A 57671-nucleotide genomic window follows, 5' to 3' on the forward strand; every position below is an offset into this window, starting at 1 on the left:
ATGTTTAGGGTAGAACCTTCACGTGTAGTTTAGCTATGCTGCTTCTTCGTGGTCAGAAATGGCCCGCAGCTTTTGTAAGGATATGGTTCTTCCGTAATGCTTTGCGATCATGCGGAGGCAAGTTGGACCACAGTCCATTGCGTCGGGTTGTTTGTAGAACTTAAATCCTCCCATTACCCATATAAATATAAATTCAACACAGTGTAACTTTTACTTTTAGTCATCAGTATGCTTAGCATTTTCTTTTACAGTTTCCCCTTCACACGAATAATATCCTCCTTGTAAGGACTAAAATCAAAAATAGCATCTTCATCTACCATTAGTTTATATCCTCTTTCATAATTAAGAAGAGCTTTTCGATAGTTTTTCTTTTCTTCATAATACAACCCTTTGTAAAAATATAGTTGCCATATTTCCGAATCTATATTTAAGTGTTCATTACAATAGGGAATTATGTCTTCTAAATCTCCCCATCGCTCAATGAATATAGGAGCTCTTATAATATCGCTCCTGCGATAATTTAATTTAATACCATACACTTTTTCAATATTAGAATAATAGTTTTCAAGAAAACCTGATTCACCTTTTATACTTTTAAACAGTTTTTTAGCTTTTCGTATAGAATACCTATCTAGTTCCTGTAATTCATAAAAAACATGAATCAATCCGTTCTGAACGGATTGAGGAATGACAGTTGTATGTGTGGTATTCTTTATACGCTCAATTTTATATGAGATCTTAGAAAGTTTATCTCGTTTCGGAATAGACTTAAATGATTTCTCATGTCCACTCAAGTCATCTTTTGCATACGAAAAGTATAACCTTAAATCCTTATTGATTTTTTTGTATGCACTATTAATATTAACCAAAGTACTATCTGTTGCCATAGGGCTAATAGATACAAGCGCATCTACATATTCGGGATTCTTCGTTATTAAATTATTCCAAAACAGAGCTGTAAGTGAGTGACCGACTGCCACACGATAACTACTCTTAGGATAAATTGAGTCAATCATCGGAAAAAACTCTTCAACAAGAAACCTCCTGGTTAAATCGCTATTCTTACCAAAACTTCCATTCGGATTAGTTGCAAAGTCTTTCCATCTATCATCACTTTCTATTTCTATAACAATTGCGTTTATACTTCTCCCAAATTTGGCATTCACCTGATTAATACCATACGTCATTGCCCCTAAACCATCCAGAGTATAAATTATAGGTGAACTTTGATTTATTATTCCAGTTGGTTTATAAATCTTGTACCCTCGTGTTTGATTCAATATCTTTGAATCTATACTTAATTCCTGAGAATTAGCATTTGCTTGTGACATCAATAGAATGAGACTTAATAACAACAACCTAGTTCCATACATTTTTGAAAGGATCATAATTACATTTTTCTGGTTTACCTAAACGTTCATTATCTGTTGTATAAGCTCTACAATCAGAGCAAATATCTCTAAATTCGCAGACTTTGCAAACTTTTATATTTGCTTTGCCAATTTCCCCCATTGATTTAAATTCTCTACTTGATACTATAGAGTCTAAATCTTTTATGTTGCTTATATTACCATAAACTTCTTTTGTAGATGGGCAATTCTTGATAGAACCATTTATATCTACTCCTATTTTTCGATTCAAACAAGAGTTGAAATCAACTGCTGAATTATGCTTTTCAAGACTCCTATTGAATGTTGCGTAGAATGGATTAATTACACCACAGTGAGAATCATCTTTGATGATGTCCGAAATCATACATATATTACCCATGTTTGATCTTTCTACCTCGCTAGTCCTTCTAATGACTTTATTATCAGGTGAACTATATACAACTAAATTCCTGATTTTGGGAAACATCAATGGTAACATCTCTAAATATTTAAACGACATATAAGAATCATAATGAATAATATACTCAACTGTTTCTATATGGTCATTTTTCTCAGTTTTTAAAAGTATATCTGTAATGAATTCCTGTGAAAATCGTGAAAAAAAACGAAATTGAAAATGTTTACAGTTTGTATAAGATATTAAATTTATTGCATTAAGAATACTATAATCTGAGGTTTCATTATAATCAATAATACAATTGTCTATACTATAAGGTGAGTTAATTGATTTGTCAATTTTAGGGAATTTACTTGGGTTATTCGTAAAAAAAGCCAATTCATTATTTTTTAGAAAATTCATGTTCTCAGTTAATATCTCTTGACTCTCTTGATCATACTCGCTTAACACATCTTGAACCGGCCGATTTTCGCATGTCTCTAAAAAATCATATAGGTCATTGGAAATCGTGAATATGTGATTTCTTTGAACATCCGTAATTAGACTTCTATTAACACCTTTTGTTTTCAGACTAGAAGAAAATAATATGAAATAATCCTGCATCAATCTTTTAGTTTATCAAGTGAATAAATCTTCGAAATCAATTGATTTGTTCCCGACAAGTAGTGTTTACAAGTCATATACATCTTGTTTTTCCTTGGAGAATAGAATTTATCTAAAGGATAATCTGTAGAAGTATTTTCTTCCCCTAAGTGAACATAATTTACCGTTTTAAAAAATAGAGGTAACTTTTCTCCCTCCTTTTTGGGTATTCTTGTTTTTATATTAATTTTTTCCATAAGCTAAGTACTCTGCGATTTTCTGTTCCAATTTATAATTACAAGGCACCGATGTCATACCAAATTGACCAACTGGATTTGCCTCTAAAAAATAATAAACACCATCCTTACCTAGGATAATATCTATACTTGCTGTTTCTAGTGTAAGTTCATTCATAAGTTTTAAGAGTTTTTCCTCAACCTCATCAGGTAAAGTGTAAGGGATAGTTCTATTTGGCTTCTCATCATTATAAACTCTAAAATCAACCTCTGTTTGACTATCTAATTGAGAAAAAATAGCCATTGAATAAAATTTGTCAATTAAAAAAAGGTTCGAATCTCAATGTCTTTTACTATTTCTTCCTGTAACAGCGAAGGCATGAAGGTATCTGCCATTCCGTTGATATCATTCAGTGATATTCGTTCTACGAAAGATGTAAATACTCTATTGGAATCATCATAAAAAAGTGGGTTTTCATGAATTGCCTTCCCTATAACCTTTCCATCACAGGATTTATAAAAATCCAGAGCTTGTTTCCTATCTGTGCAAATTATATATCTGGGGATATTTACACCCAATTTGTAGGCAAGATCTAAAACATCTAATTTATTTAGCGTTCCTGTTTCCCTTCTACCCAAAATATTAACATTTTTCAACCTACCTAACTTTTTGTAAAAGGTATTCAACAAAGCTCTATTTTCAAGACGTAAAGAATCTTTCAATTGATCTGGAGCATCCCCCCCTAAACCTTCAAAAGATAGACCATTTACATCAATGGTTAGAGGAAAACCACCTCTTCTATACCATACAGCTGTCAAGTCCGATAAATAAATCTTCGTTTTATCATGTTGAAAACTATACTGAGGTTCTTGAAAAACCTCTGAATAGTCAATACAAACCTTAAAACTCACATCATCATCCATGTTCACTCTGTAATAATCCACAGAATAATGGATTAACCAATCTATTACGTCATTAGTCGAGGGATCGAAATTTTCACTTATTATTAGAACCATAAAATACTTAACTCATTAATACATTTTCAGACGAGATAAAATAGAATTCATAACATCTATTCTCTTTAGATCTTTATATTCGTACTTTTCAATAATTGTTACTTTAAAACTAACAACCTCTTTTAAAGCTTTTAGCAATACAGGTTGAGTCAAACTGTCTAATAGAGTTCAACACACTACTTTTTAAGTAGACTATATTGTCTCATCATCGGGTAAGGCTGAATCTGATACAGAATCTTTATCATACCAGCAACTTTTCGTAACTGTCTTGTATGTAGCTGTTGGACGCGATATTGATGTATGACTTCCTCCAATTAATTGATTCATTTTATCAAATTGCTTATCATTGAATCTTTTAACTCCCATCTTTTTAACACTTTTCATAATTTTTATATTTTATTATTAAAATTTTTAGTCTAGAAAAAAAGTAGAATTAAACTCCATATAGGAGTTCAATTCTACACACTTAACTAAATAGCTTAACGAACTTCTTCACAAAGACACTCGTTTTGCGAATCTTTATCAAACCATCCTTCTTTCGTCGAATATTTCGAGGTAGACGTTCTGAACAATCCTGGTCCAGCAGCTCCTCCAACTAATTCATTCATTTTGTCAAATTCTTTTTCGTTGAATCTTTCGATTCCTTCTTTTTAACACTTTTCATAATAATAAATTTTAAACCTACATTAAAACTTAGTTATCTTTGTAACTGCATGTAGGTAACTACAATTACTTAGATTGCGTAAAATGTATCCCTTCTGACAAATTGATTATTTACGTCTATATAAAGAGCGTGTGTCAGCACGCTTTTTTATATTTCACAATCCTCCTCAAAAAAAACACAACTCCACCTTATGCGCAGTCAGTTGATTTATAAACTCCTTGATTTGTTTTGCTGAATCAAATTTGTGACATTTCAAAATATGCACCTAATAAAAACGCCGTATTTTAGGCGTATTTTTCATTTTTGCGTCTACGTCTTTATCTACGTCCATCTACGTCTTTTTATGTAAATAGCCTATTTTACTGGTGTTTTAGACGTACGTCTTTTTTTTAGACTTTTGTTTGAGTAGTGTTGAAAAAAGTGTTTTTTTGCAATAAAAAAATGCTCATCTACGTCTTTTTTGTCATAGAAAGACAAGTTTAAGGTGGAGATTTGGGTGAGTTTTTAGTTCTTTTTGGTGTTTTTTTGATGTTTTGAAGAAATGGGAGGTGGGTTTTTTAGGGGATAGTATTTTTTGTATGGATATTTTGCGTCCGTAATGCTTTGCACCGTCGAAGGCAGTAACGAAGTTACTTTTTAAACTTTCAAATGACACACTTTTCTGAACACACTCAACGGATAAATTAGAAAACTACTTTTTAGATATTGGCAGGATAATTTTTTTCAATTTATTATTTAAGCCCACAAAAAAAGGAACATCTCTCGACATTCCTTTTTTTAAATATGCTTATTCGTTCTAATTATAGACCCAACAAAACTTCGTAAGGATCCTTACCTCCAAAGATCATTCTCTCCGGATTCTCCAACATTTCCTTAACTTTCACTAAGAAACTTACAGATTCCTTTCCATCGATAATACGGTGGTCATAAGAAAGTGCTAAATACATCATCGGACGAATTTCAACCTTTCCATCAATAGCTACAGGACGCTCAACGATATTGTGCATTCCAAGAATAGCAGATTGCGGTGGGTTAATAATTGGTGTTGACATCATCGAACCGAATACTCCTCCATTGGTAATCGTAAATGTTCCTCCAGTCATTTCATCTGGCGTAATTTTACCATCACGTGCTTTAATCGCTAATCGTTTAATTTCAGCTTCAATTTCAGCCAAAGTCATCTGCTCTGCGTTACGCACAACAGGAACCATTAACCCTTTTGGAGAGGAAACTGCAATTCCGATATCTGCATAATCATGCATGATCATTTCTTTTCCTTCGATTTGCGCATTCACAGAAGGGAACAAGTTCAAGGCTTCAGTTACCGCTTTGGTGAAGAAAGACATAAATCCTAAATTCACATCGTGGTGTTCCTTGAACATTTTTTTGTATTTCGTTCTCAAGTCCATGATTGGCTTCATGTCTACCTCGTTGAACGTTGTTAACATCGCTGTTTCACTTTTTACAGCAACTAAACGTTCAGCAACCTTACGGCGTAACATTGACATTTTCTTAGGATTTTTGTCGCGTGTTCCACCCCAGCCTGAAGTAGATTCAGCATCAAATCCAGCAGCCATTGCATCAACAACATCTTGTTTTGTAATGCGGCCATCTTTTCCTGTTCCTGAAACCTGTTTAGCAGAAACATTGTTTTCCTTCATTATTTTTGAAGCTGCAGGAGAAGCAGTTCCAGTAGCATAAGTTTCTTTTGATTGCCCTTTCGAACCTTCATCTTTTTGCTCTTTTTCCTCCTTTTTATCTTCCTTCTTGTCTTCTTTTACTTCCTTGGCATCGTCTTCTTTTTTATCCGCTTTTGGCTCCTCTTTTTTCTCAGGTGCTTCAGCCGATGTATCAATATGACAAACCACTTGTCCAACCTCAACAGTATCTCCCTCTTCAGCTTTTAAAGTAATTGTTCCCGCCGCTTCGGCTGGTAACTCTAAAGTTGCTTTGTCAGAATCAACTTCTGCTATAGTTTGGTCTTTTTCTACGTAATCTCCATCAGCCACAAGCCATTCAGCGATCTCAACTTCTGAAATCGATTCTCCTGGACTTGGTACTTTCATTTCTACTACTGACATCTGTTCTCTTTATTAATTTTATTTTGCAGGCACTGCTGCGTATTGAAATAAGTTATCGTATAATTTTTTGAGTCTTCTTAAGTGAATCTCTTTAGCTCCAGCTGCTGGTGCCGCAGAAGCTCTACGCGCTACACATTTTAAATCAATGTGGCGCATATTCATCGCCATAAAAGTCCATGCTCCCATGTTTTCTGGTTCTTCTTGACCCCAAATAATATTTTCAGCATTTTCATATTTTGCCAAGATAGCATCTATTTGCTTTTTCGGTAAAGGATAAAGTTGTTCTACACGAACAAAAGCCATGTCTTCAATTTCTCTTTTTTCTGCTTCTGCAATTGCGTCATAGTAAAATTTACCCGAACACAATACCACATTCTTTGCTGTTTTATGAATGTTTCTCGGGTCGTCAATTACCTCTTGGAAGCTTCCATTGGCAAGATCATCTAGTTTAGAAACGGCCTTTGGGTAGCGCAATAGCATTTTCGGTGAAAACACAATTAAAGGTTTTCTGAAATTTCGCTTTAATTGTCGTCTTAGCGCATGATAGTTATTTGCAGGTGTTGTAGGATTGATTACTTGCATATTCAAATCTCCACAACTTTGTAGGTAACGCTCTATACGACCAGATGAGTGTTCCGCTCCTTGTCCTTCATATCCATGCGGAAGTAGCATAACCAATCCAGACTGAACATTCCATTTATCCTCACCAGAAACAATAAATTGGTCAATCATAATTTGTGCTCCATTCATGAAATCTCCAAATTGAGCTTCCCAAATCGTTAATCCATTCGGTTGAGCCAAAGAATACCCATATTCGTAACCTAAAACACCATACTCAGAGAGTAATGAGTTATAGATTGTCATTTCTGCTTGGTCACTTTCTAATAAATTTAAAGTAATGATCTCCTCTTCATCATCTTCTGTTTTAACAACAGCATGACGATGCGAGAATGTTCCTCTTTCCACATCTTGACCAGAAACACGTACTGGATGACCTTCAACTAATAAAGTAGCATAGGCAAGCATTTCTGCCATTCCCCAGTCTAATTTATCGTTTTCAATCATTTTTATTCGGTCTTTAAACAGCTTGAGTACCTTTCTGAAAATTTTCTTTCCTTCAGGTAATGTCGCTAGTTTTTTACCAAGTTCAATTAATTTGTCTTTCGGGAAAGTTGTATCAACAATTTTTTCAAAATCTTCTTCAGTAGCAAAGTCATATTCTTTCCAAATTTCATCTAGGAAGTTTGTAACAACAACTTTGTCTTCTTGCTTAGCTGCTTCGTATTTAGCGTCGAGCTTTTGGTTTAAAGTTTCCTTTATTTTTTTGTCATATGCTTCATCAATAACATCTTCAGATAAAAGTTGATCCTTATAGATTTCTCTTGGATTCGGATGTTTCGCCAACTTTTTGTAAAGTTTAGGCTGAGTGAATTTCGGTTCATCCCCTTCGTTATGTCCATATTTTCTATAAGATAATAAATCTATGAAAATATCTTTTTTGAATTCTTGACGGTATTCCAAGGCAATTATAAATGCTTGAGCAACTGCTTCAACATCATCTCCATTTACATGAAAAACTGGACTTAATGTGGTCTTCGCAATATCAGTACAATATGTGCTCGAACGTCCATCTTTATAGTTGGTTGTAAATCCTACTTGGTTGTTAACAACGATATGAATTGTTCCGCCTGTTTTGTAGCCATCTAGTTCTGACATTTGTATCACTTCATACACAACTCCTTGTGCAGCAATAGCAGCGTCACCGTGAATAATAACAGGAACAACTTTTTCTTCAGACTTTAAATAGTCATCAATTTTTGCTCTGGTGATTCCTTGAACAACAGGTCCAACAGCTTCTAAATGTGAAGGGTTGGGTGCGAGTGTAAGTTGTAGGTTTTTATCTCCTACTTCCACATCATGCGTCAATCCTAGGTGATATTTTACATCTCCATCAAATGTGTCATCATCATCAAATTCTTTTCCTTCTACCTCTCCAAAAAGTTCAGTTAAGTCTTTGTCAAAGATATTAACTAATGTGTTTAAACGGCCACGATGTGCCATTCCAACTACAAATTCTTTCACATTCAAGTCAGCACCTCTACGAACCATTTGATCTAGTCCAGAGATTAATGATTCACTTCCTTCAACAGAAAAACGTTTTTGGCCAACGTATTTTTTCTGTAAAAACTGTTCGAAAAGAGTTGCTTGACTAAGTTTGCTGAAAATATTTTTTTTGTCATCAGCAGAAAATTTAGGTCTGTTGTCTAATTCCAATTTATCCATAAACCATTGCTTACGCTTTGGATTTCTGATGTAATGGAATTCTAAACCTAAACTTTCACAGTATGCACTTTTTAGGTGAGCAATAATATCTTTCAATTTTGCCGGGCCAAGACCAATACTTGTACCCGATTGAAAGACAGTTTCTAAGTCACTTTCTTTTAAGTCGAAGTTTTCAATGGAAAGATCGGGAGCGTATTGTCTCCTTTCTCTCACAGGGTTGGTATGTGTAAAGAGATGTCCTCTTCTACGGTACCCTTCAATGAGGTTAATTACTTTAAATTCTTTTTGAAAATTCTCGGGAACTTCGCCGCCATCTTCATAGTTGGTTTGGGCAAATTCAAATCCTTCAAAAAACTTTCTCCACCCTTCATCTACGTTGTTCGGGTCTTTTTTGTACGAGTTGTACAGTTCGTCAATAGCGTTGACGTCAGCGTTACCTATGTATGTTACTTTGTCCATGTCATTTTTTAACATTATCTGGAATAACAAATTTACAATTATATTATGGTTATAACAGTAAATTTATCGAAATGTTTATTTCCTTTAAATATGTAAAACTAGAGTAATCCCATTTTATATTGTCTTCTTATGTCAACTTTTTGCGCAATTCGAATAAGAAACATTTTAGCAAGTTCTTCTACAGGATTTTTATTTTCTTCAAAAACAATCTGCACTTGTCCTTCTGGTAGGTCGCTTAGGTATAAAAGCTGGTCTATTCTATGTGAAGATGATCGCATTATCAGTTCTAATTCTTTAGCTAGTTTTGTTTGGAAAGATTCAAAAGTTGATAATTCTTCATCTGAAAATTCAATTAGGATTCCAATTTTAGAAAATTCTTTATTCAGTTGTAGAAATACCTCTCGTGCAAATTCATTCTCATGAAAAGCTGACTTAATTACTGAATTTTTTACCTTCTCCATATATTTTATTTTACAAGCTAATTTTTTGACTTCCTAAATTTCTTTTCAGAAGGTTTAAAACTCTAATATAATAAGATTATTTTCGCAATGTTAATTATTTGATATGAAAGTATTCAAATTTGGAGGAGCGTCTGTTAAAACGGCCAAAGCAGTGCGGAATGTTAAGTCTATTCTGGACGAATATTGTGATGAAGATTTATTTGTTGTTGTTTCGGCTATGGGGAAGACAACCAATGCGATGGAGAACATTGTTAGTGCCCTTTATGATAGGGATTACAAGCAGTTTTGTCTACTAGTAGAAGATCGGAAAGCCTTTCATTTAGATATAATGCATGAATTATTCGAAGACTTTTCACATCCAATTTTTGATGAAGTTGCTTCTATTTTTCAAACATTAATTGATCAAAAAGAAGAACGATTAGTAGAGAATTATGATTTTCAATATGATCAAATCGTTTCTTTAGGAGAATTATTATCCACTAAAATAATTGCAGCCTACTTATCCTTGCATAGAAATGACATTTGTTGGAAAGATGCGCGTTCTTTTATTCGAACAGATAATCATTACCGAAATGCCGAAATTGATTGGGCTAAAACACATACCTTAATCGATTCCGAGTTAAATTCAAACCGAAGTAAAGTTTTAATTACTCAAGGTTTTATTGGACATACCGAAGAAGGTTTTACTACAACTTTAGGACGTGAGGGATCTGATTTTACCGCTGGAATTATAGCCTATTGTACCAATGCAGAAAGCGTAACGATTTGGAAAGATGTCCCTGGAATGTTAAACGCCGACCCTAAATGGTTTGAAAACACTGTAAAACTAGATAAGATTTCTTTTCGAGAAGCCATAGAATTGGCATATTACGGTGCTTCTGTTATTCATCCGAAAACAATTAAACCGCTTCAAAATAAAAATATTCCTTTATTTATTAAGTCCTTTTTGTCGCCTCAATCCGAAGGAACAATTATTCAACATTCTACAGAGAATGATGAATTAGTTCCATCATTTATTTTTAAAATAAACCAAGTTTTACTTTCAATAACTCCTAAAGATTTTTCATTTGTTGTGGAAGAAAACTTAAGTCAAATTTTTAAAAAACTATCACTTGCTGGTGGTCATATAAACGTAATGCAAAATTCTGCGGTGAGCTTCTCTGTTTGTTTAGATATCGACAACTTTGGATTAAACAAATTAATAGACTTGCTGAGTGACGAATATGACGTGAAATATAATGACAATTTGGAATTGGTAACCATACGGCATTATGATCAAAAAACTATAGAAAGAGTAACCAGAAATAGAGAGATTTTAATGGAGCAGAAGACGCGTCAAACAGTAAGGATTGTGATGCGTAATTTGGAAAAAGACTAGTTTGTAAATGCTTTTAACAGGTTGTAATTTTTTGCTAGTTTAAGTCAATATTTTCACTTGATCCTTTCACCTCTTCGAGGTTTTGCGCTTATTTTAAGACTAGCTATATTGTCGTATCAGCCTTTCAGGCTTAAGAGATGCGTAAATTCCGATATGTTAATAATCTCGAAATGTTAAAAATATTGTAAACTACAAAACCACTTTGCTACACGAATCCCGAAGGGATGACAATATTTTAAAATATAAAAATACACCCTTGACAGGAATCCCGAAGGGTTGAAATGATTTTAAAATAATATCACTCTGCACTTCAATCCCGAAGGGATGAAATGATTATTTATTTTTCTTGAGAACCAGTTTTAAAACTTCAATATTTTTCATACCTTAGATTAATCGATAAATGCTAACCAATGTTTTCTGACAGGAAAATATCATCCTGAAGAAACAACATTAAAAACCTAAATGATATGGCAGGAACCTATTCACAAATATACATTCAATATGTAATCGTTGTTAAGAAAAGAGCCCATCTCTTACAAAAGGAGTGGCGTTCAGAAGTATTTAAATATATTTCCGGAATTATTAAATCAAAAGGACAAAAACCAATTATTGTTAATGGAGTGGGTAATCACGTTCATATATTTGTAGGATTAAAACCATCTATGAGAATTTCAGATTTAGCCAGAGATATAAAAAACAATACCTCAAAATTTATTAATGAACAAGGATGGCTAAAAAGTAAGTTTTCTTGGCAAGAGGGGTATGGCTCATTTTCCTATGCACATTCACAAATTGATAATGTGTACCAGTATATTTTAAACCAAGAAGAACATCACCGTAAAAAAACTTTTAAAGAAGAGTATTTAGAGTTTCTAGAAAAATTTGAAATAGATTATGATGAAAGGTACTTGTTTGATTGGCTTGAATGATCATTTCACCTCTTGGAGGTTTTGGTGTTGGTTGAGGAGCTGTCTATATACAATTATATCAGCCTTTCAGGCTTTGCAGAAATGTAAGTTCCGAGATTAATAATCCCGAAGAGATGTTATGATTATATAATTAATGTAAAGCACATTAATCTTGAAGGGATGATATTTATCATTTGATTATTTCACCTCTTCGAGGTTTTGCGCTTACTTTAATACTAACTATATAATCATTTCAGCTTTTCAGCCTTTCAGGCTTAAGAGATGCGTAAATTCCGATATATTAATAATCTCGAAATGTTAAAAACAATGTAAACTACAAAACCACTTTGCTACACGAATCCCGAAGGGATGACATTATTATAATAAGTACAATATCACTCTACACCCCAATCCCGAAGGGATGAAATGATTGTTGTTTTCATGAATCTCGCATCAGAAATTCCAGTACCTTGTCTGCCAAAACATCACTTAACTTAAAATAACTTTCAACAGTCCAACCGCCAACATGAGGTGAAAAAATAACTTTTTCAGATTTTAAGAGGGCATTAAAATCAATATTTTCTTCACTAGATATTGTTTTTTCAAAAGAAGCGCTTTCAAATTCAAGCACATCAAGACATGCGCCAAGGATTCTACCTGATTTTAAACCGTTTAAAAGCGCTTGAGTGCGTATAATTTTTCCCCTGGCAAGATTGATGACATAAATTGATTTCTTAAAGGAATCAAAAAAGCCTTGATCTGCCAAAAACATGGTTTTTTCATTTTGAGGAATGTGAAAAGAAATCACATCTGCTTTTTTAAAAATATCTTCCATCGAAGCTGCTTTCGCATATTGATTGCCGTAATCTTTTTTGTATTTATCGTAAGCCAAGACATCAACATCAAAGCCACTTAGTTTTTTAGCAAAAGCATTTCCATTGTTTCCATAGCCGATAATTCCAACAGTTTTTCCATCGAGTTCAACTCCACGATTTCCTTCTCTATCCCAAATCCCCTGACGAACTTCTAAGTCTCCTTTTTTGAGGTTGTTGAATAAGGCAAGCAACATTCCAAGCGCGTGTTCCCCAACAGCATTCCTGTTACCTTCCGGAGCGTTAAAACATTTAATGTTGTGTTTTTTAGTGTACTTTAAATCGATATTTTCCATACCAGCTCCACTACGCAAAATAAATCTTAGGTTTTTACCATGCTTCAAGAAATCTTCATCCATAGGGAACCTAGAACGAATAACTAGTCCATCTATTTCGGGTAGCGCTTTTAAACATTCTTCCCTCGTCCATGAAGTTCCATCAATGCATTTCATTCCTTTTGCAGTTAAACGTTCTTGCAGAATTGGATGGACGGTGTCGATAAAAAGTATTTGCATTGTGAATGTTTGTTTTGAATAATGACAAAATTAGTAGAAAAATAAAACTTGAGTATATAAAAAAAGGATGGCTATGAAGAGCCACCCTTTTGTATAATTTGAAATAAGAATTACAATTATTTATTTTTTAATGCTTCAATTTCTTGTTTTAGTATTTCAATTTCTGATTTGTTAGTATCTACTTCTTCTTTTAATTCTTTCATTGCTTCGATAAGAACAGGAATCAATTGAACGTAATTTACGCCTTTGTATAGCGTGTCATCTCCAGCTGCTTTAAAGAAAGCTTTTTCACTGATCATTCCTGGGAAAATTAATTCAAGCTCTTGAGCGATAACCCCATATTCCTGACGTTCCTTTATGACTACTTTGCCGTCTTTCAAATTAGGAACTGACTTTGTTTTAATCGTGTAATGTTTTGGTTTTAGCTCCATGATTTTATCCAACGCATTTTCGATCGGAATAATATTAGACTTTAAGCGTCTGTCAGAAGTATTTACAAAAGCATCTGCTGTTATATCGCCATCTACAGAAACGTTACCACTAAAATATCCTGCATATCCAGTTGCTAAATCATTCGTTTCACCATAGACTCCTATAAACCCAAGTCCAACAGTACCAATTCCTAAGCCTGTAGTTCCTGAATTAGAGCCAAACACCCCATATCCTTCTCCAATTACAGTCTCACCATACACACCTGTAACTCCATTCCCGTATGTACCAACAGCATCTCCTGTTGTCGCAGTATTAATACCGTAAACACCAAAACCAAGAGGATAATTACTTGTTCCAACCACACCGTTAAAACCTATTCCTTCGACACCGTATCCACCAGTTGTTCTTAGGTTGTTTCCGTAAACAGCTGCTGTTCCAGTTGCTGAAGCTAGAATCTGACCTGTTATTCCATAACCAGCTCCTGAGTTTTGGCCAATTAATGCAGAATTCTGAGGGTCAGAACTGTTTGACTCAACTTGTAAAGCTGGAAAAGTATTCCCTACATTTGTGCTAATTGCTCTAATTGCTACACCAGTTCCACTATTGGTAGCGTCAATACCAAAAGAACCTGTTTGAGTGGTATTAACAATCATAGCTTTATTCCCATTTGTCGTTGAAGTATGATTAATTTCCACAGCTCCGTTATTCGCAGTAATTGTACGTCCTGCACCTGCGCCGCCTTCGTTGTAGGCTTCATCTAAAGTATTATGAGGTCCTGTACTTCCTCCTGTTCCATCTCTGGCAACGGTTTGCCATGCTGCTCCATCCCAAATGTAAGACTCACCATCAGTTGTATTGTAGTATGCTTGATTTAAAGTTGGTGAACCTGGAGCGGAAGAAAAGTCACCTAACCATTCCATATTGATACCATCAGCTCCGTTAGTTCCTGCTGGCCCTTGTGGTCCTGGATTTCCTTGTGGTCCTTGAGGTCCTGTCGCACTTACTGGTCCTGTTGCTCCATCATTTCCGTCGCGTGCAATAATTTCCCAGCTGGAACCATTCCAATCGTAAGAAATACCGTCTGTTGAGTTGTAAGATCCGTCATTGTTGTTTGGCGAAGTGGGAGCTGTTGTAACATCACCTAACCAGTTGATACTCACTCCTGGGGTTCCTTGTGGTCCTTGTGGTCCTTGCGGTCCAGTTGCACCCGCTGGTCCAGTCGCTCCTGTTGCTCCATCGTTTCCGTCTTGCGCAACGATTTCCCAGCTGGAACCATTCCATACGTAAGAAATACCGTCTGTTGAGTGGTAATATCCGTCATTGTTGTGTGGTGCAGTGGGGGCGGTCGTAAAATCACCTAACCAGTTGATACGCACTCCTGGAGTTCCTTGTGGACCTTGCGGTCCTTGTGGACCAGTTGCACCATCGTTTCCTGCAGGTCCTTGCGGTCCCTGTGGTCCTTGGGCTCCGCTTAAAGGAACGGTATATGTGTCACCGTTTTCTAATGTAATTGAGAGATCTCCACCTGCGTTTACAATTTGTTCCACTCCATTACCAGATTTTTCCGAGTATAAAGCGTATGGCACACTCCATATTTGTTGCGTACCCATTGTGTTGTAACTTCCACTAACATCCAAATCTACTTTTAAGAAATGTAAACCGGTTCCCCAGTCTATAGATGGGAAATCGTCATTACTCAATTGGAAACCCTTTCCAATAATAAGGTCAAATAAGCCGTTTTCGTCTGTTTCAGTTGTGTGTTCCTCACTGTATATTTCTGTTCCGTTTGCTTGATCTTTAATAATCGTAAATCGCACTTTTATAGTTTGATTTGCAATAGGAAGCGAAGAAACGTCAGTGCCAGGTATTTCTGAACTTTTCGTATCGTATGCAACAGCTTGATAGTTTACTCCCTGAGGTGGTGCCTGAGCTAATGTCATTGTGGCAAAACAAAGTGCTGCTATTCCTGTTAAAATTATCTTTTTCATTATATACGTGCTTTATTTAATGTTTGTAATGAGAAACCAAGATTTAACATGGCTCCATGGTATAAATTTCTCGTTATTTGGTCATTAATGTCGTTTTCGATATGGTTAAGTCCAATGCCAAAGCGATATTCAAGTCCAATTGAAAAAGTGGGTGTGATTTGGGCTGATGCGTTAACCATTCCAATAGCACCAACTTCAAATCGTGTCATTGATTCTTCTTCTACTATGTCTAAACGTGTTTGTCCAATTTCTTGTTCACCGTTTAACATGTAGCCTGCGCTAATTGCTACTCCTGGTTGAATTGAAAATACTCTTCCATCTAAAATGGAATATAAGTACCCCACATTCAAATTTAAATAATTCATTTTCCAGTTGATTTGAACTTCGTTGAAGGTCGTCCTCGCTCCTGCTTGTCTAAACATTAATTCAGGTCGAATCATGTGACGTTCATTCTTAAAAACTGCATTAGCTCCGAAAGCATTATACATTTGGTATTTTAAGGTTTTGTCTTTTTCATCATTTGAGTTTTTAAAAGCAAATGTTGAAAACTGTTTTCCGCCTACCAAGTTGATTGTTTTTAAACCAAAACTTTGGGCCATAGTCATGCTGCTAAAAGCAAGCGCGACAATTACAAATAATTTTTTCATAATTTTAAGGTAGAATTATAATTTTAGATATCCCTGATTCTCCTTCAGGATTATTTATTTTGAGCATGTAGCTTCCTGATGGAAGATTAAGATTGAATTTTTTACTTCCGTTAATTGTAGTTTGCGCTTTTGTGTATAAACGGCCTTGACTATCTATGATCGAATAGTTATAAACTGATTCTTTGCGTGTCTCAAAGTCTACCGTGAAACTTCCTTTGTTTGGATTTGGATAGATGTTAAAGTATAATTTACTGTTACTTTTGCGTTTCACCGATGAGTTTGGTTGTTGAAAACCTTGATGTAGAATAATTGTTGCATCGTCTGAATTAACTGTTGCATGCTGACTTCCTTGTCCAACAGTTTGAGAAAGTTTAATTCCATTTTGTGCAGTAACACTACCAAGAGAATTTATACTGCTTCTAATTATTTTTTGTGCCTGACTTGAGGTCGCAACAAAAAATAGAACAAGAAATAAAAGTATCTTATGTTTCATTATAGTTTGTTTTTTGAGTTCGCAATATATCAATAAAATTAAGGTATCTGTGTAATATTTAATACAATTGTTAATTTTTATTTACAAGAAAAATCTACTGGATTGATATTGAGTATATTTGTTATTTTAAAACGCTTACATGACCCGTAATTACTCTTTCGTCACCATTAACATCCATTGCTTTTACTTGCCAAACGTAAACACCATCTCGAACTCTTTTATTGTTATATGATCCATCCCAATTGCCATTCGGGTCATTTGAAACAAAAATTAATTCACCCCATCTATTAAATACACGCATTTCAAAGGTTTCATTGCCCATAATTTCCCAAGTAAAGTAATCGTTTCGGTTATTTCCATCATCTGGTGTAAAAGCATTAGGAACAAAAAGTAGAAAATCATCCTTAATTTCAATAGCACGAATAGTTGAGTCAGAACAACCAAATTCATTTTGGACATACTGTGTAATGTAATAGGGTTGAGCATTATTAAAAGTATGACTAAATGTAGGTGAATTATTATAATTTCCGTCACCTAAATCGTATTCCCATAATTGTGCGCCTTGAGATTCATCTGTGATTTTTATTAAAGCTTCACTCAAAATTGCTGTGGGTGGATTGACATCAAATGCAGCTACTGGAGAAGGAAAGACTGTTATTTCAAGTCCATCTGTTAAAGTAATGTTACAATCAGTAGCTGTAAACACGGTAAGGCTTACTGGATATTCTCCTGGTTCGAGAAACGTATGTGTTGGTGATTGTTGAAAGGATGTGTTTCCATCGCCAAAACTCCATGAGTAGTTTAAAATACTAGTTCCAAGGCCTTCGCTTTGGTTGTCGAAGTTAACAGTTATGGGCGCACATCCAAATTGGTCTTCCAGATTTACATTAAATTCAACTATGGGTCTTAAAGAGACTGATTTGGTAATTGAGTCAATACAACCATGATTAGATGTTGCAATTAAAACTACATCATGATTTTGAGCATAATTTATAAATTCATGTTGTGGGTTTTCTAGGTCTGATGTACCTTCATTTACTCCAAATGTCCATTGGTAACTTGTTATGTTTCCAGATGTAATTGTAGAAGTATTCGTGAAAGGAGTAAAGCTACCGTAGCAAACTTCATTATAGTTGAAATCCGCATTGGGAGATGGATATATCAAAACATCTTGAACGATTGTATCAGCACATCCTGCTAGATTTTGTACAATTAACATAACTTCATAGCTTCCTTCATTGGCAAATTCATGGATTGGGAATTGTGTTTGGTTGGTTGTTCCGTCACCAAAATCCCAATACCAATTTGTTGTTCCACCGGTAGAAGTGTTTGTAAACTGTATAGCGGTATTCGAACACATGCCTTCCCATTCAAAATTCGCTGTTGTAGCTGGAAGTACATCAATACTTTCTGTATGAGTAGCTATGCAACCATCTGAAGTGGTAATGTTCACGGTAATTTCATGAACTCCAGGTGTGTTAAAAGCATGGGTTCCATTCCTTGAATTGTAAATTGTACCATCACTCATTATCCATTCATAATTTGTAATTGAACCGATAACAGTAGAGCTATTATCATAAAAATTGAAGATGTCATTTACACAAACTTGAGTTGGTATTAAGAAATCAGCTTGAGCACCATCGGCAACATTAACTATTTTTGTAATTGCATCACTACAAATGCTATCACTACCTAAAACTTGAAGTTCTACCAGATAGATTCCGGGAGACGAATAGGTGTGTTGTTCATTTGGAGTTCCATTGATAGAATTCCCATCACCAAAATCCCATAAGTAGATCCCTGGATTATTTGTTGATTGATCACTAAAAGTCGTAGGTGCACCAAAACAGTCTGAAGTAAAATCAAAATCAGCTTCTGGAACAAGCGAAACTAGCACTTGGTCTGTAAAAGTAGAGTCACATCCATTAATATTAGTAACAGTTAAATTTACGTCATAGGTTCCGCTACTTTGATAAATATAAGTTGGGTTTTGATCAGGAGAGGTATTTCCGTCTCCGAAATCCCAATCCCAAGTGTTAATCGGTGTAGCATCAGTTGATAAATCATTAAATTGTGTGATATCAAAAAGACAAACAGTGTCTGCGGTAAACGATACGTTTGGAACTGTATAAACTGTAATAGGATCTATAATTGTGTCAGAACACCCTGCTGCATTTTCTACAATTAAAGTGACGTCATATAGTCCACCGTTTGAAAAAACATGAGTTATGTCTTCATTCGTAAATGTACCTGTATTATCATCAAAGTTCCATTCAAAAAGAATAGGGGACCCTGATGAGGTATTATTAAAGTTAACAACCTCTCTTGCGCAAACTGTATTGTTTGTAAAGCTTGCCACAGGTTGTGGAAGCACAATGACTTCTTTGGTTAGTGTATCGGTACAACCGAATGAGTTTTCAACTACTAGTTGAGGTTCGAAGCTTCCATAGGTTGAGTAGGTGAAATCTGGACTATAGATATTGTTTGAGGCACCTAAATCATCAAAAACCCAAGTCGAAACAATAGCATCAATAGAATTGTTAGTGAATTGCGAAGGGTAAGTAAAGCATGCGGTATCTACTTCAAAGTCAGCAACAGGATTTGGACGCACTATTATAGTTTCTGTAATGGTATCCGTACAACCTAAACTGTTTGTTACAACTTGTTGTACTGAGAAATTTCCGTCACTCGGGAATATGTAGCTAGCATCACTTGTATTTGCAAAGTCGCTATTGCTAAATTGGTATTCCCATGCTGTAGCGTTTAAGGAGGTGTCTATGAAGTGAGTTGGAGCATTTAAACAGACTGTATCAAAATTAAAACCAGGTATAGGTAACGGGTGAACAGTAACTGATTGAAGTAGAGTGTCTGAACAACCGAAAATATTTTCAGTTACAAGTTCAACTTCATAATCTCCTGGATTTGCATAAATATGAGTTGGGTTTTGTAGGGTGCTGATTGGAGTTCCATCATTAAAATCCCACTCCCATAAGACTGGAGTTTGTGTTGTTTCGTCGGTAAAGGATGTTGAAGTTTCTAAACATGCTGTATTTGCAGAAAACTGTGGATTTGTTCTTGGGTGCGCATCTACTGAATAGGTGATGGTGTTACTACACCCTGTTGCGTTGTAATCTACCGTTAAACTTACATTATACGTACCGTCATTTGCATAAACAACTGATGGAAATAGATTATTGCTGTTGTCTGTTATTCCGTTGCCAAAGTCCCAATTATAGTTGTCAGGACTTCCAATTGAGAGATCGGTAAAGAAAGTGGTGTCATTTGCGCATGCAGTCATGAATGAAAAGTCTGCTGTTGGTACAGGGTTAATTGTTATGGTCTGAACGGTTGTGTCAGAACAACCGCTACCTCCGAAAGCAACGAGCTGAACATCAAAATCTCCAATTGTTGCAAATGTATGGTTTGGATTTACATCTGTGTTTAAAGTTGAGCCATCGCCAAAATTCCATTCCATGCCAACAGTGCTTCCAGTAGTTAAATTTGTAAACGCAGTGCCGTCACCTAAACAAAAGTTAGCACTGGAAAAATCTGCCATTGGGATATCATTCACATTTACATTTATTGTCGTGTCGGTGATACACCCAAAGTCGTTTTCTATTGTTAATTCAGCATTGAAAACTCCCGGATTTGGATAAATATGAACTGGATTTTGGGTGCTGGATGTATTTCCGTCTCCGAAACTCCATGTGTAGGAAACAATATTTCCTGATGATAAATCGGCAAACTCTGTTTCGTATCCAAAACATGCAGTAGTTGCGCTAAATGAAGGAGTCGCTGTGGGATGCACAAGTATGTCTTTTGTTATGGTATCGTTACAGTTAAAAGGAGAACTAACTACAAGTGTTACGCTATAATTGCCATCATTTGCGTACTGATGTGAGGGATTGCTACTATTTGAAGAATTTCCATCACCAAAATCCCATTCATAGTTCATTCCGGGGGTAGAATTGTTTATGAAATTTACATTTTCATTTAAACAAATAGGATTGTTCACGAAATCAAAATCAGCAACTGGAACGGGGTGGACTGTAACTTGATGCGTAAGAGAATCAGCACAACCTTCTCCACTAGTTACGTTGAGTTGAATATCATAAATGGAGTCATTGGTTAAAGCGGTATATATTTGGTCAGTCGGATTGTATCCCGTAAAGCTCGTTCCGTTACCTAAATCCCAAGTAAATGTTTCTACACCATTATCAACTGAATTGTTATTGATTTCTACAGCTAAGTCAGCACATCCTTCGATTGGTGTAAGACTGAAGTCGACAACAGGTAATGGGAAAATTTCTATGGTGTTGGTGTCGCTACTTACGCATCCATTTTCTTCTACAATTAGAATGATTTCTTCTACACCAGCAGTTGGAAAATTTATTTGTCCAGGATTGAAATTTGAACTTGAACTAGGTGATGCATTAGGACCAAAATTCCAACTTTGGTTTGCTGAAGGAGTTGAATTATTTGTAAATGTCATTTCTAGTACTTCACAGCCATTAGGAAGATCTGGTGAAAAGTCTGCGATAGGATAAGGGTGTACTGTTACGGGAGTTGTTATAGTGTCATTCCCGCAATACCCTAAGGCGATAAATTGTACATCATAAGTTCCAGGCGCAGTATAATCTATTGTATGTGGGCCCGATGCCGTACTTGTGCTTCCATTCCCAAAATCCCATTCATAAGAGAGGTTTTCACCGAGTGAATTTTGAGATGCTGTAAAGCTTTCACCCAAACATACTTCCGAGGGAGTAATGTTCATGTTAGCTTGCGTTGGCGGATGAACAGTGATTATTGTTTCTGTTGTTTCTACACCACAAGCACTATTGACACGCAACTGAACCGTGTGCGTAACAGGGGTGTTTCCAGGAGGTTCTGTGAAGTTGATTGGACCAAGATCTGTGGTGTTTCCTTGATATACCCCGTCTATCCTCCATTGATAACTAAGATTTGCACCAGAGGAATTGTTCTCAAAAGAAACTTCCATCGGTGAGCATCCTTCTATTGGGTCAAGCGGCGTAACATCAGCAATAGTTGTCGGATGAACGACTACAGTGCGTGTAATTGTATCGTTTCCACAATATCCTTTTGCAATTAATTGAACATCATAACTTCCTGGATTTGTGTAGTTATGTGTATGTGGACCTGCTGATGTGCTTGTTGAGCCATCGCCAAAACTCCATTCATAAGTTAAATTTTCTCCTAGACTATTGTTGGTAAAAGTAAAATCGCTCCCTATACAAACAGCATTGGAAGAGGTAGTGAATTGGGCACGTGTAGGTCGATGAATAATTATGGATTCTGAGTGATTTGTACTTCCGCACGAATTAAGCGCTCGGAGAGAGATGTTTCGTGTTACTGGTGTGTTACCTGGTCCGTAAGTGTAGGTAAAAGGTCCATAATTAGGTCCGTATGAATAACCATATCCTGATCTTGTCCAACGATACTGTGTTACATTTCCTATTGAGGTGTTGTTTACATTTACCGTAAGTGGAGAACAACCCTCGTCGGGGAGAAGGTCAAAATCAGCAATAGGAATCGTATCTAAATTGATTGTTCTTGTTAGTGTTGAATCTCCACATGCATTTCCAGCAGTAAGAGAAATTGTGTAAGTCCCAGCATTGTTATAAACTTGGCCTGGAGGTGTGATTGTGGTGGTGTAGGTATTCCCATTGTCCATATCCCAATCAAAATCATTAGCAGGAGACGCGTTTGTGCTGTTATTGGTGAAGGTTAGATTGGCAGGTGCGCAGCCTGTGTTTCCTGATATTGAGAAATCAACTTCTGGTTTATCAATAATAATTATTGGACTAATAGTGGCATTGGCGGTATTACAAGAGTTTGAAGCAGAAAGACTAATTGTATAGGTTCCTGCGGCAGTGTATTCATGGTTTGGTGGAGTGGTACTTGTTGTGTTATAAACAGGTGATCCGTCTCCAAAATCCCAAACAAAGTTATTTGCATTGACTGAGTTATTGGTTAGGGTGGTTAAATTAAACGGAGCACAACCACTATACTCAGTGACATCTAAAACTAAAGAAGAAGAAACGAATTTTTCAAAAACAACATCTATAGTTTCAGTGATAGAACAACCATTTGCGCTTGTGGCAGTCATTGTTACGGGGAAAGTGCCATAGGAATTGTAGGTATGAGATGGGTCTGGGTCTGTTGATGTATTTCCATCACCAAAGTCCCAGGAATAACTTATTGCCCCTGTCGTATTATTGAAAAAGCTGACTGTTTGTGTTGTTGTGGGATCACCAGGAACTAAACAATTGATTGTGTTTCCATCTCCATCGTCCCCAATAATTCCAGATGAAATAGGAATATCAAGACTGTTTACGGTTGCTGAATATATGTCGCTACACCCCGTGAAGTTTTCCACGGTTAAAGTTACTGTGTAATTTCCACCTGCTGAATAGTTATGCGTTGGGTTTTCTTGATTTGATGTATTTCCATCTCCAAAGTCCCAATTGTAAGTGCTACCCAAAATTGTATTTCCAGAGGTATTGTTGAATGAAATGGTTGTACCTGCACATTCTCCATCAGGCTCGAAGGTGAAGCTGGCGTTTGGTGGTGAAATAACTTCGATATTTATAAGCGTTGAATCTTTACATGCTGCGGTGTCTGTTGCGACTAGTTTTACTGTATAAGTTCCTAAATTGGTTAAGGTGATGTTGCCCGGACTTCCTAATCCTGTTGTAGTTGAGGTGAGCACATCGTCCAAATACCACTCATAAGTTGCTGTGGTATTATTAATGCCTGTAGAATTGTTAGCTAATGTTAAAGTGTGCGGACCTGAATTACAAAAGAAAGATTGATTCGGTGTAAATTGAGGAGTTAAATCTGTACATTGACCATTAACAAATGGTATATAAATAATTAAAAAAAGTAGTATTGCAAGTCTAATCATTTCTAAGATGATTTTTATAATTTATGTTTACTTACATAATAACTTGACAAGTTTGAAACCGCATTAATTGTATATCTAACTTGTAATTGTATTAATCAAATCTATAACGTTTTTTAACATCATAAAGTTGCCTTATAAATTGATGTAATACCTAGAAAAAACAGATTTTTAATATATCAAACTGACTATCAGTTGGCTGAAAATGTTTATTTTGTCAATTGTTTTTTTAACAACTTCGCCTTCGCCAATCCAACAACCTCAACCAATTCTTTCTCACTGGCTGTTTTTATTTTAGAAAGTGTTTTGAAGTGTTTCATTAAATCTTCTTGAGTTTTTTCTCCAATTCCCTTGATTTCCGTTAGCTCAGAAACCAGCGCAGATTTACTTCGTCGGTTTCTATGATGTGTAATTCCAAAACGGTGGGCTTCGTTTCGCATGTATTGAATGACTTTTAAGCTTTCGCTTTTTTTGTCGATATACAACGGTAGACTATCTCCTGGAAAGAAAATTTCTTCTAGTCTTTTAGCGATACCTACAATGGGAACTTTATCTTTTAATCCAAGTTTTTCTAGCGCGTCTAGTCCTGCACTTAACTGACCTTTTCCACCATCGACAATTACAAGTTGTGGTAGGTCTTGATTTTCCTCAAGCATTCTTTTGTATCGACGGTATAGTGCTTCACGCATGGATTCGAAATCATCTGGGCCTTCCACTGTTTTAATGATGAAATGTCGGTAATCTTTCTTGCTTGGTTTTGCATTTTTAAAAACAACACAAGCCGAAACAGGATTCGTTCCATGAATGTTAGAGTTATCAAAACACTCCATGTGAACAGGCAATTCCTTTAACCTGAAATCTTTTTGAATGGTTTTTAAAATACGTTCAACCTTAACTTCTGGATTTTTAAGTGACTCTTGTTTTTTCTGTTGCAGCTTGAAGTATTTCGCATTTCGCTGAGATAAATCCAATAAGTGCTTTTTATCGCCGCGTTGTGGAGTGAAAAAGTTTAGTCCTTCTACTTTAAAATCTGCTGCGTTTTCAATCAAGATTTCTTTGGACTGACTATTAAATTTTTCTCGCATATTCAATAAAGCAAAAGTCAAAATCTCCTGGTCAGATTCATCCAATTTGTTTTTAACTTCTACTGTTAATCCGTGAATTATCGTTCCGTTATTAATGACCAAATAATTAACGTATGCTTTATTCTCACTTCTTTCCAAGGTAATGACATCCACCTGGTGAATGGTAGGAGAAACCACTGTAGACTTTGCCTGATATTTTTCTAATGCTTTGATTTTTTGTTTGAAATCTTCTGCTTCTTCAAAAGCAAAGGTTTCTGCAGCCGATTTCATTTTTTCTTTCAGCATGCGAATCACAGAAGCAATATTTCCTTTTACAATGTGCTCAATTTGATCGATGTATTCGTTATAAGTTTCCTCTTTCTCCTTGCCAACACAAGGCGCTTTACAATTTCCGATATGATATTCTAAACAAACTTTATATTTTCCTGCATCAATTTTCTCTTGACTCAAATCATAATTGCAGGTACGCAAAGGAAAAAGTTCACGCATCAATTCAAGTAAGGTGTTTACCACATAAACGGAAGGATAGGGCCCGAAATATTTCGATCCATCTTTAATTACCCTTCGGGTTGTGAAAACTCTGGGGAAACGTTCATTTTTAATGCAAATCCAGGGATAGGTTTTATCATCTTTTAGCGCAATATTGTACTTTGGTAAATACTTTTTGATGAGGTTGTTTTCCAATAAAAGTGCATCCGTTTCATTATCTACAATGATGTATTGTAAATCGTGAATTTTACGAACCAATATCCTGGTTTTTGCTGTGTCATGATTTTTAGTAAAATACGAATTCACCCTTTTTTTCAGGTTTTTCGCTTTTCCCACATAAATAATAGTTCCTTCAGCATTGAAATACTGATAAATACCTGGTTTTTCAGGTAAGGACCGAATCTTTTCTTTGAGTTTGTTTAACCTTTCTGACACATTGCAAAGATATGGATTTTATTACTAATCAATTTCGGAAAAACAATAAGTTCAATCTTCGAATAATATCAATTTTAATTCGGTTAATTTCCTAAAGTCGTTATCAAAGGTAACCATAGGAATATCTGTGTATATAGATGAAGCTGCTATGATTGCGTCGGGAAGTTTAATAGAGTGTTTTTGATTTAATTTTTTTACAATTTCTTTAATTGGTTCAATCAAATCGATAACAATGCATTGGTTTATTAATTCATCTAAAATTGCAATTTCCTTATCAGATAAATTTCTTTTACCATATAGCTCTAATTCAGTTATAGAAGAAATATAGATTTTTGAATCAGTTAAAGTTTGACAACACCAGGATGGTTGTTTAGCAAATGAATTAGAATATATGTATCACAAAAAAGATTATTTCCATTCATTTCTCAATCTTTTTTGGAAAACCAAGGCGTCTTCTCCCCAGTTTATTTTTCCTGCAAATTTCTTTGCATCAAAGACCTTTGTAGATTTCAGTTTTTTCAACTTCTCCTTAATTTCTTCGCTGGAAGTATTTTTATTGATGACAATTACCATATTAAAAAAACATTTACTAAAGAAATATAGTTCAGATTTTTAGATCTTGTGTTAATAATTATTTCTTGCGTTTATAAACCGGCACCGTAGAACAAGGCTCCCCATACATTATACTTTTTGCTACAGGTTGCAAATGTTTCACCAATTCTGTCATAGCAAAAGCTGGATGAGCAACATCAGAACAACCTTTAATAATTATTCTACCGTCCTTGTATTCCTCTAAATCTAAAGCTTGAATATTGGCTAGAATCATTTGTTTTTCAGCTTCCATTTTATCTCCTACAAAACCTTTTGCTCCGTGTTCTTGCAGTTTTGAAATGACCAGCATAAAAGCCCAAGTTGGAATAATTGCATCAGCTGAACAATAAACCCCAACAATTTTTCCTTCGTATTTTGACCAATCGTTTTCTTTCACAAATTCACGAAAATCTTTCTCTTTTAAAGCTAATTCTTGCCATAAATTCTCTTTTAAATCAATTACTTCAATCGTTTCTTTAGGTTTGAAACTTGCCAAATCCAATTGAATTAAACCACTTTTCTGAATTTTATTTACAATCTCTGCCATTTTTCTGATGTTTTGCTTTGAATAAAGACAAAATTAGGAGAAGTTTGTTTAAAAGTGAATGAATCGGATGATAAGTTTTTTGAATGGGTGTGTTTTTTAAGAATTCCAACTTCGTTGTAATTGGGGTTCATTTTACACGGAGGTTTGTTGGAGAATTCACAGAGGTACATAGAGTTGTCAGGGGAGATGTTTTTTGAATGGATGTGTTTTTTAAGAATTCCAACTTCGTTGTAATTGGGGTTCATTTTACACACGGAGGTTTTTCCTAAAACACAAATCTTTTAATTCCATTTTTTAATAGTTTTTCGTGAAAATTGATCAATAATCCTAAATCATATTTGCCTAATTTCATATATGTTAAGATTTGAGCAGTATGTACATCCGTAAATCTTTCAACGGCTTTTAATTCGACAACAATCCTGTTCTCAACTAACAAATCCATTCTATATCCGTGATCGATTATAACTTCTTTGTAGATTATAGGCAAAGCAATTTCACGTTGGATATTTAAACCTCTTAATTCCAGTTCGTAAGCTAAACACTCATTATAAGCGGATTCAAGAAGTCCTGGGCCAAGCGTTTTATGGACCTCTATTGCACCTCCAATTATCTCCGCTGTTATATTTTTATCTATCATCTTTTTAGTTTTTAATATAAACATTATTTTGTCAATAGTTTTGAGATTCATTTAAATACATTTTGTTTCCGTAGTGCCTTCTGTAAAAAATACAAGTGTCGTAATTCCTTATTCCTAAACTTTTCGTCACTTTTCTCTTCTTTTTCTCTGTGTATTTCCGTGAAACATCTCCTTTTCCCTCTGTGTAAAAATCAGGCACCGCAGGTGATACTCATGAAACTTTGCTGTGAAGTTTTCAATTCCGTAGGCTTCCTCCTTCTTAAATACCCAATTCAGAATCTATCCTTACTTAAACTTTTAAACCCTTTATTTGTGTTTATATTCTAGAAAATGTGATTTTTGCACCATGGAAATAAAAAGTTGGATTCATGCAGCGCGCTTACGGACTTTGCCGTTGTCAATTTCTGGGATTATTGTAGGTAGTTTTGTGGCCTATAAACAAGGTTTTTGGGATACTACGATATTTTCTTTGTCGATGTTAACTACATTATTCCTCCAGATTTTATCCAATTTCGCCAATGATTTAGGAGATAGTTTTAAAGGCGCAGATAATGAAAGTCGGGTAGGACCAATACGTGCTGTTCAGTCAGGGAAAATCACACAAAAACAAATGATTGTGGGTACAGTAATTATGTCCTTGCTTTCCTTGGCTACAGCAATCCCACTGATTATTTTAGGAACGGATGGAATGCCAACTTCTGTGCTTTGGGTTTATGTAATTCTTGCGTTACTCAGTGTTTTAGCGGCCATAACTTATACCGTTGGTAAGAAAGCTTATGGTTACAATGGAATGGGCGATGTCATGGTGTTTATTTTCTTCGGATTGGTTAGTGTTCTTGGTGTTTACAGTTTATATGCCAAGCAATTCGACTGGAGTTTACTGGGAATGGCTTTTGGAATTGGATTATTGAGTATCGCGGTGTTAAACTTGAACAACATGCGTGATCATGAGAATGATAAATTGGTGAACAAAAGAACAATTGTTGTTTCCATGGGTTTTGAAAAATCCAAGATTTACCACACGGTTATCATCATCACCTCTTTCATAGGAATTCTATCTTTTATCATTTATAATAAATGGTGGTGGAGTCTAATTGCCTTGACTCCCTACCTGATTCTAATTAAACACCTTAGTAAAGTTTGGCAAACTACAATTCCTAAAACATTAGATCCAGAATTAAAGAAAGTAGCATTGTCTACTTTTGCTATCTCCATCTTATTTTTAATTTCAACCCTATTATGAGTTTAAAAGCGAGTTTTGAAAAAAGAATCTTTGAGTTTAAACGTCCAAGTGGGACGAGCAGAGGAGTGTTAACCGAAAAAAAAGCGTGGTTTATTACGGTTTGGGATGAAGGAAATCCAAAAATAAAAGGAGTAGGAGAGTGCAGCGTTATTCCAAATTTATCTCCAGATTATCCTAATGATGAAAGCTATGAAGCAAAAGTGAAATCAGTTGTTGAAGATATTAATTTCTATGCTGATAATATAGAAGAGCTGCAATCTTTTCCTTCTATTTACTTTGGGGTAGAAATGGCACTTTTAGATTTGAAAAATGGCGGTATGGGCATCTTCTATGATACTGATTTTACAAAAGGAAAACAAGCTATTCCCATCAATGGATTAATTTGGATGGGAGATGAAGAATTCATGCAATCTCAAATCACGCAAAAACTCGAGGAAGGATTTTCGTGTATTAAAATGAAGATTGGTGCTATAGATTTTGAAAAGGAATTAGAAATTCTAGCTGGAATTCGTAAACAAGTTTCTGCCAAAGAAATTACCCTAAGAGTTGATGCCAACGGCGCTTTTTCACCAGAAGAAGCACCTGAAAAACTAAAACGATTAAGCGAATTCGAACTACATTCTATAGAGCAACCTATAAAACAAGGTCAGATTACAGCAATGCAACAACTTTGTGCTCAAAACATTCTCCCAATTGCTTTGGATGAGGAGTTGATTGGCGTTTATGATTATGCGGATAAAGCTAAATTATTGGATGATATCCAGCCGCAATACATCATTCTAAAACCCAGTCTAATTGGTGGCTTCAAAGGAACAAAAGAATGGATTGAATTAGCAGAAGAAAGAGAAATTCCTTGGTGGATAACGAGTGCTTTAGAGTCGAATGTAGGATTAGATGCTATTGCACAATTCACCAGCACTTATGATGTTACTTTGCCGCAAGGTTTAGGTACAGGAGCGTTGTACACGAATAATGTGGCGAATAACTTAGTAGTTTCCAATGGTGAATTATTTAAGCAAAATAGATAAAGGTGATACCATTAAAGGTTTGTGTCTTAAACTTCTACGCCCATTATAAGCACGTCATCGGCACTTTCTTTTTTATTCTTCCATCGATCATGCTCTAATTTTATAGCCTCTTTTTGTCTTTCTATAGATAGGTTTTGAACATTTAAGATTAATGTTATTAGTTCGTTTTTACTTATCTCGTTCTTGTCGTCTGTTTTATATGAAAACATACCTTCAGTAAAAGCGTAAATTCTGTCGTTTTGAAATAGTGGATATTCAAATGTATCATACTTTATGTTATTGTATTCAATGTTATGATCTATAGATTCAGTATTTCCCTTTACCTCAATTAGAATATGTTTATTGGAAGAAGGACGTGTATACACATTTATATTATCTTCAAATTCCATCCAACTTTTTAAATTCGACTTGTAGGTTACTATAAAAATAGAGCTGCCAGCTGCTGAGAAAAATAACTTGTTTTTCTGTTCGTTAATCCAACACAAGGAAAGATTAACTTTGCTATCTACAGAGCTATTTATACCTTCATCACGTCTATTGTTTAGGGAGATAGAAATAGCTTTATATAGCTGGTCAATAACCTCACCTGTTGAACGAATTTTATCATCCTCAATGATCTTTTTTAAGTGGTTATTGGTTAGGAAACTCATGAAAGCACCTGGGACGCCAGTTCTTGTACAATTTACAATCGCAAAAACGTTTAGAAGTCCGTTGATTTCGCATGACTTAGTGCTTGTGAAGTAAAAATCTCCGCTTACAATTTCTTTAGGTATAAATAATAGAAATGATTTGGGCAGAATTTCCAAAATGTAATCGTTCGCTGGTAGCATCGCTTTTTGAATACGATGGGCGTATTTTATGCTGTCAAGCATATTATTATTCTTACTTCCTAATAATTCTCCCTTTTTTCTTATGGCCCGAGTTCTTTCTTCTACTTTGGATTCTAGTTTTTCACGCATAGTATTTTGTGTCTCTATCTTTTCCAGTTGCACTTCTCTATATCTTTGAGCCATGGAAATACTTAGCGCTAAAACCTCTAGCGCAGAACTAACTTTTAAAGCCAATTCAGATACGCGTGCATCTTCAATTATACCTAAATTACCTAAAATAAATATTGCGGCACCAATTACAAGAATTACGAACCCAGTAAAAAATGCAGTGTTTACTTTATAACCATGCTTTTTGAGGTAAATAATTAAAATGATGATAGTAATTGAGGCAGTTAAACTTGCTAAATTAACTAACGGATAACATATAGCATGCATAATTCCTGGAAAGAAATTCATGATTACTATTGAGATCAGAACCAAAAAAATTGTTGATAAATAAATAGTCCAAGCGAGATTTAACTTCCTGATTTTTAAAAAGTAAAACCCGTATAATAATGCAAATCCCACAGTAAAAGAAGCGGAAAATATGACAGCAAGTCCAGATATATACAGTTGATTCGGTGCTAAAAATTGATGAAAGAATCCTTCCAAACTAAATTGTAACATTGATTGAAAGAACACATAGAAAATATAAAACAGATATGTTTTGTCTCTGAGTAGAATATAAAAGTAAAGAAAAAGCACAATGACAAAAGCCATTAATCCGAAATAAAACCCGTGAAAAATATTATTTCTTACGTCTATTTGATAAAAAGAAGTTTCTCTCCAAAAGATGAATGGAAAATTAATGAGTTCACCGTCACTTTCCATCACTAAATAAAAAGACTTGCTTTCTCCAGATTCGAAGTTGATAGGGAAAATATTTTTTCTATGCGGAAAAGCTTTTTCATCAAAATTTATATGATCTCCATTTTTCCATTCTTTTACGATTCTATTGTTTTTGACTTCGTATAAATCTACTCGATCCGTTATTGGACGAGCAGTTTCTAACATTACCTTGATGGCATCATCTGGATTATTTACAGTGAACTTTACAAACCAACGGGAAGACGTAAAATCGATAACTTCAAGAAAACGATTTATTTTTTTATAGGTGAGGGTGTCATTTTTTACAAGTTCAGATATATTTATTGAATTATCTGGATTTTCGTAAATATAAGCTTGATCTGCTACAGAATGATTGAGAACATTATCGTTTAAGATTATTTGAGAAAAGGAATTATTGATAAAAGAAAACATCCAACAAACATTCAAAACAATTAAGATGTTATGTAGTTTGTGTTTTTTCATTAGTTAGTTTCTTTGTTGATATTCTGTTAAATGCTATACCCTAACGCCCATAACAAGAACATCATCAAGCTTTTCTAAATCACCTTTCCATTTGCGGAACTCATGTCGTAATATTTTTCTTTGTTCAGCCATCGGTTTTTCACAAATGCTTAGTAAAAGTTTCTTGAATCGCTTTGAACCGAACTTTTTGTTCTTCGGCCCACCAAATTGATCAGGATATCCGTCGGAATATTGATAAATAACATCTCCTGTAAAAATCGGTAGTTCTATGGTTTTAAAATTGAAATTGTTTAAGCTGTCACCGTAACCTATAGCTTCTCTGTTGCCTTTGATTTCTATTAAGACAAAGTCATTATCAGGAGAGGTCTCAAGAACTTTTATATTTTTTTCTAAAGAAGACCAGTGTTTTAGATTTTCTTTTTTGGTGGCAATCTGTATGGCATTTTTCGCTCCTGAAAAATATAGTTTGTTCTTAGAGCGGTTCAATCCGCAGAGTGTTAAGTCCATTCCATCTCTGATTGTTACACCTGCCTCTTCGTATTCCTTTATTTTTAACGATTTGAAAATACCTTGATTTAAAAAGTCAAGAGCTTGACCTGTAGTATTTATTTCATCAATTTTAATACTCTGACTTAAAAAGTTATTTCCTAAAAAGCTCATAAAAGCACCAGGTACTCCATGCCCCGTACAATCAATAGCGCCGAATAATGAAAATTTTTCTCCGGATTTTGAAGTTACGTTTTCAACAAAATAAAAATCACCACTTACAATATCCCGAGGTTTGTAAAGAATAAATGAGTCTGGAATAACTGATTTTATATGTTTTTCCGTTGGTAGGATAGCATTTTGAATTCGCTCGGCATATTTAATACTGTCTAGCATATTTTTATTCTGTATTTCAAGCTCCTCACGTTTTTGTCGTAATTCTTTAGTTCTATCTTCTACTTGAATTTCAAGCGTTTCTAATGCTTCCTGTTGAATGTTTTCTTTTTCTTCTTGAAGTTCTTTGTAACGTTGTGCCATTGAGAGGCTTAGCGCTAAAATCTCTAGGCCTGAGCTTATTTTTAATGAAAGTTCAGAGATCATAGCGTCTCCAAAAATTCCTAGGTTACCTAAAATAAATATTGTAGAACCTACGATTAAAATAATAAAACCGAGTGAAAAAGCTTTGTTGACTTTGTAACCTTTTCGGTTTAGTGAAATAATTGCGATAATAATGGACACAGTTCCTACTAAACTTAAAAGATTAACTAAAGGATAAGCAAAAGCATGCGTTGGTCCTGGAATTAAACTCATGATAACAATCAGCAATAAGGCAAGTAAAATTCCATTAAAATATTTATTCCATTTCTTACTGCGTTGCTTAATTTTTAAAAAATTAGCAGCGTATAGAATGACGAAAATAACTGCACCAGCTGCTGAAAGTAGAACACTTATGCTTGAAAGGTAGACTGAATTCGGGAAAAAGAACTGATGGGTAAAGCCTTCTAAACTAAACTGAAGCATAAATTGAAATGCAACGTATAAAATATAATAGAGGAATGAGATTTCCTTTAAAATTATATAGAAAAAGAAAAATATAATAACAACAACGGCTAATACTCCAAAATAAAAACCGTGAAATAAATTATTGCTGTAATCATCAATATAAAAACTTCTTTGTTCCCAAAAAGTAAGTGGAAGGTTAATCATTTCTCCATCACTTTCCAATACTAAGTAGAAATGTTTGGTTTCATTTTTTTCAAAGTCAATCGGAAAAATATTCTTCCTGTGTTTAACTGTTTTGTCAGCAAAAGGCATGAAGTCTCCGCTTTTCCATGTATTTACAATTTCTTTATTCTTTACCTCATAGAGATTTACTTTATCCGTGATTGGACGACCAGTTTCTAAAGCTAATTTTTTTGCACTAAATGGATTACGGGCATTGAATTTGACAATCCATCGGGAAGAGGTGAAATCTATGGTTTCAATTGGCTTGTGTATGGAATCATATTTCAGCGTGTCATTTATTATCAGTTGCTCAATATTAATGACATAATCTTTGTCTTCGTATTTTAGAGCCTTGTTAGCAATACTCTTGTTCAAGAATGATTCATCAAGAATAATTTGTGTGTATGCACAATTGAAAAATACAATTGAGAATAAACCAAAAAGCAGTATGTGATTAATTAACTTCACTATAATATTTGTCTAATAAGTAAACCAAACTTGAGATTGCTGCTGCTCCTAGATGTAACTCTCTTTTGTTCACATTTTCAAAAACATCGTTGGCATTATGATGAAAATCGAAATATCGTTGGCTATCAGGAACGAATCCTATTAACCCAATATCTTTATATTCTTTTTTCAGTGGACCTATATCAACCCCACCATAGCCTTCTTCAAAATAGTGAACGAAATAGGGAGCGAATATTTTTTCAAAAGATTGGATTAACGCTAAATGTTTTGCTTTCCCATCCACAGAAAACCCACGTGGGGAAAACCCACCTCGATCACTCTCGATCGCTAAAATATGTTCTTCATTTTCTTTTTTAACTTTTTTGGCGTATGTTTTTCCTCCCATATTTCCATTTTCTTCATTCATGAAAAACACCACACGCAAGGTATGCTTTGGTTTATAATTTAATTCTTTAAGGATTCGCAGTGCTTCCATGGTATGAACAATTCCTGCACCATCATCATGTGCACCTTCACCAACATCCCATGAATCTAAATGCGCACCAATGGTAATAATTCTATTTGGATAGATATTTCCTGTTAACTCTGCAATAACATTATGAGATTTTTTTTCTGGAAGCACTTTGCAATCCATTTCAAAATGAAAGTTAACGTTTCCATTGTCTTTTTCCATTACCTCTTCTAATGCTGTAGCATCTTTTGTAGAAATTGCAGCTGCTGGAATTGCTTTGAGTCCTTCCTGATAATTCATTGTTCCGGTATGCGGATGTTCATGTTCGCTCAAACTTAATGAGCGTATAATAACAGCTTTAGCTCCTTTTTAGCAGCGTCAATTGCACCAAATCCTCTAATTGGATAGCAGGCTCCATAAGCTTTAAAGGTTGTAATCATCTTTTGATCCATAGGTTGTGAAATGAAAACAATCTTATCTTTAATTTCAGATGTTTCTGCTTGCAATAGTTCTTCTCTGTTTTTGAACATGACCAATTCGCCTTGCATAATTCCTTTTGTGGATACAGAACCTCCTAGCGCTAATAAATTTACTTTGTAAATAGATCCGTCTTCTCTTACGAAATAGCCGTTTTCCTTTGTACCTCTTTCCCAATGAGGAACCATTACTTCTTGTAAATAGACTTTGTCAAAACCATAAGCAGATAATTTTTGATATCCCCACTTTACCGCAAGTTCTGCACTCACTGATCCCGATAGTCTAGCGCCAATATCTTTACATAAACTTTTTAAATCTGTATAAGCTAATCCATTTTCTAAAGCTTCATTGTAAATGGTTTTTACCATCACACTGTCAGCATCAGAGTAGCGTGTTTGAGCTTGAAGGTTAAGTCCTAAAACTGTAAGAAGCGTTATAAAGAAATAAATTCTTTGTTTCATAAGAATGATTCAGTTTGAATCTTGAAAATTAATAAAAAAAACGAGTAACTGCGAAAATAATTTAGGCATCATCTATTATTTAGTCCATTTTTACAAGTAAGTTTATTAAATTTACACTTAAATTTTACAGCTTTGATTAAAATGAATCGATTTTTTACCTATGTGTTGTTAATTGTTTTAATACTAACTTCTGCTTATGTTTTTATCTATTATTTAATGGCAGATAGCATTGGAGAGTTAAGAACTTTGCCTACCTCGTTTCTTATTGCTATTGTCTTTTATATACTCGCGCAATTAATTAAACGTTTTCTTCAAAAGAAAATGCCGTGGTATAATTGGTTGTATTACCTTGGGTTATTAGCGGTTATTATCCCTTTGCCCTTGTTCTCTGTTCAAGGAAACTGGGTGTTTAGTCTTACACGTTACGGTTCTTTGTTTTTAATGTTGCCACCTGTAATAGAACTCGTTCTATTGATCAGGAAAAAATAAGCAATTTTTTATAGTCTTACTTTTTGCAATGTAATTATTGATTCTTAGATGGTCAGTATCTTTTTTAAACCCCGTTTTTCAAGCTTTTACATAATATCTTCATTTTTTAATTAGAATTCTCTTCGTTGTTTTATAATTATCTCTTACTTTAGGGCTTAAATTATATTATAAAACTACTATTCTTATGAAAAGTAATTTAAAGAAAGAATGCATTTTGTTTTTTTGATGTTGATTACTTTCACAACACATGCTCAAATATTTTGGTCAGAAACCTTTGGTAGTGGATGTAACTCCGGTACAATTGCTAATGGTTACACAACCTCAAATGGCGAATGGCAGGTAGATGCGTTGCCGATGAATAATGGTGCAAACGCAAATATTTGGTATATAAGTGCAGAAGAGAATGGTGAAGGAATTGGTAATTGTGGAGCAGGATGTGGGAATAAACCTACACTCCATATTGGTAATAATTCAATTGATGATGGAGCGAAATATTCAACTGCATCAACAGCGAATACTGAAGCAAGAGCTATATCACCAATTATTAACGCATCAAATTATTGTTCCATTTCTCTAACCTTTGAATATTTAGAATTTGGAGACGGTACGAATGATAACTTAACAGTTTGGTATTTTGACGGTTCCACATGGAGCCTTTTAGAAGATCCTCCAAAAACAACAATTGGGAGTTGTAGTCCAAACGGGCTCTGGGAGTCCCGCACGGTTAATCTACCTGCTTCGGCAGACAACAATCCAAATGTACAAATCGGGTTTCAATGGGAAAATAACGGAGATGGAGTAGGGACAAATCCGTCATCAGCGATTTATAATATTCAGTTATCTTCAGGAGACGTTACAGCCCCAATCATAGCATGTCCCAGCGATCAAACAGTAAATAACGGAACGGACTGTGCCTATCAGATCACGGACTTTAGTTCTTTAATTACCTATTCTGACGATTGCGGAACTGCCACTTTAACACAAACACCTGCAATAAATACAGAAATCGGTGTGGGAACGCATGTTGTAGAATACACAGCAGAAGATGCATCAGGAAACACTTCAACTTGTTCTTTTAATCTTGAAGTAATTGAAACCTTACCACCTACGATCACATGTCCATCCAATATTAGCTCATGTGATTCAATCGTAAATTACGACGACCCAATAGTTGTGGAGAATTGTACTGATTATACAATTACACAAATTGATGGTACAGGATACTCCTCTGGTATTGCTTTCCCGGTAGGAACAACCATACAGCAATATCAGGTTACTGATGGATCTGGAAACGTTGCATCATGTACTTTTGAAGTTGAAGTTTTAGTTAGTCCCGATAGTGCAATAATTATAAGTAATGACGAGGAGTTTTGTGAGACTTCTAGTGCAACAATTGAAGCCCAGCCAATTTCTAGTGGAACGGGTGAATGGAATGTAATATCAGGAAACGGAGTGTTAGATAATGCCTTATCACCATTAACAGATGTTAATAATCTATCGTATGGAGTAAATACTTTTGTTTGGACCGTTTCTACGCCTTCGTGCGGTTTAACTTCTGATACAGTTAATATATTTGTTTATGAAACACCTTCTCAAGCCAATACACAATCTAAGCTTACCTTGTGTAATGATACTTTGATAAATATTGTTGCAACAAATCCTATTGTTGGATCAGGATCTTGGTCTGACATAGATAGTTCGGCTCTTTTTACAAATTCGACGTCTCCTAATACGGTACTTTACAATCTTCAAGAAGGGATAAATGAAATTGTTTGGACGGTAAGTAATGGTGTTTGTGAAAGCAACTCAGATACAGTTCTTGTATTTAATAAAACCATTGCAAGAATTTACACGCCCGATACATCAGTTTGTATTTTGTCTGATGATTTTGAGATTCAAGGAAGTCCTGTTGTTGATGATGTTTCAGCAATATGGTATGTAATTTCTGGAACTGTTGATTTCGAAAATATCGGAAGTAGTTCACCAACAATTACCTATATCGATGCAGGAGAAAATCAGATTGTTTATGGACAAAACCATCCTGTTTGTGGAACAACTACCGATACGATAACGATAACTGGAGAGCAGTGTGAGACATACAACCCAATTATTCCCACAGTTATGACGCCAAATAATGATGGGAAAAATGATTTGTTTATTATTCAAAATTTAAATGCTGTTTTTCCTAATTCAGAGGTCGTGATTGTAAACCGATGGGGAAATGTAGTGTATGAGTCAACCGGATATGAAAGTCCATGGAATGGTACTTATATGAATGAAGGAAAAGAACTTGACGCAGGTACTTATTTTTATCGTATCGTTCTAAACGATGCTGAAAGAAATGAACTGTCAGGGTCAATAAGCATTATTAGATAAACGACTATGAAAATGAAACTTATAACGATTATTGGATTTTTGTTTTTTGCCTGGACAATCTTCGGCCAGCAAGAAGCTCAATTTACACAGTATTATTCAAATCCATATCTTTTTAATCCTGCATCGGGTGGTTTGAAAAAAATTATTGACATTGATTTAGGATATAGAAGACAATGGATTGGATTATCGGGAGCTCCACAAAGCTTCTATGCAACTGCACACACTGAAATAAGTTTTGACAAACGAAATACGGTGCTTAACGAACATAATTCGGAAGACGAGTCTATTTATGCAACGCCTACAAACAGTGTGGGAAAGAATAAACATGTTGTAGGGGGGAAGGTTTTTGCAGATCAGATTGGGCCTTTTCAAAAAATAAATGTAATGGCAAGTTACGCTTATCATTTACGTTTTACTCAAAAAACGATGCTTAGTTTTGGTGTGAATGCTGGTTATTCTAATTTTGGTATTAATCCCAATAAAGTTATTCTATTGGATAATGATGATTATAAATATGAAAACTTTTTATCGAGAAATTCCAATCAATCCATCTTTGATTTAGGCGCGGGCATGACTTTTTATGGAAAAGAATTCCAATTTGGCATTTCTAGTTCACAGTTACTCAATAATAATTTAAAACTTGGAGAGGTTGAGACATCTGCTCATTTTAGCTCTCATTTCTTTTTATATGGAATGTATAACTTTAATTTGGAAGATACAAAACTTAGTGTAGAACCTCATTTTATGACTCAGTTTGCAAGTGGTGCTCCAGCTTCTGTAAATATTGGTGCTCGACTCCATTATGATAAAAGATATTGGGTAAATGTTTCATACAGGTTGCAAGATGCAATAGCATTTGGTGTTGGGCTTAATTTTGCGAAAAATTTGCATTTAGGATATAGTTATGACGTAGCTATAGGTAAAGTTCAACGCCCAAATAATTATGTTCATGAGATTTCGTTAGGATTGATGTTTGGAAGTAAGAGTAGCAAAGAAAAAGACTTACAGGACGATGAAATGATGTGATTGGTCGAATAGTTATTAGATTTTTCACTTTATAGTGTGTATAGAATCAGTGTTTTAATTAATTTCATTGTCGTTCTACATGCTTATGAGTAAAAAAGAGATTCAAAATATCGACCTGAAGAACTTCAATGAAGGAGATGCCCAATCTTTTTTAATTGACGTCATTCATAAATTTAGTCAAGATATTATTGCTGCAGAAACTACTTCCGATATTTTTCATGTTCTTGTTAATGATGTTGCTAAACAAATGGCTCTGAAGGATTGTGTTTTATATAAAGTGAATCGCGAAATCAAACAAATTGAGCAAATTGCAACATATAGAGAAAATAAGTTCGAAGATGGTCAGATAAAAAATGCACTTACGCTTAATTTTGGAGAAGGACACGCTGGATTAGTTGCAGAAACAGGAAGCTCTTTGTTAATTAAAGATGTTTCAAAAAGTAAAAACTACAAGTTTGATGTTTCAATGGCTGGCTCAGAGCTGGTTATTCCTGTGAAGATTAATGATGAGGTTTATGCTGTTATTTCAAGTGAACACCCAGAACCGTATTTTTATACAGAGTATCATTTAAAATTATGGGATGTAATTGCTTCTATTGCTACAGGAGCGCTTGTGAAAATTCACAAAAAGGAGGAGCTCGTTAAAATCCAACACCGTTTAGAAGATCTATTAGACAAACAAAGTGAAGATTTAGACAAAGCAATTGAGATGCTTTCAGATCAATTTGCAAAGCTTAAGCAATACCGAGAAAAGCAAGAAACCTTGATGCAAGAAATACATCACCGGGTAACTAATAACTTACAAATTATCTCAAGTATTCTTAGGTTATACATGAGTAAAGATACTGTAGAAAGCGTAAATACACTCAACGCAATCCACAATAGAGTTCAAGTTATGGCACTCATACATCAGAATATATACAAAACGATGGAATCAGGAATGGTTGGTTTGAATTCTTATATGTCTGATCTCTTGAATTATTTAAAAAGTACCACTTCTCGGTTTGTAATCGGTACAGGATATGAAGTGGAAATTAATTTTTTAAGTATTGATGTTTTGGTCTCTTTTGGTCTTTATATCACAGAGGTTTTTTATATGTGGGTCGATTTGGCTGATCAGCATGGTTTAGAAGCTATTGAATTAAGGTTTGAAGTGCTTAAAACTAAAGATGAAAGATCCTTTGAGATTAATATTTATGATCAATCCAAAATTGCTTTGTTTGAGAATGTCGATTTTCATTCCACAGATGAAATGGGATGCATTCTCATATCTGCATTAACCGATCAATTAGAAGGTGAACTTAGTTATACTTACGAGAACCAAAATCGAATTCGATTGACAATTATGTCTTAGTTTGTATTTGGTTTAAAAGCAATAAACAGCGCAACCAATTCCTTTTTATCTTAATTTGACATGATGAATAATTATACAAAGATTAAATTTGTATTTTTGCCTTTTTAAATAATTATCACATCGGTTATGAGGCCATTATATTTTCTTTTAAAATTTACATTGAAAATTACGCTTTGGGTTTATTATCCACGATTTAAAAATATAAACCCTCCCAAGAAAAGGTTTTCACGTACTATTTTTATGTGTAACCACGCATCGTCATTTATGGACCCTCTAGTAATCGCGAGTTCACAGAAGCCAATTGTGTTTTTTATGACGCGATCTGATGTGTTTACTCCACTTTTAAAACCAATTCTTTGGGCTGCCCACATGCTGCCAATATATCGTAAACATGATGGAGAGGATACTAAAAAAAAGAATGAAGAAGTTTTTGAAAAATGTGCTAGCATCTTAAAATTCGGAAGAGGGTTAATTGTCTTTTCTGAAGGATTTACGGATGATGTTTTTGTGCGGCGACTAAAACCGGTTAAGAAGGGAGCGGTAAGAATTGGATTTTTAGCTTTAGAGCGCATTAATTGGAAAAAGAAAATTTACGTACAAGGCGTTGGTGTTAATTATTCCGATCCCAAAGTGCTGGGCAGTGATTGTTTAATTTCTAATGCAGAACCTGTATGTTTAAATGATTTTAAGGAAGCGTTTGAAGAAGATCCTAATAAAACCATTCATGAATTAACCATGCGACTTGAGGAGGATATGAGAAATCAAATAACTGATGTTAGAGACCTCGATTTTACTGATTTCCATGAGCATGTGATGCGTTTAACACGAAAGGGAATGCACAATAAAGATGCTGATAAATCTAAAACATTAATAGCCAGGTGGAAGTACTCTAAACGACTTGCGGACTGGATGAATGAAAGGGATTTAAAGGAAAACACTCAGATTTTAAAGTTAAAGAATCGATTGTCACAATATTTTGATCGGCTTAATGAAGTACAAATTGAAGAACATATTTTATACAAAACGATTAGAAACAAAAGAAATAGAAGTCAAGAATTATTCTTTTTAATAACGCTTTCACCAATTGTAGTTGTTGGTTTGTTGCTTAACTACCTTCCTTATAAACTAATCAAAAATTTTGTTGAAAAATCCTTTAAAAGACCTGTGTTTTGGAGTAGCGTGAAGATGCTTTTAGGCGCCGTTGCAGTTTTTGTTTACAATTTAATTCTTGCGGTTTTAGTTGCCTTTATCTTCGATACTTCTTTGTTTCCTATCTTGTTAATAGGATTGTTTATAATCCCTCTTTCTGGTGTAATTACGAGAAATTGGTTTGATACATTAAGTGAGTTTAAGAAGTTGAAAAGGGCACAAAACTTGAATCACTCAGCCTTGGCTATGGAGAGGGATGAGTTGTTATCAACAATCTATAAATTAATACCCGTAGCTTAATTGTTATTGCGTATTTTCTTTTTGTAAAACCAATGAAACAACAATGCAATAGAACTTCCCCATATTGCACCTCCAATGATGTCTGAAGGATAATGAACACCTAAATACATCCTGCTGTATGAAACTAAAATAGCCCAAAATATAAGTACAACTGAAATGTATTTGTATTTACTTTTTAGCTGTTGTATAAACATTACAGCAATCGCGAAAGAATTGGTTGCATGACCAGAGATAAAACCATATTGACCTCCTTTGTAAAATTCATTGGGTTTCATTTCATAAAATCGAAGTTGTTCTCCAAGCGTGAGGTGATGTGAAGGCCGATAACGCATAATAGTGTGTTTAAATCCAAAGTTAGCAGTGAAGTCAGCAATACCAACCGCTGCTAATCCAAAAACAGTAAACCATATTGCGTGTTTTAAGGAATATTTTCTGTACACTAAAACAAAAAGAAGAAGATAGAATGGAAACCAAATAAACTTTCCGCTCACTAACCACATAAATTCATCCAAAAATGGAGTGTGTGCACCGTTAATAGCAAGTAAAACTACTTGTTCTATTTCTTTAAGCCATTCAATCATTTTGTCGTTTGTTCAATGTCTCCCAAATTAAATCTTTAAGCGCTGAGAGGTTCTTTTGTGTTACTGCCGAGATAAAAAGTGTTTTAATTTTTGGAAGATCTTTTGCTATTTCTTGTTCAAGCTCATCATCAAGCATATCTGATTTCGTAATTACTAAAATCCTTTCCTTGTCAAGCAATTCAGGATTGTAGAGATTAAGTTCGTTAATAAGAACTTCATATTCTTTTTTAATATCATCACTGTCAGCAGGAATCATGAATAAAAGCGTAGCATTTCTTTCGATATGTCTTAAAAACCTAAGACCTAATCCTTTTCCTTCATGTGCTCCCTCTATTATCCCTGGGATATCTGCCATGATAAATGAACGATTATCTCTGTAGTTGACAATTCCTAAATTAGGTCTTAACGTTGTAAAGGCATAATTTGCAATTTCTGGTTTTGCAGCAGTTAAAACGGAAAGCAAAGTACTTTTTCCAGCGTTTGGAAAACCAACTAGTCCAATATCTGCCAAAACTTTTAATTCAAGAATGGACCAACCTTCTGTAAAGTCTTCACCCGGTTGAGCATAATCGGGTGATTGATTGGTAGAACTCTTAAAATGAGTGTTTCCTCTTCCTCCTTTACCACCTTTTCGCAATATTTTTTCTTCTCCATCTTTACTGATTTCGAATAAAATCTCATTGGTTTCTCCATCTCTTACGATGGTTCCGATTGGAACGTCAATATAAGCATCCTTACCTTCACCACCTGTTTTTTGCTGTCCTGATCCGGCTTTACCATGTTCTGCTTTGATATGTTTATGAAACTTTAAGTGAAGCAGTGTCCACATTTGGCTGTTTCCTCTAACAATTACATGACCTCCACGTCCGCCATCACCTCCATCAGGTCCACCTTTTGGAATGTGTCTTTCTCTTCGCATGTGGCGAGAACCTTGCCCACCTTTGCCAGAGCGTGTATGGATTTTAACGTAGTCAACAAAATTGTCTGAGGCCATAAATATATTTTTACGCAGTAAATTCTTGAATCGTTTTGATTATTTCGTTTGAAATATCTTCAATACTTCCCTTACCATTAATCAAATGCAGTTTGTTTTGCTGTTTGTAGAATGCTTTTACTGGTGCAGTTTCATTGTTGTAAACAGCAATTCGTTGCGCAATAATAGTTGGGTCTGCATCGTCTGTTCTTCCTGAATTAATAGCTCTTTTGCGTAAACGTTCTTTGAGCTCTTCTTCTGGAACTTCAAGTGCAATCATTCCTGCAACTTTTGTTTCTTTTTCTGCAAGATAGTTGTTTAAAGCTTCTGCTTGTACTTTTGTTCGTGGAAATCCATCAAATATAAATCCCTTAGGATCTTTGTAACCGTCAACTTCAGATTTGAGCATGTCGATAGTAACTTCATCTGGAACTAGCTGACCTTTATCAATGTAAGATTTAGCTAGTTGTCCTAACTCAGTTTCATTTTTTATATTTGCGCGGAATATATCTCCAGTCGATAAATGGATGAGTCCAAATTCTTTTATGATATTTGAGGATTGTGTACCTTTTCCTGCCCCTGGAGGGCCAAATAATACTAGATTTAACATATTGTATTTTTATTCTATAATTTGATATATATCACGTGTATTTCTGCCTTCCTCAAGATAATCCAATCCATACCCAACAATAAATTTGTTCGGAATTTCTAAACCAAAATATTTAGGAGGAATCTTTCCTTTAAAGGCAGTCGGTTTGTAGAGTAATGTGGCAACCTGCACTGATTTTGGCGCATGGTGATCAATCATTGAATATATTTTACTCAACGTTAATCCAGAATCAACAATGTCCTCTACAATAACAACGTGTTTATCTTTAATATCTGTGGTTAATCCAATTAATTCATGGACTTTCCCTGTACTTGAAACACCTTTGTAAGATTGTACTTTTACGAAAGATATTTCGCAAGGAAGATCTACTTCCTTCATTAAGTCGCTGGCAAACATAAAGGAACCGTTAAGCACACCAACAAAAACAACCTCTTCATTTTTATAATCTGAATTGATTTTTCCTGCAACTTCTTTTATTGCGTCTTGTATTTCTTTTTCTGAAATGTAGAGTTCAAACGATTTGTCTTTAATTTGCACTGTAATATGAATTTAATTCGTTGCAAAGATAATATTTTAAATGCATTTTTTTGTATGTAAACTTTTTTATGAATGTTATTGTTTCCTGTTTAATGCTTCTTTATCTTCGCAATGATTTTCAATAAATAGAAAACATGAGAAATAAATGGTATGGTGAAGGTTTTAAATTAGGTGTTTTGGGCGGAGGTCAGCTCGGAAGAATGCTTATTCAATCAGCAATAAATTATGATGTTCATGTATATGTAATGGACGGAAACGAATCTGCGCCATGTTCTCGCTTTGCTTATGAATTCACAAAAGGTGATATACAATCTTATGATGATGTTCTTCAGTTTGGTGCCGATAAAGATGTACTCACTGTTGAAATTGAACATATTAACGTTGATGCTTTGGAAGCGTTAGAAAAACAAGGCGTTAAGGTTTATCCTCAACCTCATGTATTGCGAATAATACAAGATAAAGGAAAACAAAAAATGTTTTATAAGAAACATAATATTCCAACAGCTTCGTTTGAATTAATTAATAATGCAAATGAATTATCTAATTACGCAAATCAACTCCCACTGATTCAAAAAATGAGAACGGGTGGCTATGATGGAAAAGGTGTTCAAGTCCTTAATAGTTCAGATGATTTGGCTAAGTCCTTTGATGCCCCCTCATTATTAGAAACAAAAATTGATTTCAAAAAGGAGCTCTCTGTAATTGTGGCAAGAAATGAAAAGGGTGAAATTAAATCTTTCCCTGTTGTCGAATGTGAGTTTAATGAAAAGTTGAATTTAGTGGAGTTTTTATTTAGTCCTGCAAACATATCTATGGAGCTGGAGAATAAAGCGAAATTAATAGCAGAAGACGTTATTCAAAAACTTGAAATGACTGGCTTGTTGGCTGTGGAGTTGTTTTTGACTCAAGACAATCAACTTTTGGTTAATGAAGTCGCACCACGTACTCACAATAGTGGACATCACACCATTGAATGTAATAAAACCTCTCAATTTGAACAGCACCTTAGAGCTATCATTGGATTGCCATTAGGAAGCACGGCTTTTGAGATCCCTGGAGTTATGGTAAATTTATTAGGAGAGCAAGGCTTTAATGGGTCAGCCTACTATCAAGGACTCGAACAAGTAATTGAGGAAGAAGGTGTGTATGTTCACCTGTATGGGAAAGAGCAAACCAAACCATATCGTAAAATGGGACACGTAACAGTTACCAATCAAGAGCTAGAGGCAGCTAAAGCAAAAGCTAGGAGATTGCAGGATGTTATAAAAGTAATTTCTAGTCAAGAATAGTGATAACTTCCATTAAAAATTCATATTTTTTTGTAGATTTATAATCTGTCTGTACTAATATGAAGCGATACAAGGTTATTTCTCTATTTGTTTTTTTTCTAATTTCAGTTTACTCTGTTGTTGGACAGATGTATACGTTCAGACATTATGGGCACAAAGATGGTCTAATTCTTTCGTCATTGTTAACAGCAGTCGAGGCTCCAAATGGGTTTATCTGGTTAGGAACCGATGGAGGTGGGATTGTAAAATTTGATGGTAAGAATTTTAAATACTTAAATCAACAACAGGGGCGAACTAATCGGCATGTTAGTAACATTTGCGTTGATAATAAACAACTATACTTCTCAACTATGTATAGGGGAGTATTTAAGTATCAGAATGATTCCATCTCAAAGGTAGATTATGTTCAACAATTTGGCAGGAATTTATTTTTCTCCAAAAAAAACAACACTTCTTTAGTTCTTCAGGATAGTGGTCTTAAGATATACAAGGACAGTTTACTCGTTGAAGAAAAGCTCTCCTACCCTTACAATAAAAAAACAAACTTTTATGGGAAATTCAGCTTCTTGGATAACTTCTTTGTTTTTAGTTCTAAAGGGAATTACATTGTTCAAGATCAAAAAATTACTAATATCTATGAATGGATTTTAACAGATGAGACGGTAACTTCAGATTTAGTAGCCGCATTTAAAAAAGGAGATAGCCTCGTTTTTATTGATAAATACTTAAGAAATGAAATTACTGTTTTATTAGAAGGTAGTAATCCACAGTTCTTCATTAAAAATAAAATCCAAGATTCTATTCTTAACTCCAATGAACATGTTGTAAGATGGGATAAGCGCGGTGATATGATGGTTTTTATAACCAGCCAAGGTAGAATAGTGAAAAGAGATCTTAAAAATCATGAATATACGCATATTCAACATAATTCTGATGAAGAGATAAGAAAGCCAACAGATATTTTAATTGATAAGAATCATGATATTTGGATAACGACTTTAATGAATGGTTTGTTCAGGATATCTTTAGAGCCCTTTACCATAATAAGAAATAATCCTGTCTTTCAAAATCCACTCATAATTTTTATAGGAGGAGTGGAGAACCGATTTGCCGCCATTTCAATATCAGGAGAAGGAACATACGTTACTGATGAAAGCCAAAAGGTTGATTTTAATTTAAATCCAGATATATATTGTGATTCTTACACATTTCATAATGATGAAACTTTGTTTGGTACAAACAAAGGGATTTATAAGTTGGAAAATAAAAAATTAAAACTTCATGGTGCTTTTCAGCATTTAGAAAATGAAAGAGTTACTTTGATTCATTCTATGCACGGTGAATTGTGGTATGCTATCGCGAGTAAAGGATTGTTTAAGAAAAATGATAAGACTGGAGAAGTTGAACATTTTAACAAGGCACCAGCTTATTTTTATAATATTCTAGTAAGTCCTGATTCGACTGCCTTGTTTTTTGGGACAAATAACGGTGTTTATAAATATAGTTACTCGGACGGTAGTATAAAAAGACTTAAAAGCAGCGTTAATGGGTTTGATTTAGGCTCTTATGTTGGTAACTCGACAATTGATGCCTATGGAACGATGTGGTTTAGTTTTGATAATGGGTTGTTTGGATTGACTAAAGCTGGAGATAAAGTTGCAATAACAGAGGAGATTTATTTGCCTTCTTTGTTAATCTACACCCTTAACTCAGACGCTTTTGGGAATTTGTTGGTTGGAACAAATAAAGGAGTGACTAACATTGAAGTAGATGAGAATGGAAGAGCTATTTCAAGTAATACTTACGACAAAAACAATGGTTTTTATGGTTATGAAACACACATGAGATCCGCTCATAAAACAGAAGATGGAACCATTTATTTGGGAACATTGGAAGGGTTAATAATGGTTAAACCTAAGTTTTTAAAAAAGAAAAATACGCCCAACAAGCCAGTAATCAACTCTTTTAAAAATAAAAACGTAGATAATTTGTTAAACACTGGAAAGCCAATAGTGCTTGACTCTGAAGATAATCTTTTATTGTTAGAGTTTTCGAGTGTTAATAGTAAGTCAAGTTTTGTTTCTTATAGTTATAGGCTAAAAGGCTTTCAAGAGAACTGGTCAAAGTGGTCTAAAGAAACAACGGCTTATTATAATGATTTACCCAGTGGAAAATACGAGTTTTTAGTTAGAGCATCTATAGATGGAGAAGGAGTTAGTGATACAACTGTTTTGCCATTTAAAATAGTAATTCCGTTTTATAAAAATAAATGGTTTATAATCAGTGTGATAGTCTTGCTCATCATCATAGGTATTGTTATTCTAGAACTAACAAGTAGCTTTAATAAAAACAATATTATTTTATCTCGAGATGTTGGTGCCGATAAGAAGACATCTTTAAATATGTTACTTGTAGGAGGATTGGTTAATCCAGCGGTACATTTATTTGCTCCAAGAATCGATGAGAGTATTGCATTCCATGATATTGGAGCTTTGATTTCAGGGGCTCTTTTATTGATTTTGTTTTGGATGGTGCTCACAACTGAGTTTGCCAAAAAACGAGCGAGTAACTTCTTGGTTACAGGATTTTTAATTTTACTTGCATATAATTTACTGTACATCTATCTTTCAGGAATTCATCCATTTTATATTATTGTTCTTTTACTGGTGTTCTTTGTCACACCTTTTGTTTTTAAAAGATTGCGCTCTGTTGTCGTATTGAGCCTATTATTAGGTGCGTTAAGTGTACTCATTATCTTCTTTGTTAAAGAACCTGTTTTTAATCAATATTTATTTGTTATGGCTATTGGTGTGATTGGTTTTCTAGCCATTTTTATGAGTTACATAAGAAATAATTCTTTTGAACATTTAATATTTACATCCGGCGTTGTCAATAATGGTAACGCTCTAGTAGTTGCTTTTAACACAAAGGGTAAAATTTCTTTTGCTAGTGAAAACATTGAACGTATTCTTGGATTATCTAAAGAATTGAAAGGTAAAGACATTTCTTACTTAAATCAGTTTTTACCGCATGATAATAAAGACAGGAGGTTTAGTAATATCGATCTAATTTCCCAATTTCAAGAAGGAGCTATATTCGTTACTCCTTTAATGACCTTTAATAATGAAGTAGTCTATTATCAATGGTCATGTAAAGAATTTTCGAAAGAAGTAAGGGTGATTCTTGGTCAGGATGTTACAGAAAAGATAAATCTTGAAAATTATTACGAACTTATTGTAAGAAATGCAGATGACTTAATCTTTCAAACTGATACGAATGGAAACTTTACTTTTGTGAACGATAAATGTGAATTCATTTTTGGGTTTAGCAAAGAAGAGTTGTTGCAAACATCTATTTATAGTTTTATAGATATTAATTATCAAGAAAAAGTACGTAAGTTTTTCTCAAATTGCCTAATTGATAGAAATAAAGGTGTTTATATTGAATTCCCCATTAAATCTGCTGATAATTCAGAGCGTTGGCTTGGTCTAAACTTGACAGCGATGGAAAAACCAGCAGCGGAGAATCTAATTATAGGGTTTCTTGGTTTAGCAAGAGATGTTACTGAAACACTTCGATCAAATAGGATTATAAAAGAACAAAATAAAGATATTACAGCGTCAATCAACTATGCGAGAAGAATTCAGTTCAATATGTTGCCACGTTCAACAGAATTCGATGATATTTTCGAAGAGAACTTTATCTTATATAAACCAAAAGATATCGTTTCAGGTGATTTTTACTGGTTAAACAATGTGAAAGATAAAACGATCCTTATTGTATCAGACTCAACAGGCCACGGAGTACCAGGTTCATTTATGACTTTACTCGGAATAAATATTTTAAATCAAATAATTCTTGAAGAAGAAATTACAGATCCTGGTGAAATTTTAAATCGTTTGGATAAATACCTGATGTATGTATTGCCTCGCGATGGACAAAATAAGATACAAGACGGTATGGAAACTGTTGTTTGTGTTTTTGATAATAATTCTGACCAGATGGAATATGCTTTTGCTGGCGGACGATTCGTGATAACTGATGAACAAAACGATAAACTGAAAGTAGTTAAGGGCCAAATGAAACATATAGGCGACGAGGCTGTGGAGGATAAGTTTACATATACCACCCATAATATGACCCTAACAAAAATGCAAACGCTTTATATTTTTACGGATGGGTATCCAGATCAGTTTGGTGGTGAAAAGAATAAAAAATTAACTATTAAGAAATTCCTAGCCCTGATTGATGCTATATCACCACAGTATTTAGCAGAGCAAAATAAAATTCTTCAAGAACACCTTGGTGAGTGGATGGGTGATATTCCTCAAACAGACGACATCACTGTGGTGGCTGTTCGAGGATTAATTGACAAATAAAAGAGCTCATAAACATCATTTTTTTAGATCGAAATTTGTAAATAATTGAATATTTTTCTTATCTTTAATTGTAAATTAACCATCTAAATCATGCAAGAAGAGTATTTACATTACGTATGGCGTATGAAACGTCTTGACTTTAATAAACTTTATTTATCCAATTCTTCTCATTCCAAAGTTCATGTAAAAGAAATAGGTTGGTATAATCTAGATGCAGGTCCAGATTTTTTTAATGGAACGGTGGATATTGATGGGATTTTGTGGTCAGGAAATATTGAAATGCATATTAACTCATCAGATTGGTATGCGCATAAACATCACCTAGATCCAGCTTATGATAACGTAGTTTTGCATGTTGTGTATAACCATGATCAGGAAGTTTATGTAGATGATAGAGCTTTGCCCACCATAGAGTTAAAACATTTAATTGATGAGCAACACCTTTCACTTTATGAATCTATAGCTAAGGCTGACTTTCGTGTTCCTTGTTATGCGCATGTTCCAAAGTTAAAGTTTTCTTTACTTCAGCAAATTAATGTTTCTTTTGTTCATCGTATTGAGCGTAAGGGTTTAGCATTACTTCAAGATGTTAGTGAAGTAAGTAAAAATAAAGGGGGTTTGTTTATGGCTGCATTATTTAAGGCTGTGGGAGGAAGAACGAACAAGCTTCCAATGTTGGAACTCGCTCAACTGATTCCGTTGAATGTCTTCTACAAAGAAAAATGGGACCTCACACGGTTAGAAGCACTTTTGTATGGTTGTGCCGGAATGTTAAATGATGATATTAAAGATCCTTATTATTTAGAGCTTGTTCAGCAGTGGAATTTAATCAAAAACAAACATCAACTACAAGAAATGAGAAAGACAGCTTGGAAATATAGTGGAATGCGGCCACCAAGTTTCCCGACTTTTTTAATTGCTCAACTTGCAGCAATATTTTACCAACTTGATTATTCAGATTTAAACCTATCAAGTTCAGAACAAATAATTAGCAAGATATCGAATATGGATTCGGGATGTATTAATAGTTATTGGAAGAACCATTATGTTTTTGGTAAAATTTCTAGGTCTATTAGGGCATTAAAGTTTTCGCCTATTTTAAAAAACAATCTTATAATCAATGGAATTGTTCCGTATTTGCTTGCACTTAAACATCATGAAAGTGTTTTTTCGTATTCAGATACTGCAATAGCTTTATTAGAATCTTACCCTGCAGAGCAAAATAAAGTTACTAAATATTGGGGGAAGTTAGGTTTTTTGGCTCAAAATGCCTTAGAAAGTCAAGGATTATTGGAATTAAATAATGAATTTTGTAAATTTAACAAATGTCTCTCATGTAAGGTTGGTTGTGAAATTTTAGAAGGTAAATAATGAAAAAACTCATACAAAAAATTGTGTTCTTCTTCGAGATGCGTTCCTTTGGAGTAAGTGAATGGTGGGCAAAGAAGTTAGGTGTAAGGACTGCACGAGTAAGGTTGTTTTTTATTTACAGTTCATTCATAGCCTTGGGTTCACCATTGATTTTATATATTTTAATGGGTTTAACACTTGAATATAAGCACGTGTTTAAATTAAAGAAAAGACGAAAATCAATTTGGGAGCTTTAGTTTTTATAAAGAAACTTTGTTAAACTTGATTTGATTACAATTCACGCTACTCAAAATGCATGAATTTAATAAAAATATACTTTAAATATTGTATGTGATTTTTCTTTATGTTTAAGTGGTTTCTTTTATCTCGCACCAAACTGTTTTATTTTATATACCCTTTGGTTATGAGTTGTTTTGCATTACTAGACATAAAACTTTTAGTACATTCACAACAAGAATCACATAAAATTTATATTTTAGCAAAACTAGAAAACTAGAATTAACGCAAAAACGTTAATGTTTAAGCACCAAACAAATATTTATGAAATTAGCTAAGGTTGTATTTATCTTCTTTATGTTGTCAAATTTTCTTTATGGACAAGATGAAACAATAACAAATGATAATAGCTTATTTACAGCAGATATTGAGTTAGAAGACGTCTCACAAGCTATAGATGATATTTCAGTTAAAGTCACGCCTAAAGGTGGTAGGAAACCCTATAAGTACATTTGGAATAACGAAAATATCTCCATTTATAACAGCTCTTACACAGGTTGGTCTGAAGGAGATTCTGTTAAAGTTATTGTGATAGATGCAAATGACGATTCTGTTGAGGTTAAAGGTTATATCAAGCCAAATAGCTTTTCTGAGTATGTTAATAATGCCATGAAACCAGCTGTTGAGCACCTACAAAACATCTTGTTTGCTAGTGTTTGGTCTGATACCGTTTCAGTTGATGAATATGTGTTAAAAGCCCCTTTCGCATTAGATGCAGAAAAGAAAGATTATCGACTCAAAAAATGGGTGAAAAAGAACGGTGAAAAGGTTAAGCATTTGGAGGTAATCGCCATTTTAAAGGATGGTGATAGAGAGTTTCCGTTTTATGCGATAGGTGACGGTACCTTACAATATGGTAAACATGATGGAGAGATAATATCCAGCAATGATTTAGTGTATTTTACCAATAAACGAGGAAATAGATCAGAGAAGAAACTTGGAGTTATTAACTATGATTCACCTCAACCTTTTTATTTTAAAAATTTAACCAATAAGTCGCAAGGGATTCCCTTAATTGTTGTTTGGTTAGTATGTGGAGCTTTATTTTTTACTTTTAGAATGAAGTTTGTTCAATTCTGGGGGGTGCGTCATGCCATTGAGCTTGTTCAAGGAAAGTTTGATGATCCTACAAAAGAAGCTGGGGAAGTGACTCATTTTCAAGCGTTGGTTACTGCCTTGTCTGCAACTGTTGGGTTGGGTAATATCGCAGGAGTAGCTATCGCTATTAGTATGGGAGGACCTGGCGCAACGTTCTGGATGATTTTAGCAGGGTTGATAGGAATGGCTTCTAAGTTTGTTGAATGTACCCTAGGCGTAAAATATCGCCACATAAAAGAAGATGGAGAAGTTTTTGGAGGACCCATGTATTATTTGAGCCGTGGACTAAGTAGACGAGGTGGAGGGTTTAAGCAATTAGGTAAAATCTTAGCCATTTTATTCGCAATCTTATGTGTTGGTGGTTCTTTAGGCGGTGGCAATATGTTTCAAGCCAACCAAGCGTTTAATCAATTAGCCGAAATCCCAGGATGGGAAGGCTTTGCTGCTTATGGGTTGTATTTTGGAATAGCAATGGCTATTCTTGTTGGAGTGGTAATTATAGGAGGAATTAAAAGTATTGCTAAAGTTACCGATAAAATTGTTCCAGCAATGGTGGCTATTTATGTTATTTCTGCACTAACTATAATTGGATTTAACTACGATAATTTAGGACATGGATTCAATACTATTTTCACTGGAGCCTTTAGTCCCGATGCTATTTATGGTGGATTTATAGGGGTTTTGATATTAGGTTTCCAAAGAGCTGCCTTTTCGAATGAAGCAGGAGTTGGGTCAGCTCCAATCGCGCACTCAGCAGCGAAAACAGAAGAGCCGGTAAGTGAGGGGATTGTTGCTGTTTTAGAACCGTTTATCGATACGGTTGTGGTGTGTACAATGACTGCGCTTGTTATTATTTTCACAGGTTATGCTCAAGATCCTGAAGGATTGGAAGGCGCTGCTCTAACCTCTGCTGCTTTCTCTTCCTCTTTAGGAGATTGGTCTCTTTATGTATTGTCTTTTGCTGTTGTACTATTCGCATTTTCTACGATGATCTCTTGGTCTTATTATGGGTTAAAGGCATGGACTTACGTTTTTGGAGAAACAAAAACTGCAGGGTTGGTATATAAATCGATATTCTTGATATTTGTTGTCATAGGTTCTTCAGTTGGTTTAGGCGCTGTTATAGACTTTTCAGATTTAATGATTTTAGGAATGGCATTTCCAAATATACTTGGTTTACTGATAATGTCTGGAGAGGTGAAAAATGATATGATTGATTACTTTTCTCGAATAAAATCAGGTGCGATTAAGAAATTTAAATAAATATTTTGGCAAAAAATCAATGGGATAAAGAAAAAGTTCATTTTACAAAAAGAGCTAGGAGAGGACTTTTTGTTTTATTAATCCTTTTTATTCTTGTTGCTGTTTTTCCTCGTTTGTATTACAATTATATCTATACGCCTAAAGATTACAATGTTTCTTATATGGAATCTTTAAGGCCTAAAAACGAACAACAAGATACTACTGAAAAATACAATAGATATCAGCAGCCTTCAACAGCTTTTGACCCGAATACATACCTCTTGGAAGATTGGATGGAGATCGGTTTATCTGAGAAGCAGGCCAATTCAATTTTAAATTATTTGAAAAGTGGCGCAGTCCTAAAAGTGAAATCTGACGTTAAGAAACTATATGTTGTTGATGAAGAATTGTATGAAATTTTAGAGCCTAAAATTGACTTACCAGAAGCATTACCTTCAAATACAAATTATAAAGAAAAAGCGTTGAAAGCCAAAAAAGATAATCCATTGAATTTAGATTCTCTGAATTCATATGGTGAAGGAAATGACCCTGCTAAAGAAATGAAGCCGATATCTATAAATCTTGCATCAAAACAGGAGCTCATGGCTATATCAGGTATTGGTAAGTATACCGCAGATGAGATTATTAAAATGAGAGAAAATTATGGAGGTATAATCTCTCCCAATCAATTACTCGATATCTATAGGGTCGATCAAGAAAGATTGGATAAGATAACCCCGTATTTAATCTTTGATAAGTCCGAAGTTAATAAGTTAAATATCAATACCGCCTCGGAAGCACAATTGCGTAGACATCCACTAATAACAAGAGATATGGCCAAATCAATTGTTTTTTTTAGAGAAAATCACAGAAAGTATGAAGAGTTAAGTGGATTGTTGCTATCGCCATATATCGATAGGGAAAAGCTGAACGCCTTAACACCATATTTAAAAACTGAATAAATTTATATATCCTAAGGATTAAGATATAAAATGTATTATATTCGCTTGTTTAATATTATTTTTATTTAAAACTATACATTAGAATGAATTTTGACCTTAATGAAAATCAATTAATGATTCAGCAAATGGTGAGAGATTTCGCTGAAAAAAATATAAAGCCTCATTTATTAGAATGGGACGAGAAAGAACACTTTCCAGTTGATGTAATGAAAAAACTTGGTGACTTAGGTCTGCTTGGAATCTATATACCCGAAGAATATGGCGGTAGTGGGTTTTCCTATGACGAATATGTTACAGCTTTAATTGAATTAGGGAAGGTTTGTGGTGGTCTTGGTTTATCTGTAGCGGCTCATAATTCATTATGTACTGGTCACATTTATTATCACGGATCTGAAGCACAGAAAAAGAAATTTCTCCCAAAGTTAGCATCTGGTGAATTTATTGGTGCATGGGGGCTTACCGAACCAAATACGGGATCTGATGCGATGCGAATGAAAACTACTGCAGTAAAAGAAGGAAATGAATGGGTAATAAATGGAGCTAAGAATTGGATCACACATGGTTTGTCTGGTGATATTGCAGTTGTGCTTGTAAGAACTGGAGAATTGTTGGATAGTAAAGGTATTACTGCATTTATCATTGAAAAAGATATGCCTGGATTTTCTGCTGTGAAAATTGGGGATAAATTAGGAGTAAGAGCTAGTGAAACTGCGGAGCTTATTTTTGATAATGTTCGTGTTCCTGAAGAAAATGTTATAGGTGAAGTAGGAATGGGATTCGTACAAGCTATGCAAATATTAGATGGAGGTAGAATCTCTATTGCTGCTTTAAGTTGTGGAATTGCTCGTGGTGCTTATGAAGCATCTGTTAAGTACGCTAAAGAACGTGAGCAGTTTGGAAAACCAATAGCCTCATTTCAAGGAATTAGTTTTAAATTGGCAGACATGGCTACAAATGTAAAAGCTGCAGAGTTGCTAACATTTAATGCTGCTGCTCTGAAAAATAAAGGGGCAAAAATGACAGAAGAAGGAGCTTATGCAAAGTATTTCGCAAGTGAAACTTCTGTTATGTGTGGAAACGAGGCCGTACAAATTATGGGAGGGTATGGGTATACAAAAGAATATCCTGCAGAGAAATTTTTACGTGACGCAAAGCTTATGACTATAGGAGAAGGAACTTCAGAAATACAAAAAGTTGTAATTTCTAGAGAAATTTTGAAATAAATATTGTTCATAACATTTATCTTACTATCTTTGCCGACCTATTTAGAATTGAATTTATAAACGAATTAATTATAGAATATGTTAACAGTTCCTGTAAAAGAAGGAGAGAATATTGAAAGAGCTCTCAAAAAATACAAAAAAAGTTTGAAAAAACGGGTAGAATGCGCGAAATTCGAAGAAGAAAAGAGTTTATTAAGCCGTCTGTTCAAATGCGTCAACAACGTATTAAAGCTGGATACAAACAACGTATGATTTCGAAAGAAATATAACAAGCAACAAAAATATTTTTTGAAAAGGAGTTCTTTATGGACTCCTTTTTTTATTTTTATAATATGTTGAATTTATTTATCACATATTTAAGTACAGAGAAACGTCTTTCTTTACATTCAATTGTTGCCTATGAAAATGATGTAAGTTCTTTCCTCAGTTTTGTCGGTGTTGATAGCATAGATGATGTAGGCGAAATATCTTATCAAAACATAAGAGCTTGGATAGTCGAGTTAATAAATGAAGGATGTTCCAATAAAACAGTTAATCGAAAGCTCTCTTCTTTGAGGGGGTTTTTTAAATGGTTAATGAAAGGCAGTTTTATTGCTGTGGATCCTATGCAGAAGATAAAGGGGCCTAAGCAACATAAGAGAATACCAGAGTTTGTTAAAGAAGAGGAGATAGACATAGAAAGAATTAATGAGGTTTTCCCTGACTCAATATCAGGTTTGCGAGATAGATTGATTCTAGAGGTTTTTTATCAAACAGGCATCCGTTTATCTGAATTGATCAATCTTCGTGTGAACGATGTCAATTCTACTTCAATTAAGGTGTTGGGAAAGCGCAACAAGGAACGATTAGTTCCCTTGTCAGGTCAATTGTATGAAGATTTATTACGTTACATAAGATCTCCGAAAGTC

At 34.5% G+C, this 57671-nt stretch carries 46 protein-coding genes and 1 pseudogene (1 of these 47 running past the window's edge); 18 read left to right on the forward strand and 29 right to left on the reverse strand.

The window, feature by feature from the left end; all coding sequences use genetic code 11:
- Positions 1–33: 33 nt before the first annotated feature.
- The 11 genes from CW751_RS11710 to CW751_RS11755 all read right to left on the reverse strand — a co-directional run bounded on the left by CW751_RS11710 (position 34) and on the right by CW751_RS11755 (position 9571).
- The gene (locus CW751_RS11710; RefSeq protein WP_101335221.1) at positions 34–174 is read right to left on the reverse strand and encodes a cysteine peptidase family C39 domain-containing protein; all 141 of its coding nucleotides are present in this window, start codon (positions 172–174) and stop codon (positions 34–36) included.
- Between the two features lie 71 nt (positions 175–245).
- Positions 246–1388 carry an alpha/beta hydrolase-fold protein gene (locus CW751_RS11715; RefSeq protein ID WP_101335222.1) on the reverse strand — a complete coding sequence of 381 codons (1143 nt, stop codon included), beginning with the start codon at positions 1386–1388 and terminating at the stop codon, positions 246–248.
- The gene (gwsS, locus tag CW751_RS11720; RefSeq protein ID WP_101335223.1) at positions 1360–2391 is read right to left on the reverse strand and encodes a grasp-with-spasm system SPASM domain peptide maturase; all 1032 of its coding nucleotides are present in this window, start codon (positions 2389–2391) and stop codon (positions 1360–1362) included. The genes CW751_RS11715 and gwsS overlap by 29 nt, the downstream gene beginning before the upstream one ends.
- Positions 2391–2627: a hypothetical protein gene (locus CW751_RS11725; protein WP_101335224.1), complete on the reverse strand. Its 237-nt coding sequence runs from the start codon at positions 2625–2627 to the stop codon at positions 2391–2393. Before CW751_RS11725 ends, gwsS begins: the two co-directional genes overlap by 1 nt.
- On the reverse strand, positions 2614–2910 hold the full coding sequence (locus CW751_RS11730) for an ATP-grasp domain-containing protein (RefSeq protein ID WP_101335225.1): 297 nt from the start codon (positions 2908–2910) through the stop codon (positions 2614–2616). The genes CW751_RS11725 and CW751_RS11730 overlap by 14 nt, the downstream gene beginning before the upstream one ends.
- Positions 2911–2927: 17 nt before the next feature.
- Complete coding sequence (locus CW751_RS11735; RefSeq protein WP_101335226.1) at positions 2928–3623, reverse strand: ATP-grasp domain-containing protein; 696 nt, start codon at positions 3621–3623, stop codon at positions 2928–2930.
- A gap of 192 nt (positions 3624–3815) precedes the next feature.
- Positions 3816–4007 carry a hypothetical protein gene (locus tag CW751_RS11740; RefSeq protein ID WP_101335227.1) on the reverse strand — a complete coding sequence of 64 codons (192 nt, stop codon included), beginning with the start codon at positions 4005–4007 and terminating at the stop codon, positions 3816–3818.
- Positions 4008–4102: 95 nt separating this feature from the next.
- Positions 4103–4231 (reverse strand): hypothetical protein, encoded by a 129-nt coding sequence (locus tag CW751_RS15865; protein ID WP_262484530.1) that lies wholly within the window; start codon positions 4229–4231, stop codon positions 4103–4105.
- 856 nt (positions 4232–5087) lie between these two features.
- Complete coding sequence (gene odhB, locus CW751_RS11745) at positions 5088–6368, reverse strand: 2-oxoglutarate dehydrogenase complex dihydrolipoyllysine-residue succinyltransferase (RefSeq protein ID WP_101335228.1); 1281 nt, start codon at positions 6366–6368, stop codon at positions 5088–5090.
- Positions 6369–6386: 18 nt separating this feature from the next.
- Complete coding sequence (locus tag CW751_RS11750) at positions 6387–9110, reverse strand: 2-oxoglutarate dehydrogenase E1 component (protein WP_101335276.1); 2724 nt, start codon at positions 9108–9110, stop codon at positions 6387–6389.
- Positions 9111–9208: 98 nt separating this feature from the next.
- Positions 9209–9571 carry a hypothetical protein gene (locus CW751_RS11755; protein ID WP_101335229.1) on the reverse strand — a complete coding sequence of 121 codons (363 nt, stop codon included), beginning with the start codon at positions 9569–9571 and terminating at the stop codon, positions 9209–9211.
- A 103-nt stretch (positions 9572–9674) separates the two neighbouring features.
- Here CW751_RS11755 and CW751_RS11760 point away from each other — a divergent pair, with 103 nt between their 5' ends.
- Positions 9675–10949 (forward strand): aspartate kinase, encoded by a 1275-nt coding sequence (locus CW751_RS11760; protein ID WP_101335230.1) that lies wholly within the window; start codon positions 9675–9677, stop codon positions 10947–10949.
- 467 nt (positions 10950–11416) lie between these two features.
- The gene (gene tnpA / locus CW751_RS11765; protein WP_101335231.1) at positions 11417–11878 is read left to right on the forward strand and encodes an IS200/IS605 family transposase; all 462 of its coding nucleotides are present in this window, start codon (positions 11417–11419) and stop codon (positions 11876–11878) included.
- Positions 11879–12296: 418 nt separating this feature from the next.
- Here the strand turns inward: tnpA and CW751_RS11770 are convergent, their stop codons facing one another.
- From CW751_RS11770 to CW751_RS11815, 10 genes are all read right to left on the reverse strand, one after another.
- Positions 12297–13244: an NAD(P)-dependent oxidoreductase gene (locus CW751_RS11770; protein ID WP_101335232.1), complete on the reverse strand. Its 948-nt coding sequence runs from the start codon at positions 13242–13244 to the stop codon at positions 12297–12299.
- 116 nt (positions 13245–13360) lie between these two features.
- Complete coding sequence (locus CW751_RS15455) at positions 13361–15664, reverse strand: tail fiber domain-containing protein (protein ID WP_101335233.1); 2304 nt, start codon at positions 15662–15664, stop codon at positions 13361–13363.
- Positions 15664–16311: an outer membrane beta-barrel protein gene (locus tag CW751_RS11780; RefSeq protein ID WP_101335234.1), complete on the reverse strand. Its 648-nt coding sequence runs from the start codon at positions 16309–16311 to the stop codon at positions 15664–15666. The genes CW751_RS15455 and CW751_RS11780 overlap by 1 nt, the downstream gene beginning before the upstream one ends.
- A 4-nt stretch (positions 16312–16315) precedes the next feature.
- Positions 16316–16804 carry a T9SS type A sorting domain-containing protein gene (locus tag CW751_RS11785; RefSeq protein ID WP_101335235.1) on the reverse strand — a complete coding sequence of 163 codons (489 nt, stop codon included), beginning with the start codon at positions 16802–16804 and terminating at the stop codon, positions 16316–16318.
- A gap of 121 nt (positions 16805–16925) precedes the next feature.
- On the reverse strand, positions 16926–23729 hold the full coding sequence (locus CW751_RS11790) for a PKD domain-containing protein (RefSeq protein ID WP_101335236.1): 6804 nt from the start codon (positions 23727–23729) through the stop codon (positions 16926–16928).
- 206 nt (positions 23730–23935) lie between these two features.
- Positions 23936–25735 carry an excinuclease ABC subunit UvrC gene (gene uvrC / locus CW751_RS11795; RefSeq protein ID WP_101335237.1) on the reverse strand — a complete coding sequence of 600 codons (1800 nt, stop codon included), beginning with the start codon at positions 25733–25735 and terminating at the stop codon, positions 23936–23938.
- Positions 25736–25786: 51 nt separating this feature from the next.
- Complete coding sequence (locus CW751_RS16000; protein ID WP_101335238.1) at positions 25787–26128, reverse strand: PIN domain-containing protein; 342 nt, start codon at positions 26126–26128, stop codon at positions 25787–25789.
- Positions 26129–26143: 15 nt separating this feature from the next.
- Positions 26144–26308 carry a hypothetical protein gene (locus CW751_RS15460; protein WP_165779301.1) on the reverse strand — a complete coding sequence of 55 codons (165 nt, stop codon included), beginning with the start codon at positions 26306–26308 and terminating at the stop codon, positions 26144–26146.
- 58 nt (positions 26309–26366) lie between these two features.
- Complete coding sequence (locus CW751_RS11805; RefSeq protein WP_101335239.1) at positions 26367–26873, reverse strand: DUF2480 family protein; 507 nt, start codon at positions 26871–26873, stop codon at positions 26367–26369.
- Between the two features lie 265 nt (positions 26874–27138).
- Entirely contained in the window at positions 27139–27561 is a 423-nt protein-coding gene (locus CW751_RS11815) for a GxxExxY protein (protein WP_240612575.1), read from the reverse strand.
- A gap of 295 nt (positions 27562–27856) precedes the next feature.
- On the opposite strand from CW751_RS11815, the gene menA reads away from it, so the two are divergent.
- A complete protein-coding gene (menA, locus tag CW751_RS11820) occupies positions 27857–28753 on the forward strand; it encodes a 1,4-dihydroxy-2-naphthoate octaprenyltransferase (RefSeq protein ID WP_101335241.1) in 897 nt (298 codons plus the stop codon).
- Positions 28750–29781: an o-succinylbenzoate synthase gene (locus tag CW751_RS11825; protein WP_101335242.1), complete on the forward strand. Its 1032-nt coding sequence runs from the start codon at positions 28750–28752 to the stop codon at positions 29779–29781. Before menA ends, CW751_RS11825 begins: the two co-directional genes overlap by 4 nt.
- A gap of 26 nt (positions 29782–29807) precedes the next feature.
- On the opposite strand, the gene CW751_RS11830 is transcribed toward CW751_RS11825, so the two are convergent.
- The 4 genes from CW751_RS11830 to CW751_RS15725 are packed head-to-tail and all read right to left on the reverse strand — an operon-like array spanning position 29808 to position 35528.
- Positions 29808–31961, reverse strand: coding sequence for a 7TM diverse intracellular signaling domain-containing protein (locus tag CW751_RS11830; protein WP_101335243.1), 2154 nt, complete (start codon positions 31959–31961; stop codon positions 29808–29810).
- A gap of 33 nt (positions 31962–31994) precedes the next feature.
- The gene (locus CW751_RS11835; RefSeq protein ID WP_101335244.1) at positions 31995–34139 is read right to left on the reverse strand and encodes a 7TM diverse intracellular signaling domain-containing protein; all 2145 of its coding nucleotides are present in this window, start codon (positions 34137–34139) and stop codon (positions 31995–31997) included.
- On the reverse strand, positions 34126–34923 hold the full coding sequence (locus CW751_RS15720) for a M20/M25/M40 family metallo-hydrolase (RefSeq protein WP_240612576.1): 798 nt from the start codon (positions 34921–34923) through the stop codon (positions 34126–34128). The genes CW751_RS11835 and CW751_RS15720 overlap by 14 nt, the downstream gene beginning before the upstream one ends.
- 2 nt (positions 34924–34925) lie before the next feature.
- The gene (locus tag CW751_RS15725; protein ID WP_240612577.1) at positions 34926–35528 is read right to left on the reverse strand and encodes a zinc-binding metallopeptidase family protein; all 603 of its coding nucleotides are present in this window, start codon (positions 35526–35528) and stop codon (positions 34926–34928) included.
- 141 nt (positions 35529–35669) lie between these two features.
- Between CW751_RS15725 and CW751_RS11845 the strand changes: the two genes are divergently transcribed.
- From CW751_RS11845 to CW751_RS11865, 5 genes are all read left to right on the forward strand, one after another.
- Complete coding sequence (locus tag CW751_RS11845) at positions 35670–36017, forward strand: hypothetical protein (RefSeq protein ID WP_101335245.1); 348 nt, start codon at positions 35670–35672, stop codon at positions 36015–36017.
- Positions 36018–36224: 207 nt separating this feature from the next.
- Entirely contained in the window at positions 36225–38393 is a 2169-nt protein-coding gene (locus CW751_RS11850) for a T9SS type B sorting domain-containing protein (protein ID WP_101335246.1), read from the forward strand.
- A 12-nt stretch (positions 38394–38405) separates the two neighbouring features.
- Positions 38406–39419, forward strand: coding sequence for a PorP/SprF family type IX secretion system membrane protein (locus tag CW751_RS11855; RefSeq protein WP_165779302.1), 1014 nt, complete (start codon positions 38406–38408; stop codon positions 39417–39419).
- An 85-nt stretch (positions 39420–39504) separates the two neighbouring features.
- A complete protein-coding gene (locus CW751_RS11860) occupies positions 39505–40773 on the forward strand; it encodes a GAF domain-containing protein (RefSeq protein WP_165779303.1) in 1269 nt (422 codons plus the stop codon).
- Between the two features lie 126 nt (positions 40774–40899).
- Positions 40900–42222: a 1-acyl-sn-glycerol-3-phosphate acyltransferase gene (locus CW751_RS11865; RefSeq protein ID WP_101335249.1), complete on the forward strand. Its 1323-nt coding sequence runs from the start codon at positions 40900–40902 to the stop codon at positions 42220–42222.
- Here the strand turns inward: CW751_RS11865 and CW751_RS11870 are convergent.
- Genes CW751_RS11870 through hpt form a run of 4 tightly spaced genes read right to left on the reverse strand, consistent with a single transcriptional unit; the run spans position 42219 to position 44923 of the window.
- Positions 42219–42803, reverse strand: a complete 585-nt coding sequence (locus tag CW751_RS11870) for a phosphatase PAP2 family protein (RefSeq protein ID WP_101335250.1) — start codon at positions 42801–42803, stop codon at positions 42219–42221. The two genes, CW751_RS11865 and CW751_RS11870, sit on opposite strands and share 4 nt — an antisense overlap.
- Positions 42796–43797, reverse strand: coding sequence for a GTPase ObgE (gene obgE, locus CW751_RS11875; protein ID WP_101335251.1), 1002 nt, complete (start codon positions 43795–43797; stop codon positions 42796–42798). The genes CW751_RS11870 and obgE overlap by 8 nt, the downstream gene beginning before the upstream one ends.
- Before the next feature lie 10 nt (positions 43798–43807).
- On the reverse strand, positions 43808–44386 hold the full coding sequence (locus CW751_RS15930) for an adenylate kinase (protein WP_101335252.1): 579 nt from the start codon (positions 44384–44386) through the stop codon (positions 43808–43810).
- Positions 44387–44395: 9 nt separating this feature from the next.
- Positions 44396–44923 carry a hypoxanthine phosphoribosyltransferase gene (hpt, locus tag CW751_RS15935; RefSeq protein ID WP_317045815.1) on the reverse strand — a complete coding sequence of 176 codons (528 nt, stop codon included), beginning with the start codon at positions 44921–44923 and terminating at the stop codon, positions 44396–44398.
- Between the two features lie 134 nt (positions 44924–45057).
- Between hpt and CW751_RS11890 the strand changes: the two genes are divergently transcribed.
- The 9 genes and pseudogenes from CW751_RS11890 to CW751_RS11930 all read left to right on the forward strand — a co-directional run.
- Positions 45058–46212 carry a 5-(carboxyamino)imidazole ribonucleotide synthase gene (locus CW751_RS11890; protein ID WP_101335254.1) on the forward strand — a complete coding sequence of 385 codons (1155 nt, stop codon included), beginning with the start codon at positions 45058–45060 and terminating at the stop codon, positions 46210–46212.
- 59 nt (positions 46213–46271) lie between these two features.
- Complete coding sequence (locus tag CW751_RS11895; protein WP_101335255.1) at positions 46272–50591, forward strand: PAS domain S-box protein; 4320 nt, start codon at positions 46272–46274, stop codon at positions 50589–50591.
- A 90-nt stretch (positions 50592–50681) separates the two neighbouring features.
- Positions 50682–51962 carry a DUF2851 family protein gene (locus tag CW751_RS11900; protein ID WP_101335256.1) on the forward strand — a complete coding sequence of 427 codons (1281 nt, stop codon included), beginning with the start codon at positions 50682–50684 and terminating at the stop codon, positions 51960–51962.
- Positions 51962–52198: a PspC family transcriptional regulator gene (locus tag CW751_RS11905; RefSeq protein ID WP_101335257.1), complete on the forward strand. Its 237-nt coding sequence runs from the start codon at positions 51962–51964 to the stop codon at positions 52196–52198. Before CW751_RS11900 ends, CW751_RS11905 begins: the two co-directional genes overlap by 1 nt.
- A gap of 304 nt (positions 52199–52502) precedes the next feature.
- On the forward strand, positions 52503–54599 hold the full coding sequence (locus CW751_RS11910; protein ID WP_101335258.1) for an alanine/glycine:cation symporter family protein: 2097 nt from the start codon (positions 52503–52505) through the stop codon (positions 54597–54599).
- 5 nt (positions 54600–54604) lie between these two features.
- Positions 54605–55540: a ComEA family DNA-binding protein gene (locus CW751_RS11915; RefSeq protein ID WP_101335259.1), complete on the forward strand. Its 936-nt coding sequence runs from the start codon at positions 54605–54607 to the stop codon at positions 55538–55540.
- Between the two features lie 83 nt (positions 55541–55623).
- Positions 55624–56763, forward strand: coding sequence for an acyl-CoA dehydrogenase family protein (locus CW751_RS11920; RefSeq protein ID WP_101335260.1), 1140 nt, complete (start codon positions 55624–55626; stop codon positions 56761–56763).
- A gap of 78 nt (positions 56764–56841) precedes the next feature.
- Positions 56842–57032 (forward strand): annotated as a pseudogene (rpsU, locus tag CW751_RS11925) (30S ribosomal protein S21).
- 63 nt (positions 57033–57095) lie between these two features.
- A protein-coding gene (locus CW751_RS11930) for a tyrosine-type recombinase/integrase (protein WP_101335278.1) crosses the window boundary here: on the forward strand, positions 57096–57671 show its 5' portion. The gene runs 300 nt beyond the window's last position; only the first 576 of its 876 coding nucleotides appear in the window; the start codon lies at positions 57096–57098; its stop codon lies beyond the right edge, outside the window.

The organism is Brumimicrobium salinarum (assembly GCF_002844555.1).
Lineage (GTDB): Bacteria > Bacteroidota > Bacteroidia > Flavobacteriales_D > Crocinitomicaceae > Brumimicrobium > Brumimicrobium salinarum.

Coding starts and splice junctions, on each gene's coding strand:
- CW751_RS11710 (WP_101335221.1), bottom strand. CDS start 174: ATGGGAGGATTTAAGTTCTACAAACAACCCGACGCAATGGACTGTGGT.
- CW751_RS11715 (WP_101335222.1), bottom strand. CDS start 1,388: ATGATCCTTTCAAAAATGTATGGAACTAGGTTGTTGTTATTAAGTCTC.
- gwsS (WP_101335223.1), bottom strand. CDS start 2,391: ATGCAGGATTATTTCATATTATTTTCTTCTAGTCTGAAAACAAAAGGT.
- CW751_RS11725 (WP_101335224.1), bottom strand. CDS start 2,627: ATGGAAAAAATTAATATAAAAACAAGAATACCCAAAAAGGAGGGAGAA.
- CW751_RS11730 (WP_101335225.1), bottom strand. CDS start 2,910: ATGGCTATTTTTTCTCAATTAGATAGTCAAACAGAGGTTGATTTTAGA.
- CW751_RS11735 (WP_101335226.1), bottom strand. CDS start 3,623: ATGGTTCTAATAATAAGTGAAAATTTCGATCCCTCGACTAATGACGTA.
- CW751_RS11740 (WP_101335227.1), bottom strand. CDS start 4,007: ATGAAAAGTGTTAAAAAGATGGGAGTTAAAAGATTCAATGATAAGCAA.
- CW751_RS15865 (WP_262484530.1), bottom strand. CDS start 4,231: ATGAATGAATTAGTTGGAGGAGCTGCTGGACCAGGATTGTTCAGAACG.
- odhB (WP_101335228.1), bottom strand. CDS start 6,368: ATGTCAGTAGTAGAAATGAAAGTACCAAGTCCAGGAGAATCGATTTCA.
- CW751_RS11750 (WP_101335276.1), bottom strand. CDS start 9,110: ATGGACAAAGTAACATACATAGGTAACGCTGACGTCAACGCTATTGAC.
- CW751_RS11755 (WP_101335229.1), bottom strand. CDS start 9,571: ATGGAGAAGGTAAAAAATTCAGTAATTAAGTCAGCTTTTCATGAGAAT.
- CW751_RS11760 (WP_101335230.1), top strand. CDS start 9,675: ATGAAAGTATTCAAATTTGGAGGAGCGTCTGTTAAAACGGCCAAAGCA.
- tnpA (WP_101335231.1), top strand. CDS start 11,417: ATGGCAGGAACCTATTCACAAATATACATTCAATATGTAATCGTTGTT.
- CW751_RS11770 (WP_101335232.1), bottom strand. CDS start 13,244: ATGCAAATACTTTTTATCGACACCGTCCATCCAATTCTGCAAGAACGT.
- CW751_RS15455 (WP_101335233.1), bottom strand. CDS start 15,664: ATGAAAAAGATAATTTTAACAGGAATAGCAGCACTTTGTTTTGCCACA.
- CW751_RS11780 (WP_101335234.1), bottom strand. CDS start 16,311: ATGAAAAAATTATTTGTAATTGTCGCGCTTGCTTTTAGCAGCATGACT.
- CW751_RS11785 (WP_101335235.1), bottom strand. CDS start 16,804: ATGAAACATAAGATACTTTTATTTCTTGTTCTATTTTTTGTTGCGACC.
- CW751_RS11790 (WP_101335236.1), bottom strand. CDS start 23,729: ATGATTAGACTTGCAATACTACTTTTTTTAATTATTTATATACCATTT.
- CW751_RS15460 (WP_165779301.1), bottom strand. CDS start 26,308: ATGGTAATTGTCATCAATAAAAATACTTCCAGCGAAGAAATTAAGGAG.
- CW751_RS11805 (WP_101335239.1), bottom strand. CDS start 26,873: ATGGCAGAGATTGTAAATAAAATTCAGAAAAGTGGTTTAATTCAATTG.
- CW751_RS11815 (WP_240612575.1), bottom strand. CDS start 27,561: ATGAATCTCAAAACTATTGACAAAATAATGTTTATATTAAAAACTAAA.
- menA (WP_101335241.1), top strand. CDS start 27,857: ATGGAAATAAAAAGTTGGATTCATGCAGCGCGCTTACGGACTTTGCCG.
- CW751_RS11825 (WP_101335242.1), top strand. CDS start 28,750: ATGAGTTTAAAAGCGAGTTTTGAAAAAAGAATCTTTGAGTTTAAACGT.
- CW751_RS11830 (WP_101335243.1), bottom strand. CDS start 31,961: ATGAAAAAACACAAACTACATAACATCTTAATTGTTTTGAATGTTTGT.
- CW751_RS15725 (WP_240612577.1), bottom strand. CDS start 35,528: ATGAAACAAAGAATTTATTTCTTTATAACGCTTCTTACAGTTTTAGGA.
- CW751_RS11845 (WP_101335245.1), top strand. CDS start 35,670: ATGAATCGATTTTTTACCTATGTGTTGTTAATTGTTTTAATACTAACT.
- CW751_RS11850 (WP_101335246.1), top strand. CDS start 36,225: ATGCATTTTGTTTTTTTGATGTTGATTACTTTCACAACACATGCTCAA.
- CW751_RS11855 (WP_165779302.1), top strand. CDS start 38,406: ATGAAACTTATAACGATTATTGGATTTTTGTTTTTTGCCTGGACAATC.
- CW751_RS11860 (WP_165779303.1), top strand. CDS start 39,505: ATGAGTAAAAAAGAGATTCAAAATATCGACCTGAAGAACTTCAATGAA.
- CW751_RS11865 (WP_101335249.1), top strand. CDS start 40,900: ATGAGGCCATTATATTTTCTTTTAAAATTTACATTGAAAATTACGCTT.
- CW751_RS11870 (WP_101335250.1), bottom strand. CDS start 42,803: ATGATTGAATGGCTTAAAGAAATAGAACAAGTAGTTTTACTTGCTATT.
- obgE (WP_101335251.1), bottom strand. CDS start 43,797: ATGGCCTCAGACAATTTTGTTGACTACGTTAAAATCCATACACGCTCT.
- CW751_RS15930 (WP_101335252.1), bottom strand. CDS start 44,386: ATGTTAAATCTAGTATTATTTGGCCCTCCAGGGGCAGGAAAAGGTACA.
- CW751_RS11890 (WP_101335254.1), top strand. CDS start 45,058: ATGAGAAATAAATGGTATGGTGAAGGTTTTAAATTAGGTGTTTTGGGC.
- CW751_RS11895 (WP_101335255.1), top strand. CDS start 46,272: ATGAAGCGATACAAGGTTATTTCTCTATTTGTTTTTTTTCTAATTTCA.
- CW751_RS11900 (WP_101335256.1), top strand. CDS start 50,682: ATGCAAGAAGAGTATTTACATTACGTATGGCGTATGAAACGTCTTGAC.
- CW751_RS11905 (WP_101335257.1), top strand. CDS start 51,962: ATGAAAAAACTCATACAAAAAATTGTGTTCTTCTTCGAGATGCGTTCC.
- CW751_RS11910 (WP_101335258.1), top strand. CDS start 52,503: ATGAAATTAGCTAAGGTTGTATTTATCTTCTTTATGTTGTCAAATTTT.
- CW751_RS11920 (WP_101335260.1), top strand. CDS start 55,624: ATGAATTTTGACCTTAATGAAAATCAATTAATGATTCAGCAAATGGTG.